Here is a 55873-nt window from a genome sequence, read left to right as displayed (position 1 = left end):
GTTCATCGCGATACGCATCAGATCTTGCGTCGCATCGGTGATCTTCAACTGCAGCAGGTTGTTCGCGAAGTTGGAGAAATCGCCGAGATTCGAGAAGAAGTTGCTGACGGCCGTGCGGAACGGGCTCGGCGTGTAATCGACGTAGAACTGCGCGACCGGCTTGGCGACATAGGTATCGAGCGTGTCGTTGAACGTGAAGATCTTGCGGTTCATCGGTTCGAGCGGATCCTTCGGATTGCGATCCGGGCCGGTCGCGCATCCCGTCGTCGCGAGCGCGCCCACAATCGCGAGACTCAAGCCCAATTTACGCACAGCACGAGCGGTCAAAGCCGTCGATCCCGACTTCATTCTTCAATTCCTCTTAGGTTGTCATGTCGTTGCGCCGCCCTGAGCTTCGCGCGCGCCGCCGCGCGCACCTTGCGCGGCTTGCCCATCAATACCGGCTGAAAGACCACCGCGCCGATCAGCGTGCAAAAGAGCGACAGCGCCAGCAGCCGTCCCATGCTGGACGTGCCCGGATGATGGGAAAACCAAAGGCTGCCGAATGCGGTCGCGGTCGTGGCCGCACTGAACATAACGGCATGCGTGAGACTGGACTGAAGCAGCCGGGTCTGGCCGGAACGCCACGCCATCACGAAATAGATCTTGAAGGCGACGCCGACGCCCAGCATGAGCGGCAACGCGATGATGTTCGCGAAGTTGAGCGGCATCCTGAAGACGACGCACAATTCCAGCGTGACGATCGCGGAAACGAGCAACGGTACCAAAGTTCTCAGAACGTCGCCAAAACGGCGCAGCGCGATCCACAGCAGCACCGCGATCGCGATCAGCGAATAGAGCGCCGCCTGCTCGAACGCTTTGATGATCGTTTCCGCCGAATGACGCACGGAGATCGGCCCGCCGATCGCGTTCGGCTCGGCTTTCTGCACGGCATCGGCGAAGTGCGCGAGCAGCGCGTCGTCGTTGGGATCGACGCCAGGCGGAATCTTCGGCGCGACATCGACGAGCGCCTGGCCGTTCGGCGTCACGAACGACGCGACCATGTGCGGCGGCAGCGTTTCGCGCGTGATCTCCGCCGGCGTGAGCAGCGCGCGCAATTGCGCGAGCGCGATACGCAGCGGCTCGGCCATCGCATGCTCGGCGCGATCGCGCGTCGCGGCGTCGGCTTGCGCCAGCTTCGCGAGCGTTTCGGACAGATGCTTCGCTTCCTTATCGCCCGGACCGGGATGCTCGTCGGCGGCGAGCGAAAGCTGGCTCGATACGCGCTTCAACGCCGCCACGCGCACGGCGTCCGTCACGGGCGAGGCCGTCTGCTGGTCGAGCGCGGGCAAAAGCTGATCGGCGGCGGCCTCGATCAGTTCGAGCTTCTTCGGCTGATCGCCGGGAATGAGCGACGAGAGCGTCGTGGCGCTGCCGACTTCCGGCAGCTTCTTCAGCTTCGCGGCGATGGCATCCGCATCGGCGAGCGAGGGCGCGAGCACGGCGACGTCGTTCACCGCGCCTTCCGGCGAGTCCTGCAGCGAGATGAGCGTCGCCATCGACTCGGTGTGCGGATCCTTCAGATGCAGCGGATTGAAGTCGAATCGCAGATTGAAGAGCAGCGGCAGCGCGCCGATCACGATGACGAGCGTGCCGATCAGCACCGGCTTGCGATGCCTGTCGAGGAACTCGTCGACGGGCGCAAGAATCGGAAAGCCCGGCGATTGCGCTTCGCCCGGCGGCGCGAACACCTTGATGAGCGCGGGCAGCAGCGTCATGTTGGTGGCATACGCGACGAACATGCCGACGCCCGCGATCAGCCCCAGCTCCGACACGCCGCGATACGCGGTCGGCAGAAACGAGAAGAAGCTCGCGGCGGTCGCGGCGGCGGCGAGCGTGAGCGGCACCGCGACATGGCGCGCGGTTTCCGCCAGCGACACATCGAGCCGCTTGTGCTTGTAGCGCTCTTCGCGATACTTCACGCCGAACTGGATGCCGAAGTCCACGCCGAGTCCGACGAAGAGCACCATGAACGCGACCGAGATCATGTTGAGCGCGTGGACCATCATGAGTCCGAGCGCCGCCGTGATCGCGAGCCCGACGAAAAGCGTGATGAACACCGCGAGGATCATGCGCTTGGAACGCAGCGCGACCCAGAGGATCATCAGCACGACGAGGAAGGTCAGCACGCCGTTGAGCACGGCGCCGTCCTGCACGGACGCGAACTCTTCGTCGGCGAGCGGCTGCGCGCCCGTCAGATGCAGCGTCGCGCCGTACTTCTTGTCGATGCCGAGTTCCGCCGCCTTCGCGCGAATCTCTTCCGAGGTGCCCGCCGCCGCCTTCAGCGCGTTGAAGTTCAACTCCGGCAACACGGTGACAAACGCGCGCCCGGGCGCATCGTTCGGCGATGAATCCGCGAGGCCGCGCCACGAGAACGCCGCCGGCTGATTCGCCAGCACGCGATCGAGCACGGTCGCGCTCTTGCCGAGCAAGCCGGCCATCTGGCCGAGATTGACCTGTCCGAGCGTCAGCGGCAGGTTGAGCGTGGTGTTGAGCGTCTGCGCGAGGCCGGTGAGCGTCGGGTCGTGCGCGAGCGTATTGATGAGCGGACGCGCCTGCACGAGCTGTTTCGTGACCTGCTCGACCTTCTCCGTCGGGAGATAAAGCAGTCCGTTGTGCTCGAAGAACTCGCCGCCCGCCGGTTGCGACACCGACCTGAAGCGCTCCGGCTCTTTCGCGAGCGCGGCGGCGAGCGCGCTTGCGGCGGCATCGGCGAATTCCTGCGCGGGCGCCTGAACGACGATCAGCAATGCCGCGCCGCGCTGCGGAAACGCTTCCTCGATGGCCTTGCTGCGCGCGGCCCACTCCGGCTCCGTCTCGATCAGCTGGCTGACGTCGGTGCTGATCTTGAAGTGATGGACGACATAAATCGTGGACAGCACGCCGAGCAGCAGCGAAACGGCGATAATCCACGCCGGCCGGCGAATGGCGAGGGTGACGAAGCGAGTAATGTTGGACGTCAGCATGAAGACGTTACCTGGAGTGCCTGTTATTTTTGCGCGCGCGAGCGCGTGAATCGCATGATGCCGCGCAAGTATACCGGGCGCACTGAACGGTCCGTCCTTGAACTGTTACGCTGGCAAGGTGTCGATATACTGACTCGCAGCCGCCTGGCCGCTCCTGCAACGTCCGAAGGCCGCACTACCCGCGCCACCAAACCTGATTAGAGAACGGGTGCCATGAAACGCTATCTGTCTATTTGCTTCGCTTTCCTCCTTGCCTCGATGTCTTTCACAGGCGAGGCATTCGCACAAACGAGTCCCGATGCCGTCGTCAAGAATGCCGTCGAAGGCACGGTCAAGGCCATGAAGGCCGACCCGCAGGCGCGCGGCGGCGACATGGCGAAGATCACGCAACTCGTCGAGACGCGTTTCCTGCCCGCCACCGACTTCCAGCGCACGACGCGCATCGCGGTCGGCAAGGCGTGGGCGACCGCCACGCCCGAGCAGCAGAAGCAGCTTTACGACCAGTTCCAGACGCTGCTGGTCCGCACCTACGCGGCATCGCTCGCGCAGCTCCGCGATCAGGACGTGACCTTCAAGTTCGACGCGCCCAACGTCGACGCCAACGCGAAGGACACCGTCGTCGAATCACATGTCATTTCCACGGGCGGCGACAATCCGGTGCGCTATCGCCTGCAGAAGACACCGCAGGGCTGGAAAATCTATGACATCGACATGATGGGCGCATGGCTCATCCAGGTCTATCAGCAACAATTCGTCGGTCAGCTGCAAAAGGGCGGCGTCGACGGTCTCATCAAGTTCCTTTCCGAGCATAACGCCCGTTCCGCGGGCTGATCGCTCTCTGTCAGGGCGGGCCGGGCTTCAGGTGCGGCGGTGCTCCACCGCGAATTTGATGAGTTCGGCCTGTCCGTCGATATCCAGTTTGCGCTTCATGTTCTGTCGATGCGTTTCCACCGTCCGCACCGACAGCCCATGCTGCTGCGCAATCTGCTTGCTCGATAAGCCTTCGGCGAGCGCATCCAGAATGTCGAGTTCGCGCGGCGTCAGGCGTTCGAGCGGCGTCTGCATCGACTGTGCCTGGATCATGCGCGCGGCCAGCCCGGCACTGAAAAACGTCTTGCCGGCGAGCACCGCGCCGATCGCCTGAATGATCTCGGCGGCGGGCGAATCCTTCAGCACGTAGCCGCTCGCGCCCGCGCGCACCGCCTGCTTCACGTATTCCACGTTGTCGTGCATCGACAGCATCAGCACGCGGATACCCGGATGCCGCTCGTGGAACAGCGCCGCGAGTTCGATTCCGCTCATGCCGGCCATGCCGACGTCCATTAGCGCGAGATCGGGCGGATTCGCTTCGTCGGCGGCGAGCGCGAGCGCTTCCTTCGCGTTGCCGGCCTCGCCGATCACGCGCAGATGCGGCACGGAGTCGAGCCGCGCGCGCAAGCCGTCGCGCACGAGCGGATGGTCGTCGACCAGAATGATGCGGGCGATTTCAGCGCTCATCGGTATGTCCTTGAAGATTCGGTGCGGCGAGCGGCAGCGGTACGCGCGCCACGATAGACGTGCGGCCCGGCTGCGAGTCGATCGCGAGCGTGCCGCCGAGCGTGTCGAGCCGCTCGCGCATGTTGCGCAGGCCGATGCCGCTCGCCGGATCGGAAAACGCGTCGTGCGCGTCGAAGCCCCGGCCGTTGTCGGTGATGTCGAGCGTGACGGCGTGCGTCGCGATATCGAGCGTGACCGCCGCGCGCGAAGCCTGCGCGTGCCGCGCGACGTTGGTCAGCGCTTCCTGCGCGATGCGGAAGAGCACGGTATTGACGGGATCGGGCAGCGTCGCGCGTTGCGGTGCACAAGGCTTGCCCTCGGCGGTCGCTTCGAAGCGCACTTCGGGGCCGTCCTGTCCGTCGAATTCGCGCGCGAGCTGTTCGAGCGCGGCGGCGAGGCCGAGATCGTCGAGCATCGCGGGACGCAGCGCGTGCGAGATGCGGCGCACTTCGCGCAGCGTGCCGGAAAGGCGTCCGAGGCTCGTCGCGAGCGCGGCTTCGGCGGTCGGTTCGCGCGCCGCGCTCCGTTCGAAACGCGCCAGCGCCGATTCGAGCAGCAGCTTCACGGAGACGAGCATCTGGCTGATGCCGTCGTGCAATTCGCGCGATAGCCGCGCGCGTTCCTGTTCCTGCGAATCGACGACTTGCCGCGCGAGGCGCTTCAACTTCGCGTCCGCGCTGCGGTGCTCGCTGATGTTGAGCACCGCGCCGCACACCGCGATGATCGCGAGCCCGAAAAGCGCGATCGCGCCGATCCACATGAGCGTGCGGCGGATATTCCCGGCTGCCTGCGAATCGATGCGCGCGAGCGTCGTCTCGACATCTTCCAGATAGATGCCCGTGCCCATCATCCAGCCCCAGCGTTCGAGCGGCACGACATAGCCGAGCTTCGGCGCGATCAGTCCGGTCGACGGACGCCGCCACACGTAGCGCACATAGCCGCCGCCTTTCGACGCCTGTTGAATCAGTTCCTGGATGGTCAGCGCGCCGTTCGGATCGCGCATGAGCCAGAGATCGCGTCCGACGAGATCCGGCTGGCGCGGATGCATCAGCGACGTGCCGCGCATCGTGTAGACGAAAAAGTAGCCGTCCTGCCCGAAGTCGAGACGTTGAAGCGCGTCGAGCGCGAGGCGGCGGCGTTCGTCGTCGCTGCGCGGATCGTCGGCGGGTGCGTCGTAATAAGGCGCGATCGCGCTCGTCGCAATCTCGACGTAATGGCGCAGTTCGATCTCCTTGCTCGACAGGTACGCGGCCTGCGTCGTGTCGTGCTGCGCTGCTGCGAGCGCTTGCGCCTGCTGGCGCACGCCGTAGGTGATGCCGCCGATCGCAAGCGCGAACGGCACGATCGCGAGCAGGAAGATCTTTGCCTTGAGATTCATCGATACAGGGTGTTCACATTCGAAGCCGCGGCGCGCCGCTTGCTGGAAACACAGGGTTTTCCGGTACGTGAAGCCACGTAGCGCGCATAAGTAGTTATGCGCTTGTAAGCGCCCGGGCGAAAGCGAATACTACCGCCCAATGCGCTATCACGGCGCAATCATCGGCCCGGAAGGGTCAATAACTAAGGAGACGCCATGAATCGGGCTTCCGGATTCCTGGTCTGGATCGCGCTCGCGCTACTGGGCGCGTTCGCATTCGGCACCATCGCGCTCGCGCACGGCGAGCGGATTAGCGCACTATGGATCGTCATCGCGGCGGTCTGCGTCTATCTCATCGCTTACCGCTTCTACTCACGCTTCATCGCGACGAAAGTGCTGCAGCTCGACGGCCTGCGCATGACGCCGGCCGTTCGTCACAACGACGGTCTCGACTACGTGCCGACCAACAAGTACGTGCTGTTCGGCCATCACTTCGCGGCGATCGCGGGCGCGGGTCCGCTCGTCGGCCCGGTGCTGGCGGCGCAGATGGGCTACACGCCCGGCATGCTGTGGATTCTCGCGGGCGTGGTGTTCGCGGGCGCGGTGCAGGACTTCGTGGTCCTGTTCATCTCGACGCGCCGCGATGGCCGCTCGCTCGGCGATCTCATCAAGATGGAACTCGGCACCGTGCCCGGCGTGATCGCGCTGTTCGGCGCGTTCCTCATCATGGTGATCATTCTCGCGGTGCTCGCGCTGATCGTCGTGAAGGCGCTGACGAATTCGCCGTGGGGCACGTTCACGGTTGCCGCGACGATTCCGATCGCGCTCTTCATGGGTGTCTATACGCGCTACATTCGCCCGGGACGCATCGGCGAGGTTTCCATCATCGGCTTCGTCGGTCTGATGCTCGCGATCGTGTACGGCGGACAAGTCGCCGAATCCGCGACGCTCGCGCCGTACTTCACGTTCACCGGCGTGCAGCTCGTGTGGATCCTGATCGGCTACGGTTTCGTGGCGTCGGTGCTGCCGGTATGGCTGCTGCTCGCGCCGCGCGATTATCTGTCGACGTTCCTCAAGATCGGCACGATCCTCGGCCTCGCGATCGGGATTCTCATCGTCGCGCCCGAACTGAAGATGCCGGCCTTCACGAAGTTCGTCGATGGCACGGGTCCCGTGTGGTCGGGCAATCTGTTCCCGTTCCTCTTCATCACGATCGCATGCGGCGCGGTGTCGGGCTTCCACGCGCTGATCTCGTCGGGCACGACGCCCAAGATGATCGACAACGAAGTCAACATGCGCTTCATCGGCTACGGCGCGATGCTGATGGAATCGTTCGTCGCGATCATGGCGCTCGTCGCCGCGTGCGTGATCGAACCGGGCGTCTACTTCGCGATGAACAGCCCGGCCGCGCTGCTCGGCTCGACGCCCGAAGCGGTCGCGCAGACCGTCTCGGGCTGGGGCTTCGTGCTGACGCCCGACATGCTGACGTCGACGGCGAAGGCGGTCGGCGAGACGACCATCGTCGCGCGTGCCGGCGGCGCGCCGACGCTCGCGGTCGGCATGGCGCACATTCTTCATCAGGTGATCGGCGGCCCGGCGATGATGGCGTTCTGGTATCACTTCGCCATTCTGTTCGAGGCGCTGTTCATCCTCACCGCCGTCGATGCGGGCACGCGCGCCGGCCGCTTCATGCTGCAAGACTTGCTCGGCACGTTCCACCCGGCGCTGCGCCGCACGGAATCGCTGCCGGCCAACCTCGTCGCGACGGGCCTGTGCGTCGCCGCGTGGGGCTACTTCCTGTATCAGGGCGTGGTCGATCCGTTCGGCGGCATCAACACGCTGTGGCCGCTCTTCGGCATCTCGAATCAGATGCTCGCGGGCATCGCGCTGATGCTCGGCACCGTGGTGCTGTTCAAGATGAAGCGCGAACGCTATGCGTGGGTCACGCTCGTGCCGACTGCGTGGCTGCTCATCTGCACGTTGACGGCCGGCTGGCAGAAGATTTTCGATGCGAATCCGAAGGTCGGCTTCCTCGCGCACGCCGGCAAGCTGAAGGACGCCTACGACGCGGGCAAGGTGATGGCGCCGGCGAAGTCGCTCGCGGAAATGCAGCGCATCATCTTCAACGATTACGTCGATGCGGCGCTTGCCGGCCTGTTCATCTTCGTGGTGTTGAGCATCGCGGTATATGGCGTGCTGGCCGTGCTGCGGGCGCGTCGCGAAGCGAAGCCGACCGTGCGCGAAACGCCGTTCGAAGCGATGCCTTCCGGCGCTTCCACCGCGGTGCGCGCGGGCCACTAAGGAGTCGAGCGATGTTCAGCGATCTTCGGCAGGCAGGACGGTATCTCGGCCAGACGATGCGTCTGATGGTCGGGATGCCCGATTACGACGCATATGTCACGCACATGCAGACGACGCATCCCGACAAGCCGGTGATGAGCTACGCGGAGTTCTTCCGCGAGCGGCAGGAGGCGAGGTACGGGTCGGGAGCGGGGAAGTGCTGCTGAGTTGATGCTGCTGGGTGGTGATTGAAGATAACGCGACGGTGAGAGCCGTCGCGTTTTTTTTGGGCGCTGCGCGAGGTGCGATCCAGCCGACCGCATGATAGTCGCGACGGCGCGTTCGCTATCCGCTCCGCTGGTGACCAAGGACCGGCAGATTCGAAGGTACGAACACGTCAGGACCATCTGGTAGCAGAGAAATCAAAAAGGGCGAATGACCCAAGCCATTCGCCCTTTCCACGCTCCGTTCAACCGAAGCTCAATTCACCGCCGCCGCCGTCTTCGCGCCCTTGTTCTTCTGCGCGCGGCCGATCTCTTCCAGCTTGATCTCGACGTGCTTCGAGAACACGTACTCGGCCGGACGCTGCTTGTCGATCGGCAGATCCTTCGCGAACGCGCCCGTCGTGCGCGGGCCCGACAGCGCGATCTTCGCGGCCTTCAGCGGATGCGCCACCGTGTCCATCACGGCGGTCGCCTCGAAGCCGCAGTGGACCATGCAGTCCGCGCACTTCTCGTACTTGCCCGTGCCGTACTTGTCCCAGTCGGTGGTTTCCATCAGTTCCTTGAAGGTCTTCACGTAACCTTCGCCGACCAGATAGCACGGCTTCTGCCAGCCGAACACCGTGCGCGCCGGGTTGCCCCACGGCGTGCATTGATACGTCTGGTTGCCCGCGAGGAAATCGAGGAACAGCGTCGACTGGCTGAACGACCAGTTCTTGCCGTTGTTGCCGCGCTTGAAGATTTCGCGGAACAGGTTCTTCGTCTTTTCGCGATTCAGGAAGTGCTGCTGATCCGGCGCGCGCTCGTAGGCATAGCCCGGCGAAACCGTGATGCCGTCCACGCCGATCGGACCGAGCGTGTCGAAGAACTTCGCGACGCGTTCCGGCTCCGCATCGTTGAACAGCGTGCAGTTGATGTTCACGCGGAACCCGCGGCGCTTCGCTTCCTTGATGGCCGCGACAGCCTTGTCGTACGTGCCCGGCTGCGAAACCGAGCGATCGTGCGCCTCGCGATCGCCGTCGAGATGCACGGACCAGACGAAGTACGGGCTCGGCTCGTAATCGTCCATCTTCTTTTCCATCAGGAGCGCGTTCGTGCAGAGATACACGAACTTCTTGCGCGCCATGATGCCCTTCACGATCTGCGGCATTTCCTTGTGCAGCAGCGGCTCGCCGCCCGCGATCGACACGACCGGCGCGCCGCATTCGTCGACGGCTTCGAGGCATTCCTGCAGCGACAGACGCTGGTTCAGGATCGGATCCGGATAGTCGATCTTGCCGCAGCCGTTACAGGCGAGATTGCAGCGGAACAGCGGTTCCAGCATCAGCGCGAGCGGGTAACGCTTGGTGCCCGTCAGGTGTTGCTTGAAGATATAGGCGCCAACGCGGGCCTTCTGGAGCATCGGGATAGACAATTGTGTCCTCTCCTTATTCTTCGCGAACCGCGGCTGCCGCAACGGCGGCGACCGGCTGAGTGAGCTTCGCGGGGAGTTTGAATTCGACCTTTTCCTCGCGGCCGTTCATCGTCGTGACTTCGACGTGTCCGAACGCGCGCAGGGCATCGATCACATGTTTGACCATTTCCTCGGGCGCCGAAGCGCCCGCGGTGATGCCGACCGTTTGCACGTCGGCAAACCATTCCGGCTTGATCTCCGAACCGTCCGCGACGAGATAGCTCGGAACGCCGCTCTCGGCGCCGATTTCCCGCAGGCGGTTCGAATTGGAACTGTTGGTGGCGCCGACCACGAGCAGCACATCGACTTGCGTGCTCAGCTCGCGCACGGCGGCCTGGCGATTCTGAGTCGCGTAGCAGATGTCGCGCGTGTCCGGGCCGACGATATCCGTGAAGCGGCGCTGCAAGGCATCGATGATGCCGCGCGTGTCGTCCACGGAAAGCGTCGTCTGCGTCACATAGGCGACGGGCGTATCGGGCGCGAGCGTCATTGTCGCGACTTCGGCTTCGCTCTGCACCAGCACGACGACGCCGGGAATCTGCCCGATCGTGCCTTCGACTTCCGGATGACCCGCATGGCCGATCAGAATGAGCGTGCGCCCCTGCGATACATACTGGCGGCCCTGCACATGAACCTTGGTGACGAGCGGGCAGGTCGCGTCGAGCACGTCGAGCCCGCGCGTCCGCGCATCTTTCTCGACGCTCTGCGCGACGCCGTGCGCGCTGAAAATCGCGACCGCGCCGTGCGGCACTTCATCGAGTTCTTCGACGAACTTTGCGCCCTTGCTGCGCAGGTTGTCGACCACATGACGGTTATGAACGATCTCGTGACGCACATAAACCGGTGCGCCATGCCGTTCGAGGGCCCGATCGACGATTTCGATCGCACGGACCACGCCCGCACAAAAGCCGCGGGGTTGAGCAAGGATGATACGCATATTCGAACGAACTCCGACTGGCGCGGGTCTCGGGTTAGCCGGCGCGAAGCTCGCACTTTCCCGAAGACCTGGCCACGAACGACGCTCGGAAGCGTCAGGAAGGCCGGGGAAAGCAGACCGGAAAAAAAGACACGGTGGGGTCGGTCTGCGCGCCGAAGTTGACCGCGTATTCTAACGCGTTCCCTTTTTGGGTGCTCAATGCCCGCTTCACTTCGCGACGCGCTTCGGCACACGCAAATACGGCGATTTTGAGAACCCAGTAAACTGTCGGACGCTTCGGACCGCATGGCGGCGAGATCCGCGCCACGCGCCCTTGCCGCGCGGCCTCGCGGACCGGCTCGCCGCGCTGTTTCCCCGGTGTATTTTTCGCGCAACGCCGGGTCCATCGCGCGCATCGGCTGCGCCACTGTTTTCAAGCTAATCGTTTACTCATGCTATTGATCGCCTGGCTGTCTTTCTTGATCTGGATCGTGCTGCTGTTCGCCCGCGGCGGATTCTGGCGCGCGCAACCCGCGCCGGCGCTATCCGATACGACGATCCACGCTGTCGGCAACGCCGAGATCGCGCGCCGCGGCGCATGGCCCGCGCTCGTCGCCGTCGTGCCTGCGCGCAACGAAGCCGACGTCATCGGCCGCGCGGTCGGCTCGCTGCTCAAGCAGGACTATGCGGGCGCGTTCCATGTGATCGTCGTCGATGACCACAGCACCGACGGCACCGCGAACGTCGCGCTCGCCGCCGCCCGCGATCTCGGCCTCGAAGACCGTCTGACGATACTGACCGCGCAGCCGCTGCCGCCGGGCTGGTCGGGCAAGGTGTGGGCGCAGTCGCAGGGCATCGGCGCGATCGACAAGCTCGGCCTGCCGGCGGAATTCCTGCTGCTCACGGACGCGGACATCCACCATCCGGCCGATGCCGCCACGCAACTCGTCGCGCGCACGATTCTCGAAGACCGCGATCTGGTCTCGCTGATGGTCCGTCTGCGCTGCGATTCCCTTTGGGAAAAGGCGCTGATTCCGGCGTTCGTCTTCTTCTTCGCGAAGCTTTATCCGTTCGAATGGGTCAACGACGCGAAGAAGGCGACCGCCGGCGCGGCAGGCGGCTGCATGCTGGTGCGCCGTTCGGCGCTCGTGGAGGCGGGCGGGATCGAATCGATCCGGCAGGAACTGATCGACGATTGCAGTCTCGCCGCGCGCATCAAGCATCGCGCGGGCCGCAACGACGCGCGCCCGATCCGCCTCGATCTCGCCGAGCACAGCGTGTCGCTGCGTCCGTACGATAGCTGGCGGGACATCTGGAACATGATCGCGCGCACGGCGTTCACGCAATTGCGCTATTCGCCTCTGCTGCTTGCCGGCACCGTGCTCGGTATGGCGGTGATCTATCTCGCGCCGCCGGTGCTCGCGCTGGCATACGGCGCGAGCGCGTGGCCCGCATGCGCCGCGTGGGCGCTGATGTGCATCGCCTATGGTCCGATGCTGCGCTATTACCGCAGATCGCTGTTGTGGGCGCCGCTCCTGCCGCTCGTCGCGTTGTTCTACGTCAGCGCGACGATCGGCTCGGCCGTGCGGTACTGGAGCGGGAAGGGCGGGCAATGGAAGGCGCGCGTGCAGGCGCCGACGCAGGAAGGTTCGTAAACGCGGCTTCTCACTTCTTCGTCAACATGGCATACAGCTCGATGACCATGTTCGGCGAGAACGTGAACGGCACCCAGCCGTGCCCGGCGTGGCGCAAGACCAGCAGGCGGTCGCCGTTCGCGTATTTCTGCGTCGCCATGACGGGATTCTTCGTGGCGGCGAAGCGCCATCCCGGTGCAATGCCCGCAGGCTGATCCGGCGACATCGACGCGCGCACGTTCGACAATTCCTCGATCAGTTCCGACACACCTTCCGGGCTCAGCTTCACCGTCTTGCCCGCGATCGTCATTTCGACCGCATCGCGCTCCGGGCGCGACACGACGAGCGTCGGGGGCTCGTTCAGCGCGGGCGGTTCGGCGGGCGCGTCGGCATCGACCGGTTCGCGCACATCGCGCAAAGCGGGCGGTTCGTCCGATACGGCGGGCGGAGCGGCAGGCGAGCCGGCGGATGAGCGCGCGGATGCGGCAGCGGTCTGAAGGAGCGTATCGAGGCTCGACTCCAGCGCGCCGAGCTGGTCTTGTAGATTCATGCGAGTGTGTCTGTAACGTGCGTGCTAGCAGTGAGGCCCCGATTCTACCCGCTGGACTTCTCCGATACCGCCACACCTTGTAACGAAATGCACGCAACCGTGTGTCAGACGACGCGCTCGCCGAGGTTTTCGAGTTCGGTGCGCACGCGCGTCAGCACGTCGGTCCAGTCGCCGCGCTTCGTCTGCGTGAAGAGGCGCATGTCCGGATACCACGGCGTGTCGTCGCGATCGCGCAGCCACCGCCAGCAGCCCGCGAAGCGATTCAGCAGCCAGACGCGCTTGCCCATCGCGGCGGCGAGATGCGCGACCGACGTATCGACCGCGATCACGAGATCGAGTCCGTCGATGAGCGCGGCCGTGTCCGCGAAGTCGCCGACGCGGTCCATCCAGTCGGCGATCTGGCCGGCGAACGCGGGCGGCAGTTGCTTGTCGGCGTGCTCGGCCTTTTGCAGGCTGATCCATCGCACGCCGCGATACGAGAGCAGCGGCGCGAGCGTTTCCGGCGCGATGCTGCGCCGTTTGTCGCCGCGCGAATGCGTGTGGCCGCCCGCCCAGACGAGACCGACCGCCGGCATCGAGCGCTCGCCGATTCGTTCCGCCCAGAAACGCGCGCGTTGGGGATCGGCGCGCAGATAGGGCGTCGGCGCGGGAATATTGCCGATGCGCGTGCCGAAACACATCGGCAAGGACATCAGCGGGCAATGGTGCGTCCACACGGACAGATCGACGGCGTCTCCGTCGACGAGAACGATGTTCGGCCAGCGCGCGCACAGCGATTCTTCGAAGAGCCGCCGCAGCGGCGTCGGACAGACATAGCCGACGCGCGCGAAGCGTTCCAGCGCCATCGGCAGGTAGCGGCAGAATTGCAGCGCATCGCCGAAGCCTTGTTCGTGCAGCACGAGCAGGCTCGCGCCGGCGGGAAGCGGGCCGCCGCGCCAGAGCGGAATCGGCAACTCGGGCGCGCGTGCGCCGAGCGTCTGACCGTCCGTCTGAAAGCTTGCCCAACGGTGCTCGAAATGCGGCCACGCTTCGTCGTAGCGTCCCGCCGCGAGCAGCGCATGGCCGAGATTGCTGTGCGCTTCGAGGTTGTCCGGATCGAGCGCGATGGCGGCTTTCGTATGCTCGATTGCCGTGTCGAGATCGCCCAGACGGTTGAGTACCGCGCCCAGATTGTTATGCGATGCCGCGTGATCCGGCCGATGCCCGAGCGCTCGCCGATAACTCTGCGCCGCCGCTTCCATCTGCTCGTCGAGTTGCAACGCAAGTCCGAGGTTGAACCAAAGCAGGGCGATGTCGCCGTAATCCGGAAAGCGCTCATCGGCGATGCGCAGTCCGAGGCGCGCGCTTTGCGCCGCGGCCGGGAAGTCGCGCAGGTGCAGCTGCGTCACGCAAAGCGAGTTGCAAAAGCCCGGATGCGCGGAAAGTTCGATGGCGCGTGCGAGCCACGTTCGCGCGTCTTCCGGCTTGCGCAGCGCCAGCGCGATCAGGCCGCGCAGATGAAGCGCATCGGCGTTGCGCGGATTCTCGGCGATGGCTTCATCGGCCAATTCGACGGCGATGCCAAACGCGTGCTCCGCATAAGCTCGACTGGCGCGCTGGATGAGATCGTTCTGCATGAGGTTTCCTGTCGGGGCGGACAGTGTATGCAGAGGCGAACCGGCGTCTGTAAAGATCGTTGGATGCGGCGCGCGCAAAAAAAACCGGCATGCCCGAAGGCGATGCCGGTTTCATCACCGAAGCGCGAATGAACGCGCTTCAGCCCAACTTACTTCGCGCGCACCTGTTCGAGCGCGGCATTGAACGTCTTGCTCGGACGCATCACGGCTTCGAGCTTCTTCTCGTCCGGCTTGTAGTAGCCGCCGATATCCACCGCATTGCCCTGCACGGCGGCGAGTTCATCGACGATCTTCTGCTCGTTCTCGGCCAGCGTCTTTGCGAGCGGCGCGAACTGCTCGGCGAGCGCCTTGTCTTCCGACTGCGACGCGAGTTCCTGCGCCCAGTACATCGCGAGATAGAACTGGCTGCCGCGATTGTCGAGCTGGCCGGTCTTCGGCGACGGGCTCTTGTTGTTGTCGAGCAGCTTGCCGGTGGCCGAATCGAGCGCCTTCGCGACGAGCTTCGCACGCGCGTTGTCGTTCTTGATGCCGAGCTCTTCCAGCGACACCGCCAGCGCGAGGAATTCGCCGAGCGAGTCCCAGCGCAGATGGTTTTCCTGCACGAGCTGCTGAACATGCTTCGGCGCCGAGCCGCCCGCGCCCGTTTCGTACAGGCCGCCGCCCGCCATCAGCGGAACGATGGAAAGCATCTTCGCGCTCGTGCCGAGTTCCATGATCGGAAACAGGTCGGTGAGGTAGTCGCGCAGGATGTTGCCCGTGACCGAGATCGTGTCCATGCCGCGGATCACGCGTTCGAGCGTGTAACGCATCGCGCGCACTTGCGACATGATCTGGATGTCGAGGCCGGTCGTGTCGTAATCCTTCAGGTACGTCTCGACCTTCTTGATGAGTTCGGCTTCGTGCGGACGATACGGGTCGAGCCAGAACACGGCCGGCGTGCCCGAGTTCTTCACGCGCGTGACGGCGAGCTTCACCCAGTCGCGGATCGGCGCGTCCTTCACGAGGCACATGCGCCAGATGTCGCCCTTCTCGACTTCCTGCGTCAGCCCTTCGAGGACTTCGCCCGTCGCGTTGTCGACGATGCGCGCCGTGCCGTCTTCCGCGATCTCGAACGTCTTGTCATGCGAGCCGTACTCTTCCGCCTTTTGCGCCATCAGGCCGACGTTCGGCACCGTGCCCATCGTCTTCGGATCGAACGCGCCGTTGGTCTTGCAGAAGTTGATGATTTCCTGATAGATGCGCGCGAACGTGCTTTCCGGAATCAGGCACTTCGTGTCTTGCGGACGGCCGTCGGCGCCCCACATCTTGCCGCCCGCGCGGATCATCGCGGGCATGGATGCGTCGACGATCACGTCGTTCGGCGCGTGCAGGTTCGAGATGCCCTTGGCCGAATCGACCATGGCGAGCGCCGGGCGCTTCTCGTGGCACGCGTGCATGTCGCGGATGACTTCATCGCGTTGCGATTCCGGCAGTGCTTCGATCTTCGTGTACAGATCGACGAGACCGTTGTTCACGTTGATGCCGAGTTCTTCGAAGAGCTTGCCGTGCTTGGCGAACGCGTCCTTGTAGAACACCTTCACGGCGTGGCCGAAGACGATCGGGTGCGAGACCTTCATCATGGTCGCCTTGACGTGCAGCGACAGCATGACGCCCGTGTCGAACGCATCCTGCATCTGGTCTTCGTAGAACTCGACGAGCGCCTTCTTGCTCATGAACATGCTGTCGACGATCTCGCCTTCCTGCAGCTTGACCTTCGGCTTCAGCACGATGGTTTCGCCGCGCTTCGTCACGAGTTCCATGCGCACTTCGCGGGCTTTATCGTTCGTGATGGACTTTTCGCCGTGATAGAAGTCGCCGTGTTTCATGTGCGCGACGTGCGTGCGCGACGCCATGCTCCACTCGCCCATGCTGTGCGGATGCTTCTTCGCGTAGTTCTTCACGGCGAGCGGCGCGCGGCGGTCCGAGTTGCCTTCGCGCAGCACCGGGTTCACGGCCGAGCCGAGGCACTTGCCATAGCGCGCGCGGATGGCCTTTTCTTCGTCGTTTTTCGGCTCTTCGGGATAGTCGGGCAGCTTGTAGCCCTTGCTTTGCAGTTCCTTGATCGCGCTCGTCAGCTGATGCAGCGACGCGCTGATGTTCGGCAGCTTGATGATGTTGGTGTCGGCGTCCTGCGTGAGTTCGCCGAGCTTCGCGAGGTTGTCGGGGACCTTTTGCTCGTCGGTCAGGAATTCGGGGAATTCGCCGAGGATGCGGGCCGCGACGGAGATGTCGCTCGTCTCGATGTTGACGCCCGCCGGCGCGGTGAAGGCACGGATGATCGGCAGAAAGGCGCTGGTCGCGAGCAGCGGAGCTTCGTCGGTCAGGGTGTAGATGATGGTGGGTTGCTGATTACTCATCGCTTGTCTCGACATCCGAAAACAGGTTGGAAAAAACCGCCGGCCTCGTCACCCCTCCGGCAACAAACCGCTATTCTGCCTGATTTTGCAGGGCGCGCGTGTGAATTTCGGCTTGCGAAATTGGCCAAAACGGGCGTTTTTCTTGCGAATTCAATGACTTAATTTTTTTCGAGTCTTATACAAGAGTTGCTGTCTTCCGGCCGCGTCGCGATGGCCGGAACGTTTCACGGAATGATTTGGCGCTTCATCAAGCGAGATACCCGTTCTCCCGGAACCAGTCCAGCGCGTCCTTCAGACCTTGCGCGTACGGCCGCGCGGCGTAGCCCAGCTCGCGTTCCGCCTTCGCCGACGTGAAGTACATCTTGTTCTTCGACATGCGCAGCGCGTCGACGGTCACGAACGGCTCCTTTCCGCTCACTTTCGCGAACAGCTCCGCGCCGATCGCGAGCGGATAAAGCGGCCCGCGCGGCAGCTTGATGGTCGGCGGCTTGCGCCCGACGAATCCGGCGATGTCCGCCAACATCTGCTGCAAGGGCAGATTCTCGCCGCCCAGGATATATCGCTCGCCGATCTTGCCGCGTTCGAGCGCGAGAAAGTGCCCGTTCGCGACATCGTCGACGTGCACGAGATTGAGGCCCGTATCGACGAACGCGGGGATCTTGCCGGTCGCCGCTTCGACGATGATGCGCCCGGTCGGTGTCGGGCGCACGTCGCGCGGGCCGATCGGCGTCGACGGATTCACGATCACCGCCGGCAGCGCGTTCTGCGCGACCATGCGCTCGACCGCGCGCTCCGCGAGCACCTTGCTGCGCTTGTATGCGCCGATGGTGCTCTGCGCATCCGACGGCTTCGTCTCGTCGACGATCGCGCCCGAGCTCGTCACCTTGAGCGTCGCGACGCTGCTGGTATAAACGATGCGCTCGACACCTTCGGACAGCGCCGCGCGCATCGTCGCTTCGGTGCCTTCGAGATTCGCGCGTTCGATTTCGGCCGGATCCGGCGCCCAGATGCGGTAATCGGCGGCGACGTGAAACAGGAAGCGGCAGCCCTTGAGCGCGGCGCGCATGGACGCTTCGTCGCGCATGTCGCCGACGACGATCTCCGCGTCCAGCGATTCGACGTTCCTGCGCGGGCTGGTCTTGCGCACGAGCACGCGCACGTCGAAACCGCGTTCGATGGCGAGCCGCGCGACCGCGGAACCGACGAACCCCGAAGCACCCGTGACGAGCACGCGAGAGCCGGAAAAATCAGTCATTCTTACCTCGTTGAAAACGTCCGCGCGGCCTCGATTGTAACGATTGCCGCGCCGAAAAAAGGCTGCAAAGCCCGATGTGACAAGGGCTTGCGGCTCATGCTATGGTCCTCGCCTGCCGCGGCCGCGAGGACCGCGCAAAACATGGACACAACCGGTAAGCGATGCCTCAAGACACTCGAAACCTAAGCGCCTGGATTTACCTCGCAATCGCAATCACGCTCGCCGTCGTGTTCTGCATCGACGTGCTCACGCCGATCCGCATCGCGATCTGGGTGTTCTACGTGCTGCCCGTCGTGCTCTGCGTCTGGGCCGACCGCCCCGCCGTGCCGATCGTCACGGCGGGCGTCTCGACCGTGCTGACGCTCGCAGGATACGCACTCGCCGCCACCGATCCGAACACGAGCCGCGACGTGCTGCAGATCAACCGCGCAATGGGCATCGTCGTCATGCTCGCGCTCGCAGCGGTGGCGCATCTGTATATCAAATCGCGGCTCGCCGTACAACGCACGACCTGGCTGCAACAGGGCATCGTGCAACTCGCGCAGAAATTGCGCGGCGAGCAGTCTCCGGCTTCGATCGGCGTGAGCATCCTGCGTTCGATCATTCCGTACGTGAATGCAAAAGTCGGCGTCGTCTACGCGCTCGAAGGCGATGCGCTCGTGCGGGTCGCGTCGTGGGCGCTGCCGGACGATGCCAGCGCGCCAGCGAGGATACCGCGCGGCCAGGGACTCGTCGGACAGGCAGTCGAAGAGGCGCGCGTGCTCGAATTGCGCGACGCGTCCGCGCACTATCTGAAGGCCGGTTCGGCGCTGGGATCGGCGGCGGCGTCGCGCGTCGTGATCGCGCCGCTTCTCGCCGATGGCGACGTCGTGGGCGCGATCGAACTCGGCTTCGTCGGCAACGAAGGCCGTTTCGACGATACCCGCGCGCTGCTCGACATGGCCTCGGAACCGATCGGCATGGCGCTGCGTTCGTCGCGGTATCGCGCGCGTCTCGTCGAACTGCTCGAAGAAACGCAGCGCCAGAGCGAGGAATTGCAGGTCCAGCAGGAAGAGTTGCGCGTGTCGAACGAGGAACTGGAGGAGCGCGGCCGCGCGCTGCAGGATTCGCAGGCGCGTCTCGAACAGCAGCAGGCCGAGCTCGAACAGACCAACGTGCAGCTCGAAGAGCACACGCAACATCTGGAGCGGCAAAAGTCCGAGCTGATGCAGGCGCAGCAGGAACTGACCGCGAACGCGCTGGAAATGGAGCGCGCGAGCCAGTACAAGTCGGAGTTCCTCGCGAACATGTCGCACGAACTGCGCACGCCGCTCAACAGTTCGCTGATCCTCGCGAAACTCTTGCAGGACAACAAGCAAGGCAACCTGACCGAGGAACAGGTGCGCTTCGCCGCGACGATCCATTCGTCGAACAGCGATCTGCTTTCACTCATCAACGACATTCTTGATTTGTCCAAGGTCGAGGCCGGACAGATGGACGTGCAGTTCGCGCACACATCCGTCGATGCGATCCTGCAGACGTTGCAGCAATCGTTCGCGCCCATCGCGGCGAACAAGGGCGTCGAATTCGTCACCGCGCACGGCGAGAACGTGCCGCAATACTTCGTCACCGACAGCCAGCGGCTCTTGCAGGTGCTGCGCAATCTGCTGTCGAACGCATTCAAGTTCACCGAGCGCGGCCGCGTGACGGTCGCGGTCGAGCGCGCCGGCGACAACGCGCTGCGTTTCGATGTGCGCGACACGGGCATCGGCATCGCGCGCGACAAGCAAGAGATGATCTTCCAGGCGTTCCAGCAAGCCGACGGCACCACGAGCCGCAAATACGGCGGCAGCGGCCTCGGATTGTCGATTTCGCGCGAGTTTTCGCGACTGCTCGGCGGATCGGTGTCCGTGTCGAGCGAACTTGGGCAGGGCAGCGTGTTTTCGGTGACGCTGCCGATCGCGGCGCACGAAGGCACCGTCACCGCGAAGCTCGATACGATCGGTCACATGCGGGAAGCGCAGCCCATGGCCGCGCCCGCGCCCGCGCCTGCACCTGCGCCAGCGCCTGCGCCTGCGCCGGTACAGCCGATGCCGGCGCCCATGGTCAGTCCGGAGCCGCTCGGCATCGCCGACGACCGCGCCGACCGCAAGCGTCCGGATCGCGTGATTCTCGTCATCGAGGACGATCAGCCGTTCGCGCGCATCCTCTACGATCTCGCGCACGAACTCGATTTCGACTGCGTGCACGCGGCGACCGCCACGCAAGGCGTCGAGCTCGCGCGTTCGCTGCAGCCGAACGGCATTCTGCTCGATATCGGCCTGCCGGATCAGTCGGGCCTCACCGTGCTCGAATGGCTCAAGCACGATCCGCTCACGCGTCACATTCCGATTCACATCGTCTCCGCGACCGATCACGCCGATGTCGCGCTGCATCTCGGCGCGATCGGCTACACGCTGAAGCCGAGCGCGCGCGAAGAACTGGCGCACGCGATCCGCAAGCTCGAAGCGCGCTCGTCGCAGGGCATGCGCCGCGTGCTCGTCGTCGAGGACGATCCGGCGTTGCGTCAGAGCATTCACGCGCTGCTCGCGAGCGACACGGTGGGCATCGTCGAGGCAGGATCGATCGCGGAGGCCATCGAGGAGATGCAGCGCGTGCCGTTCGATTGCGTCGTGATGGATCTCGCGCTGCCCGACGGCTCCGGTTACGAACTGCTCGAACGCGTGTCGACGAGCGGCGGGCACGCGTCGCCGCCGGTCATCGTCTATACGGGACGCCTGCTGTCGCAGGAAGAAGAGCAGCGCCTGCGCCGCTATTCGAAATCGATCATCATCAAGGGAGCGAAATCGCCGGAGCGTCTGCTCGACGAAGTGACGCTGTTCCTGCATAGCGTGGAAAGCGCGCTGCCGCCGGAGCAGCAGCGCATGCTGCGCGCGGCGCGTCAGCGCGACGACGTGTTCGAAGGCCGCACGATCCTGCTCGCCGAAGACGACGTGCGCAACATCTTCGCGCTGTCGCGCGTGATCGAGCCGCTCGGCGCCACGCTCGAGATCGCGCGCAACGGACGCGAAGCGCTCGAAGCGCTCGCGCGCCGCAGCGATATCGACCTCGTGCTGATGGACATCATGATGCCCGAAATGGACGGCCTGACCGCGATGACCGAAATCCGCAAGCGCACGGAGCACGCGCGTCTGCCGATCATCGCGCTGACGGCGAAAGCGATGCCGAGCGATCGCGAGAAATGTCTCGAGGCAGGTGCGGACGATTACATATCGAAACCCATCGACGTGGATAAGCTCGTGTCTTTATGTCGGGTTTGGTTGCGGCAGCGATGAACATGGCGTACGACGGCAGTCACGACGAAGAAGCGACGTTCGACATCGAACTGAAGCTGATTCTGGAAGCGATCTACCTGCGCTATCAGCACGACTTCCGGCATTACTCGATGAGTTCGCTGAGAAGACGCCTCGCGCAAGCCGTGAACGATCTCGGCCTGCCGACGCTCTCGCATTTGCAGGAGCGCATTCTGCGCGATCCGGCGCTGTTCGCGCGGCTGTTCCAGTACCTCACGGTGCAGGTGAGCGAGATGTTCCGCGATCCGCACTACTTTCGCGCGATTCGCGAGCAGGTCGTGCCGATTCTGCAGACGTATCCGTCGATCAAGGTCTGGGTCGCGGGATGCAGCACCGGCGAGGAGCTGTGGTCGCTCGCCGTGCTCTTCGCCGAAGAGAAGATCGCGGATCGCACCGTGTTCTACGCGACCGACATCAACGCCGAAGCGCTGCGTCAGGCCGAGAGCGGCATCTATCCGCTGGAACGCATGGCGAGCTTCAGTCAGAACTATCTGGCGGCGGGCGGCAAGCGTTCGCTGTCGGACTACTATCACGCCGCGTACGGCGCGGCGAAGTTCTCGCAGACGCTCAAGTCGCGCGTCGTGTTCGCGGATCACAGTCTCGCGACCGACAGCGTGTTTCTCGAAGCGCATCTCGTGTCGTGCCGCAATGTGCTGATCTATTTCGATCGCGCGTTGCAGGATCGCGCGCTCGGTCTGTTCAGCGATTCGCTCGTGCGGCGCGGATTTCTCGGGCTCGGCAGCAAGGAAAGCCTGCGCTTTTCCACCTATGCAGACCGCTTCGCCGATTTCAATGCGCGCGAGCGGCTTTACCAGAAGGTGTGACGATGTTCGACGCGCATCGCATCGGAGCAGTCGTGATCGGCGCATCGGCGGGCGGCGTCGAGGCGCTCAGTCATCTGTTGCCCGCGCTGCCGAAGACGTTCGTGCTGCCCGTGCTGATCGTCGTGCATGTGCGGCAAGGACAGCCGAGCCTCTTGCCGGGATTGTTCGCGTCGCGCTGCGAACTGGCCGTCGAAGAGCCGTTCGACAAGGACGAGATCGCGCCCGGCACCGTGTATTTCGCGCCGCCCGGATATCACATGCTCGTCGAGGCGGAAGGCGGCGCGGCGCCGGCGATCGCGCTGTCGGTCGATCCGCCGGTGCGCTTCTCGCGGCCATCGGTGGACGTGCTGTTCGAATCGGCGGCGCATGCGTATGGCGAACGTCTGCTCGGCATCGTGCTCTCCGGCGCGAACGACGACGGCGCCCGCGGCGCGCGCGCGATCCGCGAGGCGGGCGGCGCGTGCTGGGCGCAGAACCCGGAGACGGCCTCGGCCCCGGCCATGCCGCTCGCGGCGATCGCTGAGGACGCGGTGAACGAAGTACTGACGCTCGATGAAATGGCGTTGCGGCTGTCGCAATGCATCGGCCGGCAGCCATGAAAAGAAGGCAAGGAGTCACCAGATGACGCAACCCATCCACGTGCTGATCGTCGATGACATTCGCAACAACATCACCGCGCTCGAAGCGTCGCTCGCGCGGCCGGATCTGTCGGTGCTGAAGGCCGAGTCGGGCCCCGCCGCGCTGGAGCTGCTGCTCAAGCACGAAGTCGCGCTCGCGATCCTCGACGTCAACATGCCGGGCATGGACGGCTTCGAGCTCGCCGAACTGATGCGCGGCAGCCCGCGCACCGCGCACGTGCCGATCATCTTTCTCACGGCGACGGCGCAGGACGCGAGCCGCACGTTTCGCGGCTATGAAGCGGGCGCGGTGGATTTTCTCTACAAGCCCTTCGATTCGCGCATCCTCAATTCGAAGGTCGATGTCTTCATTCAGATGGAGCGTCAGAAGCAGCAACTCGCGACGCAGCTCGCGACCGTGCAGCAACTGCTCGATGCGAACGAAATGCTGATGGCCGTGCTCGGTCACGATCTGCGCACGCCGCTTTCCGCGGTCATCGCGTCGGCGGAATATCTCGCGCGTTTCGTGCAGGACGAGAACGTGGCGAACATCGGCACGCGCATCAAGTCGAGCGGCATGCGCATGGTGCGGATGGTCGATCAGTTGCTGAACCTTGCGCGTCTGCGTGGCGGGCGCGTGACGCTGCAGCCGCGCGCCGTCGAGTTGATGACGCTCGCGAAGAATATCGTCGATGAATACGAGGCGCGCGTCGGCAAGGGGCGCATCTTCGTGCTGCGTCAGGGCGACACGCTGTTGCAGGGCGACGGCGATCTGCTGTCGCAGGTGTTCTCGAATCTCATCGGCAACGCGCTGCAGCACGGCCACGAAGGCTCGGCGATTCAAGTGCGCCTCGACGGCAACGCCGAGGACATCACCATCGCGGTGCAAAACGCCGGCGAGATTCCCGCGGACGTTCTGCCGACGATCTTCGCGCCGTATCGATCGGGCCGGCGTCAGAACGAGTCGAGCGGCCTCGGGCTGGGGCTTTACATCACGCGTGAAATCGCGCAGATGCATGGCGGCGACGTATCCGTGCGCTCGACGTCCGAAACGGGCACGGTGTTCGAAGTGAGGCTGCCGCGCGTGCCGCATCCGCGCTCGGGCGAACACGCCGACATGGCGCAGCCCTTTCGCCTGAGTTGAAGCGCGTGTCTACAATGCGCCTATGAACACTGGAAAGGAGTGAGCGCGATGCCGGGCCCGGATCTGGATACGAGAATCGAAACCTATTACGTGCGTGTGCGCGGCGTCGTGCAGGGCGTCGGTTTCAGGCATCACACGGTGCGCAAGGCGCACGCGCTGGGCGTGCGCGGCTGGGTCGCCAATCTTGATGACGGCTCCGTCGAAGCGGTCGTGCAGGGCGCGGCCAATCAGGTCGATCTGATGCTCGAATGGCTGCGACGCGGGCCGCCGCATGCCCGCGTCACCGAGTTTCACAGCGAGGAGCGCCACATCGAGAAACGCTACGAGCGCTTCGAGCAGCACTAACGCGCGACCAGCAGGCTCTCCGCGAACTGCCATTCCTCGTCGCGCCACTGATGCGTGCATTCGAAGCCCGCATCGGCGGCGATGGGCGCGACTTCATCGGCCGCATATTTGTGGCTGCTTTCCGTCCAGATCGTTTCGCCTTCGCGGAAGTCCACGCGCAGATCCGCGCCGCGCACGCGTACGGAAAGCGCGCGCTTCGCACGCAAATGCATCTCGACGCTGCGCGCATCCGGATTGAAGCGCGCGACGTGCTCGAAGGCGTCGATCGGAAAGTCGCCGCCCAGTTCGCGATTGATGCGCGCGAGCATGTTCAGGTTGAACGCGGCCGTCACGCCGATCGGATCGTCGTACGCGGCGATCAACACCGGCAGCGGCTTGATGAGATCGGTGCCGAGCAGAAGCGCGTCGCCAGGCTGCAGCATGCCGCGAATCGAGCACAGGAACTTCGTCGCCGCAAGCCGCGCGAAATTGCCGATGGTGCTGCCGAGAAACAGCACGAGCAGTCTTTCGCCGTCCTTGCGCTTGGCGCTGACTTCGGAGAGTCCGGCGAGGTAGTCGCGTTCATGTCCGACAATCGACACGCGCTCGATATCGCTCAGTTCGCGCCGGCACAACTGCAATGCGGTGCGCGAAATTTCAATCGGATGATAGGCGGTCGGCTGCTTCTTACACAGCGCTTCCAGGATGCGGCGCGTCTTGCGGCCGCTGCCGCTGCCGAGTTCCGCGACCTGAATGTCGCCGGGCATCGCCGCGACGATATCCGTCGCGTGGTCCTTCAGCACGCGCTCTTCGGCGCGCGTCACGCCGTACTCGGGCAGCGCGGTGATCACTTCGAAGAGGGCCGAACCCACTTCGTCATACAGATACATCGACGGCAGTTCTTTCTGCGGACGCTTGCTGAGTCCTGTGTGCACAGCCTCTGCGAAGGCATTGTTGAAGCGGGGGGAAAGGGCAGCTTGAGTCATGACGTCTCCATCGATGCGGCGTTTTCTTCGCGTGCCACCGGGAAACGATGGCACGGCGCGTTGTTGCAGCGGATGCTTCGACGTGAGCGGCGGATGATCGCGCGGTGTGCCGCTCGGACTGAGGGACAGGCCGGCTGAACGCGCCGGACCGACAAGGGTCGCCGATCAACATGACCGGCAAAAGACAACCGCAAGAGACAATGTTCACGCGGCAGAGTTCATGCCGAATGCGAAGCATGAAGGAAGCAAAAAGCGGGCGCGCGCGGCAGTTTTCTTTGAAGCGCGTTCCGAAAACAAAGCGCTCGCGGCGTTTAGAATGCGCAGTTCACGTTGTGTCCGGCTTGCATTCACCTTCAACGCGCAGCGACTTCCCGATGAATCAGCATGACCTCGCGCGCGGCATCGCGCTGTCCGTCGCGGCTTCCGCGCTCTTCGCGCTCATGTCGGGCTACACGAAATGGCTCGCGCCGCTCGACGGCCTCGACATCTTCGCGTGGCGTATCGTGTGGACATTGCCGGGCGCGCTCGCGCTGGTCGCGGTGAGAAAGCGCTGGCCGCAATTATGCGCGCTCGTCGCGAGGCTCGCCAAAACGCCGCGACTGCTGCTGATGTTCGCGATCACGGCCGCGCTGCTCGGCCTGCAATTGTGGATCTTTCTCTGGGCGCCGCTGCACGGGCGCGCGCTCGAAGTATCGCTCGGCTATTTCCTGCTTCCCCTCGCGATGGTGCTGCTCGGACGCTTTCACTACGGCGAGCGGCTCGATGGATTCCAGTGGGCAGGCGTCGCGGCGGCGGCCGTCGGCGTTGCGCATGAGCTCATCGCCACGCATGCGTTCGCATGGCCGACGCTCGTCGTGATGCTCGGTTATCCGCCGTACTTCATGTTGCGTCGACGGCTCAACGCGGACCCGCTCGTGTCGTTCGCGGTGGAGATCATGCTGATGTCGCCCGTCGCCGCGCTCATGCTGTTCGCGCGCGGCGCGTTCACGGAGGTCGCGGGCGCGCCGCATCTGTGGCTCGTGCTGCTTCCCGGACTCGGCGCATTGAGCACGATCGCGCTCGCGTCGTATCTGCGCGCGAGCCGTCATCTGCCGCTCGCGCTATTCGGCATTCTTGGCTATGTGGAACCGGTGCTGCTCGTCGGCGTGGCGGTGCTGCTGCTCGGCGAGCCGTTTTCAGCGCACCAGCTCGGGACTTATGTGCCGATCTGGATCGCTGTCGTGCTGACGGGCGTGCATAGCGCGCGTCTTCTGATGCGCTCGCGCAAAAAGGTATCGCCGATGCCGATGAGCGAGCATCACGCGAGCGTCGAGCATGAAACCGTCGCGGATGAAATCGAGCGCGTGGATTGATCAGCGCGCCCCGTGCGTTTCGATGGGGGCGTCGTGCGGATCGCGCATGAGGCCGAGCCCGAACACGACGCCATGGAAACGCGTGCCGCGCTGATCCGAGAACATAGGCAAGTAAAAAGGCGAGCCCGAAGGCTCGCCTGAATCGAACGCACCGGTTTGTTGATATGCAATGCCCGATGCGCAATGCGAGGGACGCTCGCCTCCCTTACTTCTTCGCCGCGTCGACCTTCGCATCGGCGGCCGACTTGTTCGCGTCGTTTTGTGCTTCGACTTTTTCCTTGTCGGCCTTCGCTTGTGCCACGTTGGCATCCTTCGCTGCGTCCTGCTTTTTCTTGTCGGCCTTGCTTTGCGCAGCGTGCTTTTTCTTGTCGGCTTTCGCCTGTGCCTTGGCGGCATCACCGCGAGCGTCGGAAGCCTGTTCCGGCGTGGTCGCCTGCGCTACCTTCGCGGCTTCCTTGTTGGCGTCGGCTTGCGCCGATGCCTTGTCCTCGTTCGCCGATGCCTGCGCCTTGGCGGCGTCGTGCTGTGCTTCGGCCTTCTTCTTGTTGGCGCTCGCCTGCGCCTCGGCCTTTTCGTTGTTCGCCTTCAGTTGCGCTTTGCCGGCGTCGGTGGCGGCGGTTTGCGCGAATACGGTGGAGACCAGCATGGCGGATGCGAGAGCAGCGACGATCTTCTTCATGGTTTGAAACTCCCTTGATCTTTTATTCGAGGACGCGTGGCGCGCAGTGCGCCGCGCTGACGATGAAAACGCCGCGTGCTTCGATCCAGTTGACGTTCTTCTGGTGACAAACAGTAACCAGTGGCGAGCAAATGAAACGGCATGCGGTAAAAGCGGCGGGATTGCTTGGGCGCGAGCATCTGCATTACCGAACCGGCTGAAAAAGCTGTTACGTCGTAGCGAATTCGCTTCCATTTGTAACTGTGGTTTTAACGATTGGGAATCCGAACGAATCAGCCTATTTGTAATCGTTGAAATGCGCGGTTACCAAGTAATGCAGTTATTTCTTAGCTGTCTGCTTAAGATGACTTCCACGAACCCGGCTAAACGGGAAATGGAGAAGCTCATGAAACGCACAGCACTTGTCTTGTTGATGATCGGTAGTCTGACGATGGCGGGCCAAGCCTCGGCGCACGGACACGGCGGTGGCCGCGGCCACGGCGGCGATGGCGGTGCGATCGTCGGCGCGCTGATCGGCGGTGCGGTGCTCGGTGCGCTGGTCACATCGGTCGCCAATGCTCAACCGGCTTACGCGCAACCCGTCTATCAGCAACCCGCGTATGCGGAGCCCGCCTACGCACAGCCTGTTTATGCGCAGCCGACGCAGCCGCCTGGCTACTGCTACGACAACTATCGCAATGCGTACGTGCCGTGCGGCTACTGATCCACTGATCGTCTGACGCGATGAGACTCGCGGCACGTCCCTTGCGCTAATGCGGACACGGTCGTTGCACGACATACGCGACGACCGATACGCAAACTCGGGAGACTTGCAATGAACGCGACTACGAAGAAGTTGGTGATTTCCGCGCTGGTACTCGGCTTGTCGGGCGGCGTCTATGCGCAAGCGGGCGGCGGCGGTTCGATGGGCGCAGGCGGCAACGGTTCGGCCGGCGCCGGTTCGGCTGCGGGCGGCAAGGGCGGCGGCGTCGGTATGGGCGGAACGGGAATGGGCGGCTCGGCGGATGGCACGACCGGCACCGGCGCGAAGAGCGGCATGGGCAACGACGCGACCAACGGCATGAGCCAGGATCAGGGCACGGTGCAACGCAGTGCGCCGAACAACGGCAACATGAATTCGGGCGGCATGAAGTCCGACGGCAGTGGCACCAAAAAGGCTTATTGAAGCGAGGCCGGCGCGCAGTCGGGTGCGATCGCCGCGACGTCATCGGGACGTGTTGCGGCATCCGCCCGGCGGCGGCGCGCGAGATTAAAGCTTATTGAGGGGTCGCCGACGCCGCATCGACGGATGCGGCCGGTTCGAACGCCTTTGCGCGCACGCTGACCTTCTCGGCGTAGGCGCGCGAACCGCCGTAGCTTTTCAGCGCGGCATCGACATCGCCCTGAGCGGACTTCACATACCCGTGCAGGATGGCAGAGCCCGTCTCGATGTTGTCTTCCGGATCCGTCAGATCGACGTTGCGCACCAGTTTCTTGTGCGCCGACGGCACCACTTGCATGAGGCCCGTTGCATTGTTCGGCCCTCGGGCGGTTTCCTTGAAGCGCGATTCGATCGAGATGATGGCGAGCAAAAGCGCCGGAGGCAGCGAATATTTCGACGCGGACGACATGACCGCCGTAGCGATGGTTTCCGCCTTTTGGCGCGCCACGCCGAATTTGCGCGTGAGCATTTCCGAAATCTTGTGACTTGCCTGCTCGGCCTTCGGGTCTTGCGCGACGGCGGACTGCGCGACCGGATTGCTGGCGGCGAGCGGATTGTCCTGTGCGTGGGCGGCAGGCGCGCCGTTCAGCGAGAGGGCAAGGGCGGCAAAGATGACAAGTACACGACGCATCGGATGGACAGATCAAAGCGGAATCGCATTATAGCCACATAAAAAAGCCTTGTGGATCATGTACTTGTCTTAAATCTGATGTTTTGTTTCGCGGATCGGAAGGAATTACGTGCGTTCGGCACGCTTGGAAGCCGGCGCCGATATGCCCTCGCCCGCATCGTCCGAGAGACGCGCGAACATCGGGAGCGAGGCCAGGACGACCAGCGCCGTCACGATGAAACCGCACGCCAGTTGCCAGCGCTCGGTATGCGCGCTGCCGGAAACGAGCATCGTCGCCTGAATCGTGCCGGCGGCGACCGTCACGCCGACCGCCTTCATCAACTGTTGCGCGGTGCCCTGGAACGAGGTCGCGGCGGCGAGGCGCGGCTTGGGCACATCGGCGAAGGCGAGCGCGCCCATCGTCGCGAAACTCAGCGACCGGCCGAGTCCGCCGAGCAGCAGGAGCAGGAAGATCGCGGCGGCGGGCCAGGCCTGCGACATCGTCGAGCAGACGAGCAGCACGGCCGCGAACACGACGCTGCCCGCGCATAAAACCGTCCGCACGGAGAAGCGCCGCAGCGCGAGCGCCGTCATCGGGCGCATGCAGAACGAGCCGAGCGCGCTCGCGAACGTGACGAGGCCGCTCGCCGTCGCGCTGTAGCCGAAGCCCGTCTGTAGCGTCAGCGGCACGAGAAAGGGCAGCGCGCCCGCGCCGGCGCGAAACAGGCTGCCCGCGACCGTCGCGGCGTGGAACGTGGGGATCGAAAGCAACGAAAAGTCGATGGCCGGATTCGGCACGCGCCGGCAATGCAGCACGGTCGCGCGAAAGAGCAGCAGGCCGACGGCGACGCAAATCCACGGCACGCCGGCCGGCAGCACGCCGCGCCCCGCGCTCTCGATGCCGATCATGAATAGACTCAGCGACGCGCCCGACATCAGCATGCCGCGCAGATCGGGCGGCGTGCGTTCTTCGGGCGGCGAAGGCGGCAATAACTTCCAGGTGAGAAAGAGACCGGCGACGCCGACCGGCACGTTGACCCAGAAGATGCTGCGCCACGAGAGCGCGTCGGTGAGAAAGCCGCCGAGCGGCGGGCCGAGCAACGGACCGACGAGCGCGGGCATCGTGAGCCATGTCGTCGCTTGCAGCAGTTCCTCGCGTTTGACGCCGCGAAACAGGATCAGACGGCCGACAGGCACCATCATCGCGCCGCCGAGGCCTTGCACAACGCGCGCGGCGAGCAGTTGCGGCAGGTTCATCGCCGCGGCGCACGCGACGGACGCGAGCGTGAAGGTCGCGATCGCCCACATGAACACGCGGCGCGCGCCGAAACGGTCGGCGACCCAGCCGCTCGCGGGAATGAAGACGGTCAGCGCAACGAGATAGGCGGTGATCGCGCTGGACAGATGAACGGCGTCGACGTTCAGATCGCGGGCCATCGCCGGGATGGCGGTCGCGACGATCGTGCCGTCCATGTTTTGCATGAAGAGCGCCGAAGCGACGACGGCGGCGGTGATGCGGAAGTTGCCGCCTTTCACGATGCGGCGCTCGTATGCGCGCTGAAGGCTTGTTGCAAGGCGCTTTCGAATGGGAATGGACGCATGGCGCACAGTCTAGCGCGATACGCGAACGTGCGTGCTTCGATGCAGCGACGCCTAACTCAGCGCGACGCTCGCCACGATTTCCATGAAATGCGGCAGCGCGGGCGTGACGCGCCGCGCGTCCTTCGCTTCATCGTCCCATCGGCGCAGCGCGATGGCATCGCGCGCGTAGGGCTTCGCGAGAAAGGCTTGCACGGTTTCATCGTCGAATATGCCGCCTTGCAATTGGAGGCTGCGCACCGAATCCGCCGACAGCCGCGCGTGATACGACGCATCGATCGCACAAAGGCAGCGTTTTGCATCGACGTGCAGGCGAATCGGTTCGAGCACGGCGTCGGAAAACAGCGGACGCAGAAACGGCAGCGCGAAGTACTGATGCAGATCGTCGATGCCGCGTTCGCTCGGTGTCTCGCCTTGCGGATTCAGCAGGTGCCCGAGATCGTGCAGCAAGGCCGCGACGATCAGCTCGCGGCTCGCGCCCGCCTGCTCGGCGAGCGTCGCGCTTTGCAACGCGTGCTGCAATTGCGTGACCGGCTCGCCGCTATAGGCGATTGAACCGTGTTCATCGAAGAGATGACGGATGTCGTCGAGTGAAAGCGCCATCGTAAGGAAAGGGTCGGGCGGGTATGCTTGGAGCGAAATGACGCGCGATTCTCGCAAGGCTTTATGACGCGATGATGGCGCACGCAAAGCGTGCGTTGAACCTCATGCCTTTCTCTTTCCGCCGACGCCCCGAACTCGCAGGCCTCGATCGCGCTTCACGACGCGATGTGCGCCGCATCGCGTGGCATTTCGCGCAGCGTCATTGGACGCTGCATGCGCCGGCGTTCGTGTGGATCGTGTTCGTGCTGCTGCATACGCGTTATCACCTCCTACCGGAGCGGCGCGACTATCTGCTCATCACGCTTCTTATTTTCGTGGCGGGCGTGGTGAACATACGGCTGCATATCGCACGCTATCTGAAGCCCGCGCGCGCCATCTTCGATTCGTTAGGCGCCATGGCCGCACGCGCGATCACGGGTCGCTAGCCGTTCGTGTTGCAATGCCGCATCGCGCGAAAAGACCCCGTTTTTCGCGTGCTAGGATGCTCGACGACCCGCACCCACCGAACGCAAGATGGCAACGTTATACGAAACGCTCGGCGTGGACGAGCACGCCACCGAAGAAGAAATCAAACGCGCGTATCGCAAGGCCGCGATGCGTTGCCACCCGGATCGCAACGTGGGCAACGAAGACGTCGCCCGCGCGAAGTTCCTCGAGATCAAGGAAGCCTACGCGATTCTCTCCGACCCCGCGCAACGCGAGGTCTACGACCGCATCTACACGGAAGAGATGCGCCGCTGGGAAGAGCGCGTGCGGCAGGAAGAAGCCGAACGCGAAGCGCGCGAAACGAAGGAGCGTGAAGCCCGCGAGGCGCTCTATGCGCAGCGCGTATCGCTCGCGATGCGCTTTGCATCGAAAGGCCATAATCGTGACGTCGTGTTCGGCGTGCTGCTCGGCGCGCAATGCGACGAGTCGACCGCGCGTCAGATCGCGGATAGCGCGATCGCGCTGCACGAATCGCGTCAGGAGAGGGAAGAATCGAAAGAGAAAGAGCGCGAAGAAGAACCGGTCGCGGCGAAGAAAGAAGAGAAGGAACCGGCGGCTGCCGACGCGTCGAATCCGCTCGGCGCGATGTGGTTCCAGTTCCTCAACAACCTGCGTTTCTGAACCGCCTCAGGCCGCGAGTCTTTCGCCGCGCATGTTGCTTTGCTTCGGTGCGGGCGGATACACGCACCAGTGCCCGTCATCGTGGCGAAAGAAGAACAGCGCTCGCGACACCGCGCCGTGCAACGCCTCGACGCATACATAGCGCCGCCTGTCGGCACGCGTGCGGCTGAACTGCCTCACATGCACCGGCATGCTGCCCGGCGCGAGCCATTTTTCTACCTGATAACGAAGGGACTGCTCGTTCGCGCATTTCATTTCAGTCTCCAGCACGCGGCTTTCATGTTAGGGATAACGGCCGAACACGCCGATGATTGAAGCCCTATCAGTGAAACCCCTGCCGCGACGCATCACATTCTTGACAAAGCACTTGAACTCTACGCTTCAAATCCTGAGCCGTGCCCGTTTTGGCGAAATAGCAACAGCGAGCTTGAACGCGTCTTTCGCCGTGCTCGTTGATGAAAGATGCGTAGCGCTATTGAACTCATCGTCTTGCAACGCGATGCGAGGGTATGTGCGCGATCGGTCATATGAAATGGCCGATTCGTACGTTACCCGTCACTGGTTTCAAAGCGAACGTCGTGCCTGAGTCGTGCGAATCAGAGCGGGCGCGCGAAGCTGAGTTCGTGGCCGTCCGGATCGGTGAGATGGAAATAGCGCTCGTTCCAGGGCGCATCGCGTGGCGCGAATTGCGGCTCGAGGCCGTGTGCCACTGCTTTCCGATAGAACGCGTCCACATCGGACACATGGATGATGACGCGGCCCCAGAAACGAATCGGGTCGTGCGTCTCGCTGGTCAGATTGAGAAACGAACTGCCGAGCGCGAACGAAGTAAAGGCCTCGTTCGCGCCGCCGTGGACGATGCGAAAACCGAGCGCCTCATAGAAGCGCACGGCGCGCGGCATGTCGTTCGTCGCGAGCGTGATCGCGCTCAGGCTTTCGACGCGTGCCGCGTCGCTTGATTCTTCCATGCTGTCGTTCGTCATCCCGGATGATGCTGATGCGACACGAGCGGCAGCACCGAAAGATCCGGATGCGTGCCATCGACGATGCTCTTGCCGATATGCCGCGCATCGTCCACGGCGTCCTGCGCGCGCGTGTAGGCGTCGTCGCCGTCGGCATGGAAGTGCACCGCTTCGCCCGGCGTGTTCGCGTTCGCGCCGGGCCTGCACACATATCCGACATACACGTAGCGCTCCATCGTGCTCGGCGGCGCATGTTCGGGCGTGGGCTTCAGTTGCGGCTGCACGTGGATCTCGAAACCTTCGTAGTCGAAAACGTGCCATTGAGCGGGATCGTCAGGCATGACCGCCTCCTTGGTGTAGTGTTCGCTCGCGATTCAACGTTACTCCTGTTGGCGCGATGAAGCCACCGCGAAGCGCATTCGCGTCAGAAGAAATGCGTATGTGTGGCGCGGGAAATTGACAGCGTCTTCGCGCGCGGCGGATACTTTCCGGCGCACTTGCTTGAAGCGGATACGTCTGCCGTTGTCCCGATCCGGGAGGCGCGGTGAAGCCAGCCACGACACATCGTACTGTCCTTGCCCGCGCGATGCCGCGCATGACCGCGCTCGTCGGCGACATCACCGCGGGCACCGTGTCCACGCTGATGATGCTGTGCTACGCGATGAGCCTCGGCACGCTCATCTTCAGCGCCGATCTCGCGCGCTATGCCGAACTTGGCGTGCCCACCGCGCTCGTGAGCTGCATCGTGACTGCGTTCGTCATCGCGGTGACGAGCTCGATGCGTATGAACATAGGCGGGCCGGACAGCAACGCGACGGCGTTTCTCGTCGGCGTCGCGGCGGGCGTCGCGAGCAGCGTGCGCGCGAACGGCGGCACGCCCACGGTCATCCTGCTGACGGTGCTCGTCGCCATCGCGCTGTGCTCGCTCGTGACGGGCCTCATTCTCTTCGCGATCGGTTCATCGAAACGCAGCCGTTCGCTGCAATTCCTTCCCTATCCGGTGATGGGCGGGTTTCTCGCGGGCACCGGCTATCTTCTGATCGCGGGCGCGTTTCGCGTGCTGACCGGCGTCACGCTCGATTGGCACACGTTGCCTAAGCTCGCGCAACTGCACTGGCTTGCATGGGCGCCCGCGCTTTTCGTCGGCGCACTCGCGACGATTCTCGCGCGCACCTGGCGTCACGCGGCCGCATTGCCGATCACGCTCGCTATCGGCATCGCGCTCTTCTACGTGCTGTTGCGCGTCGCCGGCATCTCGCCCGACGATGCGCGCGACATGGGCCTCCTGCTTCAGCATGTGCCGGCGCATGCGCTGCACATTCCCGAGTTGCATCTGCCGTCGTCGCTCGCGCGCGGCGAGATCGACTGGCACGCGATTGTCGCGCACTTGCCCGAGACGCTCATCGTCACGTCGGTGTCGGCGATCACGATCATCATGAATTCGACGGCGATAGGCGCGGCCACCGGCCAGGACATCGACCTCAATCGCGAGATGCGCGCGGCCGGTCTCGCGAATATCGCGAGCGGTCTTTTCGGCGGCATGGTCGGCTATCAGTCGTATAACCGCTCGATGCTCAACGCGCGCGCCGGCGCGACGAGCCGCGCGGCGGGCGTGTTCGCCGCGCTCGCGTGCCTCTTCCTGCTGATCGCATCGCCCGATCTCGTGTCGCTCTTTCCGGTGCCCGTGCTCGTCGGCATGCAGATCTACATGGGCTTGCGTCTGATGATGGACTGGCTCGTCGGCGCATATCGCAAGCTGACGTGGCACGAGTATCTGCTCGTGCCGCTGATCCTCGCGGTGATCGCGTTCTATGGCGTGATCGCGGGCGTCGTCGCGGGCGTGGTCGCGGCGTGCGTGACCTTCGCGCTGCTCTATGGTCGAGCGGGATGCGTTCGCATGGAGTTCGACGGCCGCACGCGCACATCGAATGTCGAGCGCAGCATCGAGGAAACGCGCTTGCTGATCGATCGCGGCGATCAGATCTGCGGCGTCTGCCTGCAAGGGTTTCTTTTCTTCGGCTCGGCGAATTCGATGTTGCAGCGCATCCGCGAGCGCATTCGCTCGCATGGTCCGCGTCCGGTGCGCTATGTCGTGCTCGATTTCGCGTGGACCAACGGCATGGACGCGTCCGTGTCGCTCGCATTCGTGAAGCTGCGTCAGGCGTGCGCGGCGATCGGCGCGGATCTCGTGCTGACCGCTCTGCCGCGCAACTCGCGCGCGCTGCTAGGGCGCACGGGCGCGCTTTCGCTCGGCATCCACGAGTTCGACACGCTCGACGCCGGCCTCGAATGGATCGAAGCGCAGCAGCTTGCCACGACGACGCGCACGCTCGAACCGCGCGCGCCGGCCGGCGATTTCCGCGCGATGCTCGCGCCGCATTTCAGCGAGCGCGCGCTGCAGGGACTGGCCGCGTTCCTAGATGTATGCGATATCGGCGCGGGCGAGGCGCTCTTTCGTCGAGGCGATGCGGGCGATGCGCTTTACATCGTCGAAGAAGGGCGCGTGACCGTGTCGCTGCCGCTCGCCGATGGCCGTTCGGTGCGGCTGCGCTCGTTCGGTCCGGGCACGATCATCGGCGAGATGGCCGTGTACACGCATGCGCCACGCAGCGCGGATGTCGTCGCCGACGAACCGGCGCGCCTGCGCCGTCTCACGCTCGCGGCGCTGCGCAAGATCGAGCGGGACGATCCATTGACCGCGCAGGAGTGGCATCGCTTCGTCGTGAAGATGATGGCGTCGCGGCTCGCCATCGCCGATGAAGCGTTGCGCGCGGCGTCGTGATGACAGGCATGCGATCTGCTTTTGCCGGGAAGCACAACGCCGGGGCCTTCAACATGACACACACTGTCCGCGCGATGCTCGCGCTTGCGCTCGCCATCGTCATGACGAGCGCGCTTGCCCAGAGCGCGCCGCAATCGATCGCGATGCTCGACTGCACCCTCATCGACGATAACGCCGCCTACAACGACGCCGAAATCGACCGCATTCAGAGCGCGCGCCTCGCGATGCTGAGCGGCGCGTTTCGCGACGACTTGCGCGAGCGCGCGCTCTTTCGCGTCGCCGACAATGCGAAGGCAAGCGATCTCATCGCGACGCTGAAAAGCACGCAGGACATGAACGCGTGCAACGGCTGCGAACTGCGTGTGGCGAAGGAACTCGGTACATCGCGCGTCGGCGTGTGCTGGGTGCAGAAGATCAGCAATCTCATCCTCAACATGAACCTGCGCGTCGAAGACGCGAACAGCGGCGCGATGCTCTTTCAACGCTCCGTCGACATACGCGGCAACACCGACCTGTCGTGGAAGCGCGGCGCGAAGGCGCTCGTCGATCTCCTTGCAAGCGATCCATCCGCGACGCGCTAGATTGGCGCCACGCGAAAAGTCCAGCGGAATTCGGGAATTTCTCCCGGCCGATGCCGTTGCCTCGGCCGCGCCGATTGGGCTAAGTTGAGGCTGCCGGCACGCGCCCCGTGCCGTGTCGCGCGCGTGCGCTCACGAACTCGAACAATCGGTATCGAAACCGCTGGAGACGACCATGCAAGTCAGATTCAAGGCGGCGCGCATTGCCTGCGCGTCGGCGATCGCGACATCGCTTGCGTTTGCATTGGCGGCGAACGTCGCCCATGCCGCCGCGCCGACCGCCTACGTGACGACCGAAAACGCCGGCGTCGGCGTGATCGATCTCGACACGCTCGCGCTCGCGACGACCTGGGATGTCGGCAAGGACGGCCCGCGCGGGCTGTCGCTCAACAAGGAAGGCACGCGTCTTTACGTGGCGAACAAGGCGACGAGCGATCTCTCGGAGATCGATACGTCGACGGGCAAGGTCACGCGGCGCGCGAAGATCGGCAAGAATCCCGAGTTCGTGCGCGTGTTCGGCGGCTATGCGTATGTGACGTACGAGCCGGGTGAAAGCGGCGGCCCGCCGAAACCGGGCCAGCCGGAGAAGGACGACGACGACGCGAATTCGCCGCCCGCCGAGATCGCCATCGTCGATCTGAAGACCATGAAGATCACGCATACGGTCAAGAGCGGGCACGAGACCGAAGGCGTCGAGTTCTCGCCGGACGGCAAGCTGATCCTCGTGACGAACGAGGGCGACGATACGGTGTCGGTGTATCGCGTCGGGACGGGCAAGCCGGTCCGCACGGTGAACCTCGACAAGGGTTCGCGTCCGCGCGGCATCAAGGTGTCGCCGGATGGCAAGCAGTATGTCGTCACGCTGGAGAACGCGAACAAGTTCGTCGTGCTCGATGGCAAAAGCCTGAAGACCGTGAAGACCGTCGATACGAAGACGGGCCCGTATGGCGTTTCGTTCGATCCTTCCGGCAAGCGCTTGCTGATCGCGGCATCGCGCGACAAGACCTTGCAAGTGTTCGACGGCTCGACCTACGAGCATAGGAAGGATGTGCCTGTCGGTCAGCGTTGCTGGCACTTCAGCTTCACGCCCGACGGCTCGAAGCTGCTGCTGGCCTGCGGACGTTCGAACGCGGTGTACGTGCTCGACGGATCGGACTACAAGGAAGTCAAGCAGATCGGCGATCTGCCGCTGGCGTGGGGCATCGTCACTTATCCGCCGAGCGCGGGGTCGATCGTCGGGCGTTGAGCGGCAAGGAGGCGTTGCCGAGTGTGAAATGGCCGCATTGCGCGGCCACTTCCATTTGTGCGCCGTGGCATTGCGCATATTGCAACGTCGATCACGACGAATGCGCGCGAGGGACAGGACGCATCCGCGCAGCGAGGAAGACAGGCTTCGCTGTCAGGCTGCGCTTTGGGAAGGCATCAACGCGCGCGGCATTCCGTGGAAGTCGTATCAGGATTGAGCCGCGCTATCACGTCATATCACTTCCACGCATACCGCATCCCCACCCACACGCCACGCGGCGCACCGACGCCGAGAAACTGCTCGTTCACCGTCGCGCCGTTGTTGAACGTGTGATTCGGCCCGTCGAAGAAGTTCTCGCCGAGAATCGCGAAGTTCGCATAGCGCTTGTTGAGCAGGTTCTTCACGGTCGCATAGACCTGCAACTGTTTGGTCACGTTGTAGGTCGTGTCGAGATCGATCAGGAAATAGCCCGCGACGCTGCCGTTGACGTCCTGATTGTTTTCGTCGCCACGCGCGAAGATATTGCTGCGATACGTGAGATTCGTGCCGATGTTCCAGTGCGCAAACGGGTTGTAGTCGATGCGCATCTTCACCGTATTCGCCGGAATGCCCGGAATGCGGTCGCCCGAATGCACGGTGATGTTGCCATCGGCGTCCGCGCTCGAATTGCTCGCGCTGCTTTCCGTCCACGTCGATCGATACGTCGCGTTCACATAGCTATAACTCGCCGCGATGCCCACCGGTCCCCATTGCGTGCGGCCCGCGAGCTCGAAACCTTGCCGTCGCGTCTTGCCGACGTTCTGAAAATAGCCGAGCGTGCTGCCCGCGCCTTGCGCGCTGACGAACTGGATGTCGTCGTCGAGCGTCGTGCTGTAGGCCGCGGCGCTCCACTGCGTATGACTGCCGAGACGCCCGCGCGCGCCGACTTCGAACGTCTTCGAGATCACCGGCTTAAGATCCGGGTCCGCGATGAAGTCATTGGGCAACGAGCACGGCGCGGCGGGGTCCGCGCACGCGAGTTCGATTGCGGTCGGGGAGCGCATGCCTTCGTTGTACGTCGCGTAGGCGGTGAAGTTCGGCGTCGGATTCCAGTTGAAGCCCACGGCCGGGTTGAAGCGCGAGAACGTGTGATTCCCGTCGAGCAGCGGCTGCACGCCGCTCTCGTCGCCGATGGTCGCCTTCGCCCAGTTGTAGCGTCCGGCGAGCGTCATCGACCATTGTTCGTTGAACGAGAACGTATTCTCGAAGTAGATGCCGAGATTCGAGTTGTGCGTCTTCGCGTCGGTCGTCGGTGCGAACGGACCCGTGGCGATCGTCGCGCGGTTGTCTTCGAATGCGGCCGGCTGCTCGGCCTGCGTGAAATGCGAATTGGCGAAGTCGCCCGCCGCGCCGACGATCAATTGATTGTCGTGATCGAAGAGCCTGTTGAGCAAGGTGAGTTGCAGGCTCGCGCCGTAGCTGTCCGTCACGATCACCGACTGGTCGTTGAAGGCTTGCGTGAGTTCGTCGGCATCGTCGCCGTCCGGATCGAAATCGTCGTTGACGTTCGAACTCACGTTCTTGTTGCGATAGTGGCGATAGTACGCGTTGCCGCTCAACTGCACGTTCGGCGTGATGTAGTGCTCGGCGTTGATCGTCAGATAGCCGACCTGATTCTCGTTCGTGTCGGGAAACGTGTACGCCTGACGGAAGTTGTCCATGAACGAGCGCGGAATCGTCTGCGAGCCGTTCAGCGTGTTGTCCGCGCCGCCCATCGAAACGGAGACCGTCGTGTCGGCGTCGGTATAGCGGATCTTGCCGAACGCCTGGCGCAGCTTGCTCGCGTTGTGATCGGCCCAGCCGTTGTCGTTCGTGACGTTCGCGGTGAAGTAATAGTCGAGATGATCGCCGATCGCGCCGCCTTGCTCGATCTGCGCATACTTGCGTCCGAACGAACCGAAGCCGACATCGACGTTGCCGCCCGGATTGCTGCGCCCGTTCTTCGTCGTTACCGCGACCGCGCCGCCGAGCGTGTTCAGGCCGAACGTCGGATTCGACCCGGGGATGATCTGCATCGTCTGGATCGCGGCCTGCGGAATCAGATCCCAGTTGACGACATCGCCGAACGGCTCGTTGATGCGTACGCCGTCCATGAACACCGACAAGCCCTGCGGCGTGCCGAGCAGCGGCGACGCAGTGAAGCCGCGATAGTTGATGTCGGTCTGCCACGGATTGCCTTGCGCGTCGTTGGTATCGACGCTCGCGACGTTCTTCTCCAGATAGTTCGTGACGGTCGGCGAATGCTGCACCTGGATCTCGCTGCCCTTGATCGTTTGCACGTTCGCGGGCACTTTCTCCAGCGGCGTGCCGACGCCGACGAGCGGCGTGGTCCCGACGACGATGATCGAAGGCAGTTCGGTTGTCGGCGTCGTATCGGCTGGCGGCGTCTGCGCCCATGCGGCCACAGTGATGCTCGCGAACGCGCCGCCGAAGACGAGCCGCAGCCCCGCTCGGGGTTTGAACGGATGCGCGGGCGCGCGCAGGCGCGGCATGCTCTTCATCATCGTCTCCTCTTTATATTTCGATTCACGCGCCGAGCGTGTTTCTTTCGATGAAAGCGTCGCATAAGACAGCGCGCGTGGACCGGGAGCTTTTCCCGATCGCGCAGGGAAGCGTTCCCAATTGCGTTCCACCCACCGCACGGCGCGATGACGCCGTGCGTAGAATGCATTCCACGATGCCGACCGAATCCTTGCCCTCTTTCGCGAAAGACGCCGACCGCCGCGCGCCGCGCTCGCCGGTGTGGCGCGACCTTGCTTGCGTGCTCGCGGCGACGCTGATCGCGGCCGCGCTCTTTGCGCGTTTCGATTTCAGCGAGTACGCGTATCGGCTGACGCGCAGCGCCGAACGCTTTCAAGTCGATGAATTGCCGCCGACGCTCGTCGTGCTCGCGATCGGTTTCGCGTGGTTCGCGTGGCGGCGTTATCGCGAGGCGCAATCGGAAGTGCGCAGACGGCGCGCGCTCGAAGAAGAGGCCGAGCATCTGCTTGCGGAGAATCGTCGCCTTGCGAATCAGGCGCTCGCCGCGCAGGAGACCGAGCGGCGTCATCTCGCGCGCGAGTTGCACGACGAGCTCGGGCAATACCTCAACGCGATATCGCTCGATGCGGGGCGTATCCGCGATTTGTCGGCTACGCGCGAGGCGGAGATTCATCGGCTGTCGCTTGCGCTGATGCAAAGCGCGACGCATGTGTATCGCGAGATCGGCGGGATGATTCGCAGGCTGCGTCCCATCGGCCTCGATGAATTCGGCTTGCCGACGGCGCTCGAACATTGCGTCGATGGCTGGCGCGAGCGCTTGCCCGATGTGACGTTCACGCTCGCTGTCGACGGCGATTTCGACAATTTGAGCGATGCGCTCAACATCACGCTGTATCGGCTCGTGCAGGAAGGGCTGACGAACGTATCGAAGTTCGCACGGACTTCACGCGTGGAGATTTATCTGGCGCGCGCGCCGGAAGAAATTGTCGTGACGATGGCCGATGACGGCCCGGGCGTCGATCTCGCGAAGCCGCGCAAGGGACTCGGTTTGATCGGCATGCGCGAGCGCGTCGAAGCGCTCGGCGGCGAGTTTCAGATCGTGAGCGAGCCGGGCGCGGGTTTTCTGTTTTGCGCGCGCGTGCCGGCTCAGGCGGGGCTGCCGTTGCCAGCGACCGCCGACGAAGCGAAATCGGCGAAGTGAAGCCCCAGGCGGTTCGCGATCTGTGCCAACTGCACGCCGTTATCCGCGCCGAATTTTTGGCGGATCACCGATTGATGATTCGCAACCGTCTTCTGGCTCAAGCCTAACTTCTCCGCGATGCTCGGCAGCGTATAACCCTGCACGAGCAATCTCAGCACCTCGAATTCGCGCGCGGATAACTGCCGTCCTTCCTGAATGCTCGCGCGCAATGCAAGCGCTTGCGACACATCGGGACTCAGATACGAAACGCGCCGCGCAACCGAACGCACCGCTTTGACGAGCACATCGGGCGCGCTCGCCTTCGTCACATAACCGCGCGCGCCCGCATCCAGCGCGCGTCGCACGAAGATCGCTTCTTCATGCACGCTGAAAATGAGCACATGCGCGTGCGGCTCGCGCGCCAGCATGCGCCGCATCGCCTCGATGCCGCTTGCGCCCGGCAACGCGAGATCCATCACGACGACATCCGGCTGCAGCGCGCAAAACTTCTGATAAGCCTCGGCTGCATCCGCCGCTTCGCCCGCGACGTTCACATCGGGACTCAGTTCGAGCAGACGCTTGTAGCCTTCACGCACGACGGCGTGATCGTCCACCAGCAGCACGGAGATATCGGCAGTCATGGCTTGTCTTCTCCTTCTTTTGAACCACTACCGGAGGCCTCGGCCGCGATGCGCTTCGAGTTCGCATCGTTGCGAAAGACGATGGGTTGCTCTTGCGGTTCCTGCCGTGCCGATGCAGCGCGCACGACTTCGATCACGCGCTCGTGATGCGGGGACTTGTCGCAAACCGGATCGGCATTCGCGGGGTCCTGCGTCAGCAGATACGCCTGACAGCGGCAGCCGCCCATGTCGATGGCCTTCTCGTCGCAACTGCGGCACGGCTCCTTCATCCAGCCGAAGCCGCGAAACCGGTTGAACGCATCGCTCTCGTACCAGATGTCCTTGATCGACATATCGGTGACGTTCGGAAACGTGAGGCCCGGCAATGACCGCGCGGTATGACACGGCAGCGCGGCGCCATCGGGCGCGATGCCGAGAAACACCGAGCCCCAGCCGTTCATGCAGCGCTTCGGTCTGCGCTCGTAGTAATCCGGCACGACGAAGAAGATCTTGCACCGGTCGCCGATCTCGCCGCGATAGCGTTCGACCACCGCTTCGGCTTCGTCGAGCTGCTCTTTGGTCGGCATGAGTTGCGCGCGATTCTTGTGCGCCCAGCCGTAATACTGCGTGTTCGCGAGTTCGAGATACTCCGCGCCCATCGCGAGCGCCATGTCGATGATGCGTCCGATATGCGGCAGGTTATAGCGGTGAAGCACGCAATTGAGCACCATCGGAAAGCCATGCGCCTTGATGAGATTCGCGACGCGCTTCTTGTAGTCGAAGGTCTTCGTGCTGGAAAGGAAGTCGTTCAATTCCTGCGACGAGTCCTGAAACGAAAGCTGTATGTGATCGAGCCCGGCGTCCTGCAACGCACTGATGCGCTTCTCCGTCAGACCGATGCCCGATGTGATGAGGTTCGTATAAAAGCCGAGCTTGCACGCTTCGCCGACGAGCGTTTCGAGATCGTCGCGCAAGAGCGGCTCGCCGCCGGAGAAGCCGAGTTGCGCGGCGCCCAGCGCGCGTGCCTGACGCAATACGTCGATCCATTGATCGGTGTCCAGCTCGCGCGTGTGATCGGCGTAATTCACCGGGTTGTAGCAGAACACGCAATGCAGCGGACAGCGATACGTGAGCTCGGCAAGCAGCCAGAGCGGCGGCGCGACGGTTGCGTCTTCGTGCTCGGGCTTCGCAATCGGTTCGGACAAGTCGGTCATGACGCTACTCCAGCCAGCCTCGCGCACGCGCGCCGGCGATGAACGCGCGCACGTCGTCGCCGAGGCCGGTCGCATTGAACGCCTGCTCCAGATCGGCGACGAGCGCGGGGATATCGCGCGTGCCGTCGCATCGCAGAAGAATCTCCGATGCGCTCTGATTGAGCTTCACCATGCCTTCCGGATAAAGCAGCACATGCGCGTTCTGCGCAGGTTCCCATTGCAGCCGGAAGAGGCGTTTTAGTTTCGGATGCAACCAATCGTCCGGCGCTTCGACGGCTTCCTGCTTGCGTTGAGTCGGGTTCGTATCGCTCATTGCGGAAAAGCCTTTTCGATGGAATCGAGCATGGTCCAGAGAATATCGAGCTTGAACTGCAGGATATCGAGCGCGCGTTGCTGTTCCTGACGCGTCGTGAAATGCGCGAGCGTCACTTCGAGACCGTGCTCGACATCGCGCTGCGCAAGCGACACGCGCGAGCGGAAATACGAAAGCCCTTCGGGCTCGATCCACTTGTAATGCTCGGGCCATGTCGCGAGCCGGTCCTTGTGAATCTGCGGCGCGAACATCTCCGTAAGCGATGAACACACCGACTCCTGCCACGGCGCACGCCGTGCGAAGTTCACGTAGGCATCGACGGCGAAGCGCACGCCCGGCGTCACCAGCTTGAGCGACCATAGATCGTCGCGCGAGAGGCCGACCGCATCGCCAAGACGCGCCCATGCCTCGATGCCGCCGGGCTGATCGTCGTAGCCATCGTGATCGAGAATGCGCAGCACCCAGCGGCGGCGCGTGTCGCGATCGGGGCAATTCGACATCACCGCCGCATCCTTCAGCGGAATGTTGATCTGATAGTAGAAGCGGTTCGCGACCCAGCCGCGTATCTGTTCCTTCGAGCAGCCGCCGCTGTTCATCCTCACGTTGAACGGATGATGAATGTGATACGCCGTGCCCTTCGCGCGCAACTGCGCTTCGAATTCGTCGCGCGTCCACGCGGGGCCTTCGTCTGTCACTTTCGTGAAGATCGGGCCTGTGGTCGGGTTGAGCATCGGGTCGAACATCTAACGGTCTCCAGTGCGAATGTCACAGCTCGAAAGTCATGCCGTCGTGCGCGACCTCGATGCCGTGCTCCGACAACATGCGCCTTTCAGGTCCATCCTCGATGAGGATCGGGTTCGTGTTGTTGATGTGGATCAGCACCTTGCGCACGCCCGCGCGATCGATCGAATCGAGCACGTCGATCATGCCGCCCGCGCCGGTTTGCGCGAGATGGCCCATATCCTTGCCGGTCTTCTTCGTGAGGCCGAGGCGAATCATTTCATCGTCGGTCCAGACGGTGCCATCGACGAGCAGCAAGTCTGCTTCGCGCATCGCATCGAGCACATGCGGCTCCAGCGCGCCGAGCCCCGGCGCATAGAATGCGCGCTTGCCCGAAGCGCGATTCGTGAAGATAAGGCCAATGTTGTCGCCTGTTTCCGGCGCATCGCGATGCGGCGAATACGGCGGCGCCTTGCTCGACAGAGGCAATGCGTCGATGCCCACGCGCGGCAGCTCAGGCACGGACAACGATGCGCCATCGAGCGCGATGCGCCTGTGCTCGACGCCACAGTAATGCGAAAGAATCGACGTGATGGGAAAGCCCGTCGAGAGGTCCTGCCACACGGCGTCCGTCGTATAGAGCGGCAAGGGCGTGCCGCGCTCGCGCAGCATCAGCAGACCGGTGACATGATCGATCTGCGCATCCATCGTGATGACGGCAGCGATGCCGGTGTCGCGCACGCGGCGCGCGGGCTGCAATTCCGGGTTTGCGGCGATCTGCGCAAGAATGTCCGGCGATGCGTTGACGACCAGCCAGTCCTCGCCGTTATCGGTAACAGCAATGGACGACTGAGTGCGCGCACGCGCCAGAATGGAGCCGCGCCGCACGCCATCGCAATTGCGGCAGTTGCAGTTCCATTGCGGAAAGCCGCCACCCGCCGACGAACCGAGCACGCGAATCTTCAAGGCAGCATCCTCCGCAAGAGACCGTCGCGATCGATCAACTGATGCTTCATCGCGCCGAGAAAATGCACGATGACGAGCGCGGCCATGATCCACGCCAGATACTCGTGAATGCCGAAGAAGATCTGCCGCATGGATTTGTCGTCCCAGCCCCATTGCGGCAGCGCGATGCCCCAGAACTTCGTGCCGAACTTGTTGAACGACGAGCCGAGATAACCGGTGAGCGGCATCGCCACCATGCCAACGTATAAAAGAGCCTGCGTAATGCTCGCGGCGGCGCGTTGCCACGTTCGCATCGGCGGCAAAGGCGGCCGGCGATAAGCCAGACGTGCCAGGATGCGGAGCAGCACCAGCAGGAAAACGGTGATTCCGAGCGACTTGTGGAAGTTGATGAGGTCCGACTTGAACGGCAACCCGCGCGGCAGGCCGACCATATAGAAGCCGATGCACAGCATCGCGATGATTGCGATCGCAATTATCCAGTGCAACGCGATCATCGGGCCTGCGTAACGCTCGCTTGCGACATCGATACGGCCGTCGCGCGACGTTGCTGATGTCCGCGCGGTGCTCATGGCGTGTCTCCCCGGAAGTGCCAACGGTCCATTGTTCATCTCCTTCCTACGAATTGGCGATCAGCAATTCCCCCCGTCCATCGACGGCGAGATCGCCCGCGTAGCGTCGCGGCAATATCTTGCCAGCGAACTGTGAAAAGGGTGCGATCTCGCGCGCGAGCATGCGCGTGAACAGCAGCCAGAAGACGTCGAAGCCGCGCCCGCCTTCGGTGAACGTCGGCGGAATGCGGGATGGCGCGTTCGCCAGCAACACCGTGCCGCGCCGCATGCCGTAGCCCAAGTGTGCGCCCACTTTCCCGCCGATGCAGACCGAGCCCGCGACGAGCCGCGACGCGGCGAAATCGCCCGCATCGCCCGCGACCAGCACGGTGCCGCGCCGCATGCGATCCGCGAGGCGCGCGCCTGCGCTGCCGTGAATCGCGAGCGTGCCGCCTGTCATGCCTTCCATGTCGCCGGGCAGCGCACTTGCGGCGAACTCGCCGGCGTTGCCGTGAATCGACAGTCGTCCGCCTTGCATCTCGCACGCGGCGAATGCGCCCGCATCGCCTCGTATGTTCAACTCGCCGCCGGACATCTTCATGCCCGCGTAATCGCCTGCAGCGCCGTGCACCGCGAGCGTGCCTTCGGTCATGTTCGCGCCGATGCGATCGAGCCACGGCGCATCGCCTTCTATCGTGAGTGCGGGCGCATCGCTTGGTTCCTGCGCGATGTCGAAAAGATCGCCGAGCGCGCACGTTTCGCCCGCGCCTTGCAGCGTGATGCGCGGCAGTTCTGTCGCCGATATCTCCGCGAGCGTCGCGGGCAGTAATTTCGACCCGTCGACGCGAAAGCCCGGCGCATTTTTTACGCGCAACGTGATGGCGTTCATGCGCGGCTCCCGTCGATATCCATCGACAGTTCATGCAGCTTGAAATGGTACGGCCCGAGCTTGCCGCCGTAGTTGCCCGCCGAAATGCGCAGCACGCCGCCGGCGCGCCCGATCTTCGTCGCCGCCGCGATACCCGCGGTCATCGCCGCGCCGACATCGGCATCGGTCAAGCCGTCGATGACGATTTCGAGCACGCACGCGATGTCCGGCGTCAGCTCGCTCTTCTTCGACAAGCCGACGAGCGTCGGGCAGAACGCATCGTTCGTGGACGCCGTCGCGCCCGCATACTTCGATCCGATCTTCGATCCCGAGCGCACGACGCCGCCCGGAAACGGCGTGATGACGTTCGGCAGCCGATGCATCGCGGCGACGGCGGATTCGGCCGCATTGAGCGCGCTGTCGATGTCGCGCGCGAGAAACAGCAGATTGCCGCCGCCGACCGCTTTCACCGTCGCGGTGAATTCCTCGCAGACGAACTCGCCGTCCATCACGGGCACGCGCCAATAGCGTGTGCCGTCGAGCACTTTCGATATTTGATAGCCGTCGCCGAAGAAGCGCAGGCCCGCGCCGAGCGGCGCGTTGTCGGAGAGCGGCGCGCGTGTGTTGGCGGGATCGATGCCGCCATAGACGGCGGTCGTCGGGCACGTCAGCACGCATTGGCCGACGCGCCGCGCGATCTGCTTGGCGAGCTCCTTCGACGATATCGCGAAGATCAGCACCGCGATTCCGGGCCTGCCATCGGGCGTTTCATCGCCGGACAGATCGCGTTCGATGCCGGCCTCGCAGCCGCAATCGATGACGGACGTCGCGAAGCCTGTCAGCGAATTGGCCGCGTGACGGGCCCACGTCGACGAATGCGCGGTGATGACGAGGCGCGTCGCTTTCATCGGGAAGGCTTCGGCGAAGGTGTCGTCGATCTGCGTGTCGTTGATACGCATGCGTCAACTCCCGTTCGAAGCGAAGCATGCGACGGGCAACAGCCGCCCGCCGTTGCAGCATGCGCAGATTTCATCGTCGCCGATCGCGATGTTCTCGAAGCGCGTCGCGAGGTTTGCCTGCGTGAATTCGCGCACGCGCTTTTCGATCGCGCGGTCGTAGTCGGGGCGCACGTAATGGATGCCGCCGGTGGGCGTCGCGAGCAGCGTGCCGTCGCGCGCGATCAGCTCGCCGTCCTTGAACACGTAAGCAGGCGATGTGAACATGCGCTCGCGATCGTCATCGTCGCGATACACGGCAATGTCCGCCGCCGCGCCTGCGCCGAGATGCCCGCGATCCGTGAGGCCGAGCAGTTTCGCGGGACCGGCGCGCGTGATGATCGCAATGTCGTAGAGCGACAATTCGCGCGTGATTTCGCTCAACGCGCTCGCGGTTTTCGCATCGGCGTGCAGCTTGTCGAGTTGTTCGTCGCGAAAGGACTTGTCCATCAGCAAGCGGATCAGATGCGGATAGCTCGTGAACGGCGCGCCGTTCGGATGATCGGTGGTCATCGACACCCGCCACGGATCGTCGACGAGCAAAAAGATCTCGAGCCCGATGATCCATTGGAGCGCATTCACGAAGCTCTGTTCGCGGTACTTGAACGGCACGATGCCGCAGCCCGCATCGCATTCGATATCGCCGAGCACCCATTTGCGCGGTCGGGCCATCGGCGCGTTCTTGAACTGCATCATCGTGTCGCCGGATGCGGTGACGGTCTGACCGAAGATGATCTGGCCGACATCGATCGTCACGTTGGGCCGCGCATTCACTGCATCGGCGATCGCGCGCGCGCCCGATGAAAACTTGCGCGGGCCTTCCGTGCCGTAGCTATGGAACTGGATATGCGTCAGATGAATGGGCAGGCCATCGGCGGTGTCCATCGTTCTGATCGTCGATTCGATGTTGCCCGGCACGCCGAGATTGCTTGCGTGAACATGCAGCGGATGCGGCACGCGCAGCTCGGTGAGCGCGCGCGTGAGCGTGCTCAACACATCGCGCGGCGTGATGCCGTAATGCGCGTGCTTTTCATCGACATCCAGCGAACGCTGATTGAACTTGAACGCCGATATGCCGCCCGGATTCACGACCTTCACGCCGAGCGCCTTGCTCGAATCGATGGTCCAGCCGACGTAATCGCGCAGACGTTCGAAGTCTTCCTTCGCAGCGAGCATCTGCAGGAAGAGCTCGTCGTTGCCCATCATCACGTAGGCGCCGTGATCGATGATCGGCGTGTCGCCCATTTCCAGATGCGCGTGGCGCGCGTTCGACGCGATCATCGCCGGCTCGAACGCGGCCGTGTAGCCCATTTCCGCATAGCGATAACCGGTGGCAAGCGTGCCGGGCGCGCACACGCCGCACGATGGCAGACGCATGTATCGGCCTTCGTTCGGACGATCGGGCACGGCACGCGGATCGTCGCGATGATCTTCGGGCAGAAGCAGCCGCGACAGATTCGTCTTGCCGCCGCCGATGTGCGAATGCAGATCGATGCCGCCCGCCATCACGATCATGCCGCTCGCATCGTAATCGCGGTCGATGCTTTCGTTCGCGGCATCGGCGACGATGCGGCCATCGCGCATATGGATGTCGCGCTTCTCGCCATCGACGCCATTCGCCGGATCGTAAAGCGTGCCGCCTTTGAGGCGCGTGACGCTCATGCGGGCCTCCTTGCCTGCGTGAGTTGCGATGCGATCGATGCGACCGTCGGCAAGGCGTAATCGCGCGCGGCCGCGAGCGGCGCGACCACCGATGTATCGACGCGAAACAGATGCCCGCCGCTGTCGATGCCCGGCGTCGCGACGGGGATGAACACGGTCGGCGCGTGGCGCGCGGGGACGGCCGTCGATGGATGCGCGAGGATGATCGCGGGCACGTTCGCATCGAGCGACGCGGGCAGCGGCTCGGGCGCGTAGCTGGACACCCACAGGAGCGCGTCGATTTCGCCGCGCCGCAGCAGCGTTTCCGAGCGATAGCGATGCGCGTCGTGATCGAGCGGCAAGCCGTATGCGACGCGCGTGCGCAGCGGAAAGCCCGACAGCCATGTGATCGCCTGATTGACGGACGCGGCGCCGTCGTCGCCGGTGAGGGCGAGCGTGCCGGCGCGCGCGGTGCGATTGATCGCCTTGACGATGCGTTGCAGCGCTTCGATCGCGAGCGCGGCGTGTTGCGTCGGCAGCGCCGATGGCTCGTAGATCACCGCCGTGTACTTCGCGGCGTTGATGCGTTCGGTCAGCGCGACGAGCTCTGGCGTTGGAATCGGACGGCCGCCTTCGACGAGCGCGGACCACAGCGCGAGTGTGTCGAAGGGATCGGCGTTGGCGAGGATCGATTCGGCTTGGGCGTTGGCGGCTTTATCGATGTCACATCCGATGAATACCACCTTTGTCTCGCGGCCCTCGCTTGCGATGCGCTCGAAGAAGCGCGGATAGCGTCGCGACGGCTCGCACGCGAACACGACGATGAGATCGGCGCGCGAGCGGACTTCGGAGAGCGTCGTAAAGAACGAGCCGCGATCTTGCAGTGCGCGATTGCTGTCGGCGAGCGTGTCGCCGTGGAGGTGATCGAGGATCGCGCCGCACTGCGCGGCGAGTTCATAGAGCGCGCGTGCGCCGGACACGTCGGTCGCGAGACCGCCGAATAGCGGCCGATGTGCGTTCGACAGGATCGCGGCGGCTCGCGAGAGCGCCGACTTTTCGTCGGTGACTTGCCCGTCGATTTGGGGCTTCTGGCTTGCATCGTTCGGACCGAAGCGGGCAAGGGAAGCGTCCAGACGCGGGCAGGCGGTGTGCGGCGCTGCGAGGCGGTGATCGGCGGTGGGTGCGAGCGTGATGTCGTCGCATAGTAAAGGGCAGAACGGACAGGTCCAAGGTTTTGAGGCCGCGGACGGGGCGCTCGGCGTGGTGGAGGTATCGGGCATGGTCGACCTTTCGAGCAAGGTCTATGCCGGTTTTGTTGCTTTTTGCTTTTGCTTTTCGCTTTTCGCTTTTCGCTTTTCGCTTTTTGATTTCGCCGGATCCCGTATTCGTGTCGGTCTATTAGCATTGCCCCTGTGCGGGGCGGCACTCACTTTCTTTGCTGCTGCAAAGAAAGTAAGCAAAGAAAGCAGCTACTGATACGCCCGCGGTCACACGCAATTTGGGTAGTCCTCTCGTCGTTCGTGGGCTGCCTAACGAGTGCCCTCATAGGCCCAACCGGGCTTGGCTCGCGCACGGTCCGTCTCATCGCACCACATACCAAACTGGTTCAGCACCAAATAGCTCCAGCCCGCTTCGCGGCCGACCGGTCAATCGGGAATGCGCGTGCTTCGCTACTAACATCTTTATCGCACTGCGCGCGCAAACCGATGGTTTCCCTTGCAGACCCAGCGGCAGCGCGTAGCGCTGTGCCGAAGCTGTTTCATGCTGAACCAGCGCGCTCAACGTATTCGGGCGGCAGACCGTGCGCGAGCCAAGCCCGATTAGGTGTTTGAGGGCACTCTTTAGGCGAGTGCCGCCTGTGACGAGAGGACTACCCAAATTGCGTGTGACCGCGGGCCTGAAGAGCTGCTTTCTTTGCTTACTTTCTTTGCAGCAGCAAAGAAAGTGAGTGCCGCCCCGCACAGGGGCAACGCTGATAGACCGACGCGAAACCGGGATCCGGCGACTACTGGAAGGAAAGTAACTACCGCCCGCACAGGGGCAATGCTAATAGACCGACGCGAAACCGGGATCCAGCGAAACCCCCGCCGGGAAAGGCGAAAAAAAACTGCTCCGCATTGCAACACACTGTCACCCATGAATCACCATATGCAACACCTGCTTCCCAAACGATTACACCTGAAACGCGCCCCGAAAGCCGTTGGCATAAAAATTGAGTTCGATGCCAAGGAAGTCAGAAAGAAGCCCCGCAATGCACATCGCCCTGAGATAAGGCGCCATCGTGAATAGCGGAAGCGACGAGCCAGGCAGAAGCGCCGCTGCGCTCGGCGAGCGCGAGATCATCGGCATGGCGGATTCCACCCGCGCCGATCACCTCCCGCGCCCCGGCAAGCGCCCGCACGTCAGCGAACGTGTCGAGATCGGGCCCGCCATACGCGCCCACATGATCGAGCGTCATCACGATCACGCGCGACGGCCACCATCCGCTCTCGCCATGCGTCGCCCCGAGCGCGCGCCCGCCGCGATAGTCGAGCGAAAGTATCGGCTCGAAGCCGCAAGCCGATGCCTCGGCGATCGCGCCGACATCGACGAGCGTTTCGGTGCCGAACACAGGCAGGATCGCGGCAGGCGCCGCTGAACGCGTCAGCCGCAAGACGCGTTCGACGAAAGCGCGCATCGGCAGAAACGCGGTAAAGCCCGCGTCGAGCCAGATGCGCAGGCCGTCGCCGAGGGCATCGCAAATCGCGGCGAGCGCGGCATCGTGCGCGCCGCGCGAAAGGATCGCGCCCAGATCGGCGACGTACAACGTGCGCGCGCCGGTCGCGGCGACGAGCGCGCGGGCGATCGCAACAGGATCGCTCGTCGCGCACAACGAGGACTGGATCGGCCGATAGCGCGAACGCTCGCCGCGCACCGCGCGCACCGCGTGGCCGTCGAGCAGATCGAGAACGGGTATCACCTGCATGGATGGCTTTCCTTTGACCAAGATCTTTGTATTCGAGTATCTCACCGGCGGCGGCATCGATCCGGACGCGGCAGGCGCAGGCAGCCTCGCCGATCTCTCCGCGCTCATCGTCGAAGGCCGCGTGATGCGCGACGCCATCGCCGCCGATCTGCGCGCGCTGCCAGGCATCGACGTGACCGTCGCAAGCTCGCGCTTCGAGCAACTCGACGGCGCAAGCGGCTACGTGCGCGCGCATTCGGGCGAATCGCTCATCCGCTTCGTGGCCCGCGTGGCGCGCGAGCATGACTATGCCTGCATCGTCGCGCCCGAGTGCGACGGACTGCTGCTCAAGCTCTACGACGCCGTCGGCCAGGCGCGCTGGCTCGGCTGCGCGAAGGAAGCGATCCGCGCGGCATCGAGCAAGAGCGCGACGGCCGCGTGTCTCGCCGCGCGCAGCATCGCCGCGACGCGCGCGCTCGAACCGGAAAACGCGGCCGCCGCAATCGGGCGGCGCTGGGTCGTCAAGCCCGACGACGGTGCGGGCGGCCTCGATACCTACGTCTACGACGACCTCGCCGCCGCGCGCGCCGAATACGCCGCGCGCGCGGAAGCGGGCCGCAATCCCGTGCTGCAGGAATGGGTCGACGGCGAGCCGTTGAGCCTTTCGCTGATCTGCCGCGACCGGCTCTCGCGGCTCGTGAGCATCAACCGGCAGCGCATCGGATTGTCGGATGCGGCGGGATCGGAACGGCGCGAGCGCATCGTTCAGTTCGATGGCGTCGATGTCGACCGCATCGACCGGCATGGGCCGCAAGGACGCGCGCTCGAACGGCTCGCACTGCGCGTCGCCGATGCGTTTCCGGGGCTGCGCGGCTTCGTCGGCATCGATGTCGTGTGGCATCCCGAGCGCGGGCCGGTCGTGATCGAGGTGAATCCGCGTCTCACGGTCGCGTATGCGGAACTGAGCCGGCGCGGCGGCAGGAATCTCGCGGCGGAGCTGCTCGCGGCGCATCGCGTGCCCGGCTTCGACGGCGATGCCGGATTGCTGCGCGCGTGCGCCGGAGCGTCGTCATGACGGCACCGACATTGCACGATGCGCGGGTGTTCGGCTGGGACGTGGGCGGCGCGCACGTCAAGGTTTCGATGGCGACGCGCGCGGGCGTGCTCGCCGACGTCGCGCAATGGGCGTGTCCGCTGTGGCAGGGCATGGCGCACCTGGAACGCGCGATCGACGCGATGTTCGAGCGCTGGCCCGCCGCCGCCGATCCGGCCGCGCGCCACGCCGTCACGATGACGGGCGAAATGGTCGATCTCTTCGCCGACCGCGCCGACGGCGTGCGTGCGTTGACGCGCGCGCTTGCGCAAAGGCTCGGGCCGCGCACGATGTTCTTCGCCGGCGACGCGGGCTGGCTCGCGCGCTCGGCGTGCGCGGAACACTGGCGCAAGGTCGCATCGGCTAACTGGCTCGCGACCGCGCAATGGGTCGCGGCGTGCCTGCCGGATGCGCTGCTCGTCGATATCGGCAGCACGACGACGGACATCATTCCGATCGTCGGCGGACGCGTCGTGGCGCGCGGCACCAGCGACGCCGAACGGCTCGTGAGCGGCGAGCTCGTGTATCAGGGCGTGGTGCGAACGCCGTTGTGCGGGCTCGCGCATCGCATCGCGTTTCGCGGCGAGCACGCCGGCGTGATGAACGAATGGTTCGCGACGACCGCGGATGTCTATCGTCTGACGGGCGAGTTGTGGCCCGAGCACGACCAGCATCCGAGCGCCGACAACGGGCCGAAGACGCAGGCTGCGAGCCGCGTCCGGATTGCGCGGATGATCGGCCGCGACGCCGCCGATGCGAGCGATGCGGAGTGGCGGCGTTTCGCGCAGGGCTGGCGGCGCGAGCAATTGCGCGCGCTGGAGACGAATCTGGCGCGCGTCGTTGCGCAGGATGCGGCGCTGGCGGCGGCGCCGATCGTGGGCGCGGGTTGCGGGCGTTTTCTGGCGGCGGCGCTGGCGCGGCAGGAGGCGCGCAGCTATGTCGACTTCGCGCGTCTCGCGGGTATCGACGGCGACGATGCGACGCGTGCCGAATGGGTATCGACGTGCGCGCCGAGCGTGGCGGTTGCGCTGCTGGCGTCGATGGCGATGAAGGGCGCGGGAGGCAACGAAGCGCATCTGTCGAACGATGCATCGGCGCGCGCTGCGTGATAGCGTGCGAAACATAGCGAAGGATGCGGGTGCGTGGCCCGCCGGCTTGATCGAACGAGGACAGGAATATGTGGGTGGTGAAGATCGGGGGAAGCCTGAGTCACGACCCGGCGCTGCGCGAGTGGTTGACGCGGCTATGGGAAGTGGGCGGCGGGCGCGTCGTGATCGTGCCGGGCGGCGGCGATTTCGCGGACGCGGTGCGGCAGTATCAGCAGGAGTGGCATTTCGACGATCTCGCGGCTCACAACATGTGTCTGCTCGCGATGGCGCAGTACGCGATTCTGATGCAGGGCGTGGTGCCGGAGCTCGTGCTGGCGTCGAACGAGGATAGGATTCGGCGCGCGTTGCGCGATGGGCGTGTGGCGGTTTGGGTTCCGACCGATCTGATGCGCTCGACGCCCGATTCCATGACGAACTGGGAGACCACTTCGGATTCGCTCGCCGCGTGGCTTTCTACTTCGCTTAATGCGGAGCGGTTGATGATCGTGAAGTCTTGCGAGGTCGAGGCGAATGCGCCGCTCGAGGCGCTGGCTTCTAAAGGCATTCTGGATCGGCGGTTTGCGGCTTATGTGCGGGATGCAAATTATGTCGTCGAGGTTTTGAGTAAGTCCGATGTAGGGGTTATGCGGGATCGATTGCTCAACGTGGCGGTTTGAATTTTCTTCGCTTTTGGTTTTGCTTATCGCTTTTGATTTCGCCGGATCCCGTTTTCGTGTCGGTCTATTAGCACTGCCCCTGTGCGGGGCGGCAGTCACTTTCTTTGCTGCTGCAAAGAAAGTAACTGTATTGAGCGTCAAGGGTTGAGTTGGTAAGGATCATGGTTTTGGGGGATTCCAAGTTGTGCCGTCGCGCATCATGGCGTTGAGCTGGGTGAGCATCTTGCGCATTGCTGCGACGAATGCGACTTTGGTCTTTTTGCCTCTGGCGCGCAGGCGGTCGCAAAACGCCTTGATATGCGCGTTGGATCGCTGGGCGGC

52 protein-coding genes and 2 pseudogenes (1 of these 54 cut by a window edge) are annotated in these 55873 nt (G+C 64.0%); 23 read left to right on the top strand and 31 right to left on the bottom strand.

From position 1 onward, the window contains the following. Positions 1-348, bottom strand: the 5' end (the start) of a protein-coding gene (locus tag NCS00_RS20120; protein ID WP_175982338.1) for an MlaA family lipoprotein. It extends 627 nt beyond the left edge of the window; 348 of the gene's 975 nt are visible here — the first part of the coding sequence; it begins with the start codon at positions 346-348; its stop codon lies off the left edge, out of view. Next, complete coding sequence (gene hpnN, locus NCS00_RS20115) at positions 345-3005, bottom strand: hopanoid transporter HpnN (protein WP_250440820.1); 2661 nt, start codon at positions 3003-3005, stop codon at positions 345-347. Before hpnN ends, NCS00_RS20120 begins: the two co-directional genes overlap by 4 nt. 213 nt (positions 3006-3218) lie before the next feature. Between hpnN and NCS00_RS20110 the strand changes: the two genes are divergently transcribed. Continuing rightward, positions 3219-3836, top strand: coding sequence for an MlaC/ttg2D family ABC transporter substrate-binding protein (locus NCS00_RS20110; protein WP_175982336.1), 618 nt, complete (start codon positions 3219-3221; stop codon positions 3834-3836). Between the two features lie 27 nt (positions 3837-3863). On the opposite strand, the gene NCS00_RS20105 is transcribed toward NCS00_RS20110, so the two are convergent. Further along, the gene (locus tag NCS00_RS20105; RefSeq protein WP_008354278.1) at positions 3864-4502 is read right to left on the bottom strand and encodes a response regulator; all 639 of its coding nucleotides are present in this window, start codon (positions 4500-4502) and stop codon (positions 3864-3866) included. Then, on the bottom strand, positions 4492-5919 hold the full coding sequence (locus NCS00_RS20100; RefSeq protein WP_250436190.1) for a cache domain-containing protein: 1428 nt from the start codon (positions 5917-5919) through the stop codon (positions 4492-4494). Before NCS00_RS20100 ends, NCS00_RS20105 begins: the two co-directional genes overlap by 11 nt. 195 nt (positions 5920-6114) lie before the next feature. Here NCS00_RS20100 and NCS00_RS20095 point away from each other — a divergent pair, with 195 nt between their 5' ends. The 3 genes and pseudogenes from NCS00_RS20095 to NCS00_RS20085 form a co-directional block, all read left to right on the top strand. Then, the gene (locus tag NCS00_RS20095; protein ID WP_008354280.1) at positions 6115-8199 is read left to right on the top strand and encodes a carbon starvation CstA family protein; all 2085 of its coding nucleotides are present in this window, start codon (positions 6115-6117) and stop codon (positions 8197-8199) included. 11 nt (positions 8200-8210) lie between these two features. Further along, a complete protein-coding gene (locus tag NCS00_RS20090) occupies positions 8211-8405 on the top strand; it encodes a YbdD/YjiX family protein (protein ID WP_008354281.1) in 195 nt (64 codons plus the stop codon). A gap of 79 nt (positions 8406-8484) precedes the next feature. Further along, positions 8485-8592: pseudogene (locus NCS00_RS20085) on the top strand (PIN domain-containing protein); the annotation flags it as partial. A gap of 66 nt (positions 8593-8658) precedes the next feature. Here the strand turns inward: NCS00_RS20085 and hpnH are convergent. Then, entirely contained in the window at positions 8659-9813 is a 1155-nt protein-coding gene (gene hpnH / locus NCS00_RS20080; RefSeq protein WP_250440819.1) for an adenosyl-hopene transferase HpnH, read from the bottom strand. Between the two features lie 13 nt (positions 9814-9826). Next, on the bottom strand, positions 9827-10789 hold the full coding sequence (gene ispH / locus NCS00_RS20075; RefSeq protein ID WP_008354283.1) for a 4-hydroxy-3-methylbut-2-enyl diphosphate reductase: 963 nt from the start codon (positions 10787-10789) through the stop codon (positions 9827-9829). Positions 10790-11220: 431 nt separating this feature from the next. Here ispH and NCS00_RS20070 point away from each other — a divergent pair, with 431 nt between their 5' ends. Further along, positions 11221-12423, top strand: coding sequence for a glycosyltransferase (locus NCS00_RS20070; protein WP_008354285.1), 1203 nt, complete (start codon positions 11221-11223; stop codon positions 12421-12423). Positions 12424-12433: 10 nt separating this feature from the next. Here the strand turns inward: NCS00_RS20070 and NCS00_RS20065 are convergent, their stop codons facing one another. The 4 genes from NCS00_RS20065 to hpnA all read right to left on the bottom strand — a co-directional run bounded on the left by NCS00_RS20065 (position 12434) and on the right by hpnA (position 18219). Next, complete coding sequence (locus tag NCS00_RS20065; protein ID WP_008354286.1) at positions 12434-12952, bottom strand: hypothetical protein; 519 nt, start codon at positions 12950-12952, stop codon at positions 12434-12436. A gap of 104 nt (positions 12953-13056) precedes the next feature. Then, positions 13057-14568 carry a tetratricopeptide repeat-containing glycosyltransferase family protein gene (locus NCS00_RS20060; protein ID WP_250440818.1) on the bottom strand — a complete coding sequence of 504 codons (1512 nt, stop codon included), beginning with the start codon at positions 14566-14568 and terminating at the stop codon, positions 13057-13059. A gap of 149 nt (positions 14569-14717) precedes the next feature. Beyond that, positions 14718-16964 (bottom strand): NADP-dependent isocitrate dehydrogenase, encoded by a 2247-nt coding sequence (locus tag NCS00_RS20055; protein ID WP_250440817.1) that lies wholly within the window; start codon positions 16962-16964, stop codon positions 14718-14720. A gap of 247 nt (positions 16965-17211) precedes the next feature. Then, positions 17212-18219: a hopanoid-associated sugar epimerase gene (hpnA, locus tag NCS00_RS20050; protein ID WP_250440816.1), complete on the bottom strand. Its 1008-nt coding sequence runs from the start codon at positions 18217-18219 to the stop codon at positions 17212-17214. Positions 18220-18380: 161 nt separating this feature from the next. Between hpnA and NCS00_RS20045 the strand changes: the two genes are divergently transcribed. The 5 genes from NCS00_RS20045 to NCS00_RS20025 are packed head-to-tail and all read left to right on the top strand — an operon-like array spanning position 18381 to position 24481. Further along, positions 18381-21533, top strand: a complete 3153-nt coding sequence (locus NCS00_RS20045; protein ID WP_250436184.1) for a response regulator — start codon at positions 18381-18383, stop codon at positions 21531-21533. Further along, positions 21530-22375 (top strand): CheR family methyltransferase, encoded by an 846-nt coding sequence (locus NCS00_RS20040; protein ID WP_250440815.1) that lies wholly within the window; start codon positions 21530-21532, stop codon positions 22373-22375. Before NCS00_RS20045 ends, NCS00_RS20040 begins: the two co-directional genes overlap by 4 nt. Positions 22376-22377: 2 nt before the next feature. Then, positions 22378-22974, top strand: a complete 597-nt coding sequence (locus tag NCS00_RS20035; RefSeq protein ID WP_175982331.1) for a chemotaxis protein CheB — start codon at positions 22378-22380, stop codon at positions 22972-22974. A 22-nt stretch (positions 22975-22996) separates the two neighbouring features. Further along, positions 22997-24136, top strand: coding sequence for a hybrid sensor histidine kinase/response regulator (locus NCS00_RS20030; RefSeq protein WP_175982330.1), 1140 nt, complete (start codon positions 22997-22999; stop codon positions 24134-24136). Positions 24137-24184: 48 nt separating this feature from the next. Beyond that, positions 24185-24481 carry an acylphosphatase gene (locus NCS00_RS20025; RefSeq protein WP_008354295.1) on the top strand — a complete coding sequence of 99 codons (297 nt, stop codon included), beginning with the start codon at positions 24185-24187 and terminating at the stop codon, positions 24479-24481. Here NCS00_RS20025 and egtD read toward each other — a convergent pair. Then, a complete protein-coding gene (egtD, locus tag NCS00_RS20020; protein WP_033535963.1) occupies positions 24478-25446 on the bottom strand; it encodes an L-histidine N(alpha)-methyltransferase in 969 nt (322 codons plus the stop codon). The two genes, NCS00_RS20025 and egtD, sit on opposite strands and share 4 nt — an antisense overlap. Positions 25447-25820: 374 nt before the next feature. Between egtD and rarD the strand changes: the two genes are divergently transcribed. Then, positions 25821-26798: an EamA family transporter RarD gene (gene rarD / locus NCS00_RS20015; RefSeq protein WP_250440814.1), complete on the top strand. Its 978-nt coding sequence runs from the start codon at positions 25821-25823 to the stop codon at positions 26796-26798. Between the two features lie 205 nt (positions 26799-27003). Here the strand turns inward: rarD and NCS00_RS20010 are convergent, their stop codons facing one another. Further along, a complete protein-coding gene (locus NCS00_RS20010; protein WP_239295346.1) occupies positions 27004-27711 on the bottom strand; it encodes a hypothetical protein in 708 nt (235 codons plus the stop codon). A 151-nt stretch (positions 27712-27862) separates the two neighbouring features. Between NCS00_RS20010 and NCS00_RS20005 the strand changes: the two genes are divergently transcribed. Next, a complete protein-coding gene (locus NCS00_RS20005; RefSeq protein WP_250436180.1) occupies positions 27863-28180 on the top strand; it encodes a hypothetical protein in 318 nt (105 codons plus the stop codon). Between the two features lie 111 nt (positions 28181-28291). Continuing rightward, on the top strand, positions 28292-28642 hold the full coding sequence (locus NCS00_RS20000; protein ID WP_175982327.1) for a hypothetical protein: 351 nt from the start codon (positions 28292-28294) through the stop codon (positions 28640-28642). A 91-nt stretch (positions 28643-28733) separates the two neighbouring features. Here the strand turns inward: NCS00_RS20000 and NCS00_RS19995 are convergent, their stop codons facing one another. The 3 genes from NCS00_RS19995 to NCS00_RS19985 form a co-directional block, all read right to left on the bottom strand. After that, the gene (locus tag NCS00_RS19995) at positions 28734-29309 is read right to left on the bottom strand and encodes a transglycosylase SLT domain-containing protein (protein ID WP_250440813.1); all 576 of its coding nucleotides are present in this window, start codon (positions 29307-29309) and stop codon (positions 28734-28736) included. Between the two features lie 105 nt (positions 29310-29414). Continuing rightward, positions 29415-30824: a DHA2 family efflux MFS transporter permease subunit gene (locus tag NCS00_RS19990; protein WP_250436179.1), complete on the bottom strand. Its 1410-nt coding sequence runs from the start codon at positions 30822-30824 to the stop codon at positions 29415-29417. Between the two features lie 117 nt (positions 30825-30941). Then, positions 30942-31490: a phosphonate degradation HD-domain oxygenase gene (locus NCS00_RS19985; RefSeq protein WP_250440812.1), complete on the bottom strand. Its 549-nt coding sequence runs from the start codon at positions 31488-31490 to the stop codon at positions 30942-30944. Between the two features lie 104 nt (positions 31491-31594). Between NCS00_RS19985 and NCS00_RS19980 the strand changes: the two genes are divergently transcribed. Beyond that, entirely contained in the window at positions 31595-31915 is a 321-nt protein-coding gene (locus NCS00_RS19980; RefSeq protein WP_250440811.1) for a hypothetical protein, read from the top strand. 88 nt (positions 31916-32003) lie between these two features. Further along, positions 32004-32597: a J domain-containing protein gene (locus NCS00_RS19975; RefSeq protein ID WP_175982324.1), complete on the top strand. Its 594-nt coding sequence runs from the start codon at positions 32004-32006 to the stop codon at positions 32595-32597. A gap of 6 nt (positions 32598-32603) precedes the next feature. Here NCS00_RS19975 and NCS00_RS19970 read toward each other — a convergent pair whose 3' ends face one another. From NCS00_RS19970 to NCS00_RS19960, 3 genes are all read right to left on the bottom strand, one after another. After that, on the bottom strand, positions 32604-32852 hold the full coding sequence (locus NCS00_RS19970) for a hypothetical protein (RefSeq protein WP_008354307.1): 249 nt from the start codon (positions 32850-32852) through the stop codon (positions 32604-32606). 341 nt (positions 32853-33193) lie between these two features. Next, positions 33194-33565 (bottom strand): VOC family protein, encoded by a 372-nt coding sequence (locus NCS00_RS19965; protein WP_250440810.1) that lies wholly within the window; start codon positions 33563-33565, stop codon positions 33194-33196. 11 nt (positions 33566-33576) lie between these two features. After that, a complete protein-coding gene (locus NCS00_RS19960; protein ID WP_175982322.1) occupies positions 33577-33900 on the bottom strand; it encodes a hypothetical protein in 324 nt (107 codons plus the stop codon). A 245-nt stretch (positions 33901-34145) separates the two neighbouring features. On the opposite strand from NCS00_RS19960, the gene NCS00_RS19955 reads away from it, so the two are divergent. The 3 genes from NCS00_RS19955 to NCS00_RS19945 all read left to right on the top strand — a co-directional run bounded on the left by NCS00_RS19955 (position 34146) and on the right by NCS00_RS19945 (position 38165). Then, entirely contained in the window at positions 34146-36341 is a 2196-nt protein-coding gene (locus NCS00_RS19955; RefSeq protein WP_250436361.1) for a SulP family inorganic anion transporter, read from the top strand. A 53-nt stretch (positions 36342-36394) separates the two neighbouring features. Further along, positions 36395-36922, top strand: a complete 528-nt coding sequence (locus tag NCS00_RS19950) for a DUF3280 domain-containing protein (RefSeq protein ID WP_250440809.1) — start codon at positions 36395-36397, stop codon at positions 36920-36922. Positions 36923-37094: 172 nt separating this feature from the next. Then, a complete protein-coding gene (locus NCS00_RS19945) occupies positions 37095-38165 on the top strand; it encodes a beta-propeller fold lactonase family protein (protein WP_033535973.1) in 1071 nt (356 codons plus the stop codon). 236 nt (positions 38166-38401) lie between these two features. Here NCS00_RS19945 and NCS00_RS19940 read toward each other — a convergent pair whose 3' ends face one another. Further along, complete coding sequence (locus NCS00_RS19940; protein ID WP_250440859.1) at positions 38402-40705, bottom strand: TonB-dependent receptor; 2304 nt, start codon at positions 40703-40705, stop codon at positions 38402-38404. A 176-nt stretch (positions 40706-40881) separates the two neighbouring features. Here NCS00_RS19940 and NCS00_RS19935 point away from each other — a divergent pair, with 176 nt between their 5' ends. Then, positions 40882-41886: an ATP-binding protein gene (locus tag NCS00_RS19935; RefSeq protein WP_175982319.1), complete on the top strand. Its 1005-nt coding sequence runs from the start codon at positions 40882-40884 to the stop codon at positions 41884-41886. Here the strand turns inward: NCS00_RS19935 and NCS00_RS19930 are convergent. From NCS00_RS19930 to NCS00_RS19885, 10 genes are read right to left on the bottom strand one after another with little or no spacing between them, the layout of a single operon-like run. After that, positions 41832-42506, bottom strand: a complete 675-nt coding sequence (locus tag NCS00_RS19930; RefSeq protein ID WP_250440808.1) for a response regulator — start codon at positions 42504-42506, stop codon at positions 41832-41834. The two genes, NCS00_RS19935 and NCS00_RS19930, sit on opposite strands and share 55 nt — an antisense overlap. Further along, a complete protein-coding gene (gene pqqE / locus NCS00_RS19925) occupies positions 42503-43699 on the bottom strand; it encodes a pyrroloquinoline quinone biosynthesis protein PqqE (protein ID WP_250440807.1) in 1197 nt (398 codons plus the stop codon). The genes NCS00_RS19930 and pqqE overlap by 4 nt, the downstream gene beginning before the upstream one ends. Before the next feature lie 4 nt (positions 43700-43703). Further along, the gene (pqqD, locus tag NCS00_RS19920) at positions 43704-44012 is read right to left on the bottom strand and encodes a pyrroloquinoline quinone biosynthesis peptide chaperone PqqD (RefSeq protein WP_250440806.1); all 309 of its coding nucleotides are present in this window, start codon (positions 44010-44012) and stop codon (positions 43704-43706) included. After that, a complete protein-coding gene (pqqC, locus tag NCS00_RS19915; RefSeq protein WP_502801590.1) occupies positions 44009-44755 on the bottom strand; it encodes a pyrroloquinoline-quinone synthase PqqC in 747 nt (248 codons plus the stop codon). Before pqqC ends, pqqD begins: the two co-directional genes overlap by 4 nt. Positions 44756-44777: 22 nt before the next feature. Next, entirely contained in the window at positions 44778-45698 is a 921-nt protein-coding gene (gene pqqB / locus NCS00_RS19910; protein ID WP_250440805.1) for a pyrroloquinoline quinone biosynthesis protein PqqB, read from the bottom strand. Then, positions 45695-46267 (bottom strand): cytochrome b, encoded by a 573-nt coding sequence (locus NCS00_RS19905; RefSeq protein ID WP_250440804.1) that lies wholly within the window; start codon positions 46265-46267, stop codon positions 45695-45697. Before NCS00_RS19905 ends, pqqB begins: the two co-directional genes overlap by 4 nt. A 46-nt stretch (positions 46268-46313) precedes the next feature. After that, positions 46314-47135, bottom strand: a complete 822-nt coding sequence (locus NCS00_RS19900; RefSeq protein ID WP_008354323.1) for a formylmethanofuran dehydrogenase subunit C — start codon at positions 47133-47135, stop codon at positions 46314-46316. Beyond that, positions 47132-48073 carry a formylmethanofuran--tetrahydromethanopterin N-formyltransferase gene (gene fhcD, locus NCS00_RS19895; protein ID WP_250440803.1) on the bottom strand — a complete coding sequence of 314 codons (942 nt, stop codon included), beginning with the start codon at positions 48071-48073 and terminating at the stop codon, positions 47132-47134. Before fhcD ends, NCS00_RS19900 begins: the two co-directional genes overlap by 4 nt. A 3-nt stretch (positions 48074-48076) precedes the next feature. Beyond that, on the bottom strand, positions 48077-49771 hold the full coding sequence (locus tag NCS00_RS19890; RefSeq protein WP_250440802.1) for a formylmethanofuran dehydrogenase subunit A: 1695 nt from the start codon (positions 49769-49771) through the stop codon (positions 48077-48079). Continuing rightward, entirely contained in the window at positions 49768-51030 is a 1263-nt protein-coding gene (locus tag NCS00_RS19885) for a molybdopterin-binding domain-containing protein (protein WP_250440801.1), read from the bottom strand. The genes NCS00_RS19890 and NCS00_RS19885 overlap by 4 nt, the downstream gene beginning before the upstream one ends. On the opposite strand from NCS00_RS19885, the gene NCS00_RS19880 reads away from it, so the two are divergent. Continuing rightward, positions 51029-51226 (top strand): hypothetical protein, encoded by a 198-nt coding sequence (locus NCS00_RS19880; RefSeq protein WP_250440800.1) that lies wholly within the window; start codon positions 51029-51031, stop codon positions 51224-51226. The two genes, NCS00_RS19885 and NCS00_RS19880, sit on opposite strands and share 2 nt — an antisense overlap. Positions 51227-51983: 757 nt before the next feature. On the opposite strand, the gene NCS00_RS19875 is transcribed toward NCS00_RS19880, so the two are convergent. Next, positions 51984-52715, bottom strand: coding sequence for a HisA/HisF-related TIM barrel protein (locus NCS00_RS19875; RefSeq protein WP_250440799.1), 732 nt, complete (start codon positions 52713-52715; stop codon positions 51984-51986). 13 nt (positions 52716-52728) lie between these two features. Between NCS00_RS19875 and NCS00_RS19870 the strand changes: the two genes are divergently transcribed. The 3 genes from NCS00_RS19870 to NCS00_RS19860 all read left to right on the top strand — a co-directional run bounded on the left by NCS00_RS19870 (position 52729) and on the right by NCS00_RS19860 (position 55552). Next, a complete protein-coding gene (locus NCS00_RS19870; RefSeq protein ID WP_250440798.1) occupies positions 52729-53769 on the top strand; it encodes an ATP-grasp domain-containing protein in 1041 nt (346 codons plus the stop codon). Next, entirely contained in the window at positions 53766-54896 is a 1131-nt protein-coding gene (locus NCS00_RS19865) for a hydantoinase/oxoprolinase family protein (RefSeq protein ID WP_250440797.1), read from the top strand. Before NCS00_RS19870 ends, NCS00_RS19865 begins: the two co-directional genes overlap by 4 nt. Before the next feature lie 68 nt (positions 54897-54964). Further along, on the top strand, positions 54965-55552 hold the full coding sequence (locus tag NCS00_RS19860) for an amino acid kinase family protein (protein WP_250440796.1): 588 nt from the start codon (positions 54965-54967) through the stop codon (positions 55550-55552). A gap of 159 nt (positions 55553-55711) precedes the next feature. On the opposite strand, the pseudogene NCS00_RS33700 reads toward NCS00_RS19860, so the two are convergent. Continuing rightward, positions 55712-55873: pseudogene (locus tag NCS00_RS33700) on the bottom strand (IS110 family transposase); the annotation flags it as partial.

This window comes from Caballeronia sp. AZ1_KS37 (genome assembly GCF_023631165.1).
In the GTDB taxonomy this organism is placed as follows: Bacteria; Pseudomonadota; Gammaproteobacteria; order Burkholderiales; family Burkholderiaceae; genus Caballeronia; species Caballeronia zhejiangensis.
The sequence above is the reverse complement of the archived record's forward strand: the minus strand, read 5'-3'. Positions and strand labels throughout refer to the sequence as shown.

Excerpts from the sequence above, each read along its gene's own strand:
- hpnN (WP_250440820.1), bottom strand. The coding sequence starts at position 3,005 with ATGCTGACGTCCAACATTACTCGCTTCGTCACCCTCGCCATTCGCCGG.
- NCS00_RS20110 (WP_175982336.1), top strand. The coding sequence starts at position 3,219 with ATGAAACGCTATCTGTCTATTTGCTTCGCTTTCCTCCTTGCCTCGATG.
- NCS00_RS20105 (WP_008354278.1), bottom strand. The coding sequence starts at position 4,502 with ATGAGCGCTGAAATCGCCCGCATCATTCTGGTCGACGACCATCCGCTC.
- NCS00_RS20100 (WP_250436190.1), bottom strand. The coding sequence starts at position 5,919 with ATGAATCTCAAGGCAAAGATCTTCCTGCTCGCGATCGTGCCGTTCGCG.
- NCS00_RS20095 (WP_008354280.1), top strand. The coding sequence starts at position 6,115 with ATGAATCGGGCTTCCGGATTCCTGGTCTGGATCGCGCTCGCGCTACTG.
- NCS00_RS20090 (WP_008354281.1), top strand. The coding sequence starts at position 8,211 with ATGTTCAGCGATCTTCGGCAGGCAGGACGGTATCTCGGCCAGACGATG.
- ispH (WP_008354283.1), bottom strand. The coding sequence starts at position 10,789 with ATGCGTATCATCCTTGCTCAACCCCGCGGCTTTTGTGCGGGCGTGGTC.
- NCS00_RS20070 (WP_008354285.1), top strand. The coding sequence starts at position 11,221 with ATGCTATTGATCGCCTGGCTGTCTTTCTTGATCTGGATCGTGCTGCTG.
- NCS00_RS20065 (WP_008354286.1), bottom strand. The coding sequence starts at position 12,952 with ATGAATCTACAAGACCAGCTCGGCGCGCTGGAGTCGAGCCTCGATACG.
- NCS00_RS20060 (WP_250440818.1), bottom strand. The coding sequence starts at position 14,568 with ATGCAGAACGATCTCATCCAGCGCGCCAGTCGAGCTTATGCGGAGCAC.
- NCS00_RS20055 (WP_250440817.1), bottom strand. The coding sequence starts at position 16,964 with ATGAGTAATCAGCAACCCACCATCATCTACACCCTGACCGACGAAGCT.
- hpnA (WP_250440816.1), bottom strand. The coding sequence starts at position 18,219 with ATGACTGATTTTTCCGGCTCTCGCGTGCTCGTCACGGGTGCTTCGGGG.
- NCS00_RS20045 (WP_250436184.1), top strand. The coding sequence starts at position 18,381 with ATGCCTCAAGACACTCGAAACCTAAGCGCCTGGATTTACCTCGCAATC.
- NCS00_RS20040 (WP_250440815.1), top strand. The coding sequence starts at position 21,530 with ATGAACATGGCGTACGACGGCAGTCACGACGAAGAAGCGACGTTCGAC.
- NCS00_RS20035 (WP_175982331.1), top strand. The coding sequence starts at position 22,378 with ATGTTCGACGCGCATCGCATCGGAGCAGTCGTGATCGGCGCATCGGCG.
- NCS00_RS20030 (WP_175982330.1), top strand. The coding sequence starts at position 22,997 with ATGACGCAACCCATCCACGTGCTGATCGTCGATGACATTCGCAACAAC.
- NCS00_RS20025 (WP_008354295.1), top strand. The coding sequence starts at position 24,185 with ATGCCGGGCCCGGATCTGGATACGAGAATCGAAACCTATTACGTGCGT.
- egtD (WP_033535963.1), bottom strand. The coding sequence starts at position 25,446 with ATGACTCAAGCTGCCCTTTCCCCCCGCTTCAACAATGCCTTCGCAGAG.
- rarD (WP_250440814.1), top strand. The coding sequence starts at position 25,821 with ATGAATCAGCATGACCTCGCGCGCGGCATCGCGCTGTCCGTCGCGGCT.
- NCS00_RS20010 (WP_239295346.1), bottom strand. The coding sequence starts at position 27,711 with ATGGAAGCGAATTCGCTACGACGTAACAGCTTTTTCAGCCGGTTCGGT.
- NCS00_RS20005 (WP_250436180.1), top strand. The coding sequence starts at position 27,863 with ATGAAACGCACAGCACTTGTCTTGTTGATGATCGGTAGTCTGACGATG.
- NCS00_RS20000 (WP_175982327.1), top strand. The coding sequence starts at position 28,292 with ATGAACGCGACTACGAAGAAGTTGGTGATTTCCGCGCTGGTACTCGGC.
- NCS00_RS19995 (WP_250440813.1), bottom strand. The coding sequence starts at position 29,309 with ATGCGTCGTGTACTTGTCATCTTTGCCGCCCTTGCCCTCTCGCTGAAC.
- NCS00_RS19985 (WP_250440812.1), bottom strand. The coding sequence starts at position 31,490 with ATGGCGCTTTCACTCGACGACATCCGTCATCTCTTCGATGAACACGGT.
- NCS00_RS19980 (WP_250440811.1), top strand. The coding sequence starts at position 31,595 with ATGCCTTTCTCTTTCCGCCGACGCCCCGAACTCGCAGGCCTCGATCGC.
- NCS00_RS19975 (WP_175982324.1), top strand. The coding sequence starts at position 32,004 with ATGGCAACGTTATACGAAACGCTCGGCGTGGACGAGCACGCCACCGAA.
- NCS00_RS19970 (WP_008354307.1), bottom strand. The coding sequence starts at position 32,852 with ATGAAATGCGCGAACGAGCAGTCCCTTCGTTATCAGGTAGAAAAATGG.
- NCS00_RS19965 (WP_250440810.1), bottom strand. The coding sequence starts at position 33,565 with ATGGAAGAATCAAGCGACGCGGCACGCGTCGAAAGCCTGAGCGCGATC.
- NCS00_RS19960 (WP_175982322.1), bottom strand. The coding sequence starts at position 33,900 with ATGCCTGACGATCCCGCTCAATGGCACGTTTTCGACTACGAAGGTTTC.
- NCS00_RS19955 (WP_250436361.1), top strand. The coding sequence starts at position 34,146 with ATGCCGCGCATGACCGCGCTCGTCGGCGACATCACCGCGGGCACCGTG.
- NCS00_RS19950 (WP_250440809.1), top strand. The coding sequence starts at position 36,395 with ATGACACACACTGTCCGCGCGATGCTCGCGCTTGCGCTCGCCATCGTC.
- NCS00_RS19945 (WP_033535973.1), top strand. The coding sequence starts at position 37,095 with ATGCAAGTCAGATTCAAGGCGGCGCGCATTGCCTGCGCGTCGGCGATC.
- NCS00_RS19940 (WP_250440859.1), bottom strand. The coding sequence starts at position 40,705 with ATGAAGAGCATGCCGCGCCTGCGCGCGCCCGCGCATCCGTTCAAACCC.
- NCS00_RS19935 (WP_175982319.1), top strand. The coding sequence starts at position 40,882 with ATGCCGACCGAATCCTTGCCCTCTTTCGCGAAAGACGCCGACCGCCGC.
- NCS00_RS19930 (WP_250440808.1), bottom strand. The coding sequence starts at position 42,506 with ATGACTGCCGATATCTCCGTGCTGCTGGTGGACGATCACGCCGTCGTG.
- pqqE (WP_250440807.1), bottom strand. The coding sequence starts at position 43,699 with ATGACCGACTTGTCCGAACCGATTGCGAAGCCCGAGCACGAAGACGCA.
- pqqD (WP_250440806.1), bottom strand. The coding sequence starts at position 44,012 with ATGAGCGATACGAACCCGACTCAACGCAAGCAGGAAGCCGTCGAAGCG.
- pqqC (WP_502801590.1), bottom strand. The coding sequence starts at position 44,755 with ATGTTCGACCCGATGCTCAACCCGACCACAGGCCCGATCTTCACGAAA.
- NCS00_RS19905 (WP_250440804.1), bottom strand. The coding sequence starts at position 46,267 with ATGAGCACCGCGCGGACATCAGCAACGTCGCGCGACGGCCGTATCGAT.
- NCS00_RS19900 (WP_008354323.1), bottom strand. The coding sequence starts at position 47,135 with ATGAACGCCATCACGTTGCGCGTAAAAAATGCGCCGGGCTTTCGCGTC.
- fhcD (WP_250440803.1), bottom strand. The coding sequence starts at position 48,073 with ATGCGTATCAACGACACGCAGATCGACGACACCTTCGCCGAAGCCTTC.
- NCS00_RS19890 (WP_250440802.1), bottom strand. The coding sequence starts at position 49,771 with ATGAGCGTCACGCGCCTCAAAGGCGGCACGCTTTACGATCCGGCGAAT.
- NCS00_RS19880 (WP_250440800.1), top strand. The coding sequence starts at position 51,029 with ATGGTCGACCTTTCGAGCAAGGTCTATGCCGGTTTTGTTGCTTTTTGC.
- NCS00_RS19885 (WP_250440801.1), bottom strand. The coding sequence starts at position 51,030 with ATGCCCGATACCTCCACCACGCCGAGCGCCCCGTCCGCGGCCTCAAAA.
- NCS00_RS19875 (WP_250440799.1), bottom strand. The coding sequence starts at position 52,715 with ATGCAGGTGATACCCGTTCTCGATCTGCTCGACGGCCACGCGGTGCGC.
- NCS00_RS19865 (WP_250440797.1), top strand. The coding sequence starts at position 53,766 with ATGACGGCACCGACATTGCACGATGCGCGGGTGTTCGGCTGGGACGTG.
- NCS00_RS19860 (WP_250440796.1), top strand. The coding sequence starts at position 54,965 with ATGTGGGTGGTGAAGATCGGGGGAAGCCTGAGTCACGACCCGGCGCTG.